The organism is Desulfosalsimonas propionicica (assembly GCF_013761005.1).
Lineage (GTDB): Bacteria > Desulfobacterota > Desulfobacteria > Desulfobacterales > Desulfosalsimonadaceae > Desulfosalsimonas > Desulfosalsimonas propionicica.
The window spans coordinates 1-57001 of record NZ_JACDUS010000010.1 but is presented as its reverse complement, the minus strand read 5'-3'; the positions used below and the strand labels follow the sequence as shown (position 1 = coordinate 57001).

Sequence of the window (57001 nt, the reverse complement as noted above, 5' to 3'; positions counted from 1 at the left end):
TCATTATTCTGAACATCTTTGCAGATCATCCCAGGAAAGGAATCAAAAAAATGGCACAGCAGATTGCAGACAAAAGGGACGTGGATTTTGTCCTGTATGAACAGTTTGATGCGGCGTCTTTGACAAAAAACGCCCGCTATCAGGACATGAACAAAAAGATGTTTGACATGGTGGTCAAGGAAGCCCGCAATTTCGCCATCAAGGAGCTTTTGCCGGTAAACGAGGAAGGCGACCGGGTGGGCCTGACCTTTGAAAACAACCAGGTCAGGGTGCCGGAATGTTTTCACCGGCCTTACAAGCTTTTGTGCGAAGGCGAGTGGATTGCGTTGAGCGAGGACCCGGAAATCGGCGGCCAGGGCCTGCCGCATTTAATCGCCCAGGCAGCGGCGGAATATATTGTTGGCGCGGATTTTTCCTTTGGCGCGTTCGGCTTTGCCACCCACGGGGCGGCCAAGATGATCGAGGTGTTTGGCACGGACAAACAGAAGGAAATGTTTCTCTATAACATGTACTCGGGAAAATGGGCCGGCACCATGGTGTTAACCGAGCCCGAGGCCGGCTCTGACGTGGGCAATCTGTCGACCACGGCCAGGAAAAATGATGACGGCACCTATTCGATTTCCGGCAACAAGATTTTTATCACCAACGGCGAGCACGATCTGACCGAAAACATCATCCATCCGGTGCTCGCCCGCATCGAGGGCGCGCCGGCGGGCACCAAGGGCATTTCCCTGTTTGTCGTGCCCAAGATCTGGGTCAACGCGGACGGCTCCATGGGCGAGCCAAACGATGTGGTGTGCACGGGCATTGAAAAAAAGCTGGGCCTGCATGCCAGCCCCACCTGCCAGCTGTCGTTCGGCAGCAAGGGCAGCTGCCGGGGCCTGCTTTTGGGCGAGGAAAACCGGGGCATGCAGGTGATGTTTCACATGATGAACGAAGCGCGCCTGGGCGTGGGTGCCCTGGGGCTGTTTAACGCCTCCTGCGCCTATCTTTATGCTTTGGACTATGCCCGTCAGCGGCTGCAGGGCCGGGATATGGAGCAGCTGCAGAATAAGGAAGCCCCCCAGGTGCCCATTATCCGGCATCCGGATGTTCGGCGCATGCTCATGTGGATGAAGACCCACACAGAGGGCATGCGCAGCTTTGTTTATTACGTGGCCCATCTTTTTGACAAAATCGAGTGCGCCCAAAACGAGGAGGAAAAGCAGGGATGCCAGGATCTGGTGGATCTTCTGACCCCGGTGATCAAGTCCTACTGCACGGACCGGGGCTTTGAGGCCACGGTTCAGGCCATGCAGTGCTACGGCGGCTACGGCTATACCGAGGATTACCCCATAGAGCGGCTGCTGCGGGATTCCAAGATCAACTCCATCTACGAGGGCACCAACGGCATCCAGGCCATGGATCTGTTGGGCCGCAAGCTGGGAATGAAAAAGGGCGCGGTGTTTATGAGCCTGCTGGGGGAGATGCAGAAAACCACGGCCGCAGCCAGGGAGATCCCGGCCCTGGAAAGCCTGGCAAAGGACATGGAAGCTGCGGTCAATGACCTGGGCAATGCGGCCATGCACATGGGCAAGACCGGCACGTCATCGGACTTCAAGGTGGCATTCGGCCAGGCCATGCCGTTTCTCGATGTTGTGGGAGATACCATCATGGCATGGATGCTTCTGTGGCGGGCTGTTGTGGCCGCCCCCAGGCTCGGGGAGATCACCGGCGGGGCCGAAGGGGACGCGCGTGCCGAAAAGATCAAAAAGAACAAAAATGCCGCCTTTTATGAAGGCCAGATCCAGTCGGCTGCTTATTACATTGAATCCATCCTGCCTGTTACCGCCGGCCGGATCAAGTCCCTGCAGCGAAATTGCCGGGCGGTGGTGGATATCCCCGAGCCGGCATTCGGCGGGTAAAGGGCCTTGTCAAAGGGCACAACTCCCGGAGGTACAGCCTGAACAATACCCGGGCGTTTCAAGGAAGTCCAAGGTCGGAGGCGGTTTTTGAAGCGACATTGGGCGTTTTCGGGAAAAATTCAGCAAATACCGTAGCGTAAAAATTTCAAACTGTTTGAGGCCGACAGGCCGAGTTTGTAAATTTTAGCGAAGGCATTTGATGAATTTTTCCCGAAAACGATCAGGAGCGGAAAAACCGGCCCCGGCCGCAGGGCTTCCTTCCTCCAAGCCATCACTTTTATTGCCGGGAGCGTGACGACATCATCTGTGCAATCATCTTGTGCGGGTTTTCGCATGAGCCGGGTCGGGGGTGGTTTGTTTGTCTGCGGCTCGGTTTCGGCGATTGGGCCGGGACTTTGGCTGGAATTTTAAAAACTCGGGCGGATCGCCCTCAGACAGTTTAAAATTCCGGACGCCAAAGCCCAGGCCCAATCTTTTGCCGAAACCGCGCCAATGCAGCCAAACAAACCACCCCCGCCCCGGCCCATGGCCGGGGCACTGGGAATATGCGGCAACAATTGCTTTTTACCGGGAAGTCCTCTGAATTTGAATCTATGCAGGGCTTCCTTCCCGCAAAAATACCGATGCAGGGACGTGGAAAGATATTTTCAGCCCTCTGTTTTCAAGCAAACCGAAACGCCGGCCTTGCCATGGGTCCGTCTGAGTACCGGTCTCCGGGAAATACCCGGCAGCCCAGTTCCACCTGTTTGCCGATGAGGCTCAGATCCGCCCGGGACGGGTCCAGGTCATAGAGGTTGCCCATGATCCAGGGGCCTTCTTCGAGCTCCACCAGCACCACAATATAGGGGGCTTCACTTTCCCGGCCCTCCGGGGCCACGGTAATGGTGGTAAAGGTGGTGATTTTGCCCCTGCCTGAGAGTTCCGTGATTTCCAGGTCATAGGCGGTGCAGCTGCGGCAGCTCATCTGCGGCGGGCAGGTCACGGCCCCGCACCTGGGGCAGGAAAGCCCCATGAGCTTGTTTTTCATCAGTGCCTTGTGATATTGCCTGAAGGAAAGCTTGTATTCCATGGCTTTCTCCTTGGTTTCGTTTTTTTTTACCAGCCCGCCTGGAGCACCAGGTTGGCAATGGTGCCGTCTCCGCCCAGGGTGTCGACCAGCCCGGTTTTGGCTCCGTTTACCTGCCGGCCTGAATCGACCAGATCCCCGCGCAGCTGGCGGACGATCTCGCAGGTCTGGGATGCGCCCGTGGCGCCGATGGGATGGCCCTTGGCCTTGAGGCCGCCGGAAATGTTGATGGGGATTTTACCGCCAATTTTTGTTTCTCCCTTTTCCCAGAGCTGCCCGGCGGTGCCGTTTTCTGCAAAACCCAGGTTTTCTGCGGCAATGATCGAGGCAATACTGAAGCAGTCGTGCAGCTCGCATATATCAATATCTGCCGGGCCGATGCCGGCCATGTCATAGGCCTGCTTTGCCGAAATCTCCCTGGCCCGGAGCCGGGGCAGATAAGGGGCCTGGGCGCTTAACCGTGGCGATGAGGCCTGACCTGAGCCGGTGATGAAAACGGGTTTGGCGGTCAGTTTTTTGGCGACATCTTCCGAGGCCAGTACCAGGGCTGCGGCCCCGTCGGAAAACGGACAGCAGTCGAGCAGGCGCAAAGGCGAGGCCACCATGAATCCGTTGGATACCTGATCCACGGTGATTTCCTTGTGTTTGAACTGGGCATGGGGGTTTTTGGTGCCGTAAAAATGGGATTGGACCGAAACCAGCGACATCTGCTCGCGCAGCCGCTCCATGGAAACGCCGTAAGTATGGGCGTACAAGTGGGCCAGCAGTGCGAAAAAACCCGGAAATGTAAGGCCTGCGGCAAATTCGTACTTGGCGTCCGTGCCCATGGCAAACGTCCGGGTCGCAAGAGGCGTGCTCATGGCCGTGGCTTTTTCCGTTCCACCCACCAGCACGATGTCGTAAAAACCCGAGGCCACCCACATGAAGGCATCCCGGATGGCCAGGGTGGCTGAAGCGCAGGCCCCTTCAAACCGGGTGGCCGGGATGTTGTGCATGCCCAGCTCATTTGCGATATAGGACTGGATCATGCCCTGGCCCTCGGCAAAATCGCCGAACACGTTTCCGCAGTACAGGGCCTGGATTTTTTCCGGGCCGGTTTCGCACTCGGCCATGGCCTCAGTGGCGGCTTCGCAGAACATTTCAATTTCGGTTTTGGGCGACTCTGCGGCAAAATCCGTGTGCCCGGTGCCCACAACAGCGACTTTTCTCATGGAAAAACCTCCGGAGATGGTAAAAAAATGACAGCTACCGGGCCTGCATGCGCATGGCCGAATCCAGGCGGATGGTTTCGCCGTTTAACACGGGATTGGCCAAAATGGATTCCACCATCAGGGCAAATTCAGCCGGCCGGCCAAAGCGCGACGGAAACGGCAGCTGTTTTTCCAGCGACTCCCGGGCTTTTTCCGGCAGGGCGTCAAACATGGGGGTTTCAAACAGGCCCGGGGCAATGGTGACCACCCGGATGCCGTGATCGGCAAATTCTCTGGCCATGGGCAGGGTCATGCCCACGATGCCGGCCTTGGATGCCGAATAGGCGGCCTGGCCCACCTGGCCTTCATATGCGGCCACAGATGCAGTATTGATCACCACGCCGCGCTCGCCTTCACTGTTGGGTGTATTTTCCGCCATTTTGGCCGCCGCCAGGCGGGTGACGTTAAAGGTGCCCACCAGGTTGACCTGGATGGTTTTGGTGAACTTGTCTAAGGGCATGGGCCCGTTTTTGCCCACCACTTTTGCCGGAATGCCGATGCCCGCGCAGTTGATCACCCCGTGGACGGCGCCGAAGGCCGCAATTGTTTTGGCAACAGCGTCTTGTGCCGAGGTTTCATCGGCTACATCCGTGTGGCAGTAGATGGCCGCGTCCCCGAGTTCTTCGGCCAGGGATGCGCCGGTGTCGTCGGCCAGGTCAAAGATGGCGGCCCTGCCGCCTTTTGCCGCCAGCGCCCGGACCGTTGCCGCGCCCAGTCCGGAGGCTCCGCCTGTGACAATAAATGCGTTTCCGGAAATCTCCATTTTCATGCCTCCTTGTGATGAATTGATGCGGTTGCAGATTTGTTTGCAATGCCTTTGGCAATGATTTCAAACAAATCGTCTGCATACTGGTCTGCGGGAATATGGCCCCCGAAGATCACGCCCGGCAGACACATGTGCTCGATTCCGCCCAAAATGGCCTGACGGATGGGATGAGGGTCGATATGCTGTTTGATCTCGCCGTTTCTGACCCCTGTCTGGATTATTTTCAGGATCATTTTGCTGTAATCCTGGACGATTTTGTAGGTCTCGCTTTCATAATAGGCCGGGTAATTTCTGACCTCCAACAGCAGGATTTTGGCAAATATCCGGTTTTCCGCGTAATAATAGAAATGCAGCCGGATCATCAGGCGCAGTTTTTCCAGCGCCCCGCTCCGGCGGTCGATTTCCACCCGGATCTGGTAGACAAACCGTTTGAGGTCATTTGCCAGCACCTGGTGGAGAAGGCCCCGCTTGTCTTTGAAATAGCGATAGATCAGCGCCTCGTTAACCCCTGAGGTGCGGGCGATTTCCGCGGTGGTAATGGAGTTGAAATCCTTTTGCTCCAGCAGGGTGCGAAGGGCATTTTCAATCTTGATTTGCCCGGGCGGCACCTGCCGGGGAGGTTCCTGTATGTCCATGTCTGCCCGGCTTTAGAGGTGAATGACAAAATAAAGTAAAACTTACTTACATGCTTTCAGCCAAGTTTTACCCAAACCATCGGGTTTGTCAAGAAGGGAGTTGAAAAGGTGCTTTTATTGTGGTTTTTTGGGTTTGGCCGTGCGGGCTGCCGGGGTGAGGATTTGTTTTTGGGCCTGTTTGCGGCGGGGGTCGGTTTCCACGAAAAGGGGGTTTTTGCCGGGCCATGTTTTTTTTGTCCAGTACATGAGTGTGGCCACGGTGGCCGGAACCGGGGTGAAGATCTGGACCTGTTCCGGGGCAAAGCCCATTTCCCGGGTGCAGAAGTCCTTTACTGCTTCCATGTCCTTTTGCGTGGACCCCGGGTAGGCGGCCAGGAAATAGCCGGTGAGATAATATTTCCTGCCCAGGCGTTGGGCGGTTTTGCGAAAGCGGCGGATAAACTGCCGGGTGATGTCAATATCGGGTTTTCCCATGAGCGCGAGCAGATGATTTTCGCTGTGTTCAGGGGCGATTTTGAGCTGGCCGGAAACATGATGGGAAATGATCTGCTCCAGGTAGGCCTGCCCGTTTTGGGAATCGGCAAGGATGAGGTCATGGCGGATGCCCGAGCCGATAAACACGTGTTTGATACCGGAAATTTTGCGCAAATCCTTTAACAGCCGGATCTGGGGTCCGTGGTCCACGGCCAGTTCCGGGCAGACCCGGTCGCCCAGGCATCTTTTTCGGATGCAGGCCCCGTGGGTTGCCTTTTTCCGGCACTCGATTGCATACATGTTGGCAGTGGGTCCGCCTACGTCTGAAATCACGCCCTTAAAATCCGGGTGCCGGGCCAGGCTTTCGGCCTCTCTGAGGATGGACGGCCGGCTGCGGCTGATCACGGTTTTTCCCTGAAGCGCGGTAATGGCGCAGAAGTGGCATTCCCCGTAGCATCCCCTATGGGAGATAATGGAAAATGCGATGGTGTCAAGCGCCCGCACCTTGCCCTGTTCCGCGTGCACGGGATGGGCCCGGCGCCTGTAGCCGAGTTCATGGATGCGGTCTATCTCCTGTTGGATCAGGGGCAGTTGCGGGGGGTTGCACACAAGGTAGCGGGTGTCCTGGAGCTGGCAGAGACCGCGGGCCTTGACAGGATCAGTGTTTTTGTAAAATCCGGCAAACATTTCCACAAAGGCGTCCTTGTCTGCGGCGGCCCTGGCATGGGAGGGCAGTTCAAGAAATCCTTCGGGCTTTTGGGCTGCGGCATAGCATATGCCCCGCAGGTCTGTGAAGTCCTGTCCGTTTTGAAGGCGGCGGGCAAGTTCTGTTACGGTTTTTTCCCCCATGCCGTAGACCAGCACATCGGCCTTGGCATCAAACAGGATGCTTCTGCGCACTTTGTTGGTTTTAAAATCGTAATGGGAAATCCGGCGCAGGCTGGCTTCCATCCCGCCGAGCACAATGGGCCGGGTATTTTTGAAATGCCTGCGGATCAGGTTGGTGTAGGCGATCACCGCCCGGTCCGGCCGACGGGTGTTTTGTCCGCCCGCGGTCAGATCGTCGCTTTTGCGTTTTTTGCCCGAAGCCGTGTAATTGGCCACCATGGAGTCCATGCACCCGCCGGTCACGCCCCAGAACAGTTCCGGCTCGCCCAGGCGGGCAATATCAGCGCCATCGTCCATGTCCGGCTGGGCGATCACCCCGGTGCGGAAACCCGCGTCCATGAGCACGTTGGCAATAACGGCAGCGCCCATGTGCGGCACATCCACATAAGCGTCCCCGGTGACCAGGATCACATCCAGGCCGTCCCAGCCCATGTCCTGCATCTGTTTTTTGGTGGCTGGTGGAAACATTTATATACGCCTTGTCTGCGACCAGGTGTAAAGGGCAATGGCTGCGGCGGCCGCGGCATTGAGCGATTCCACCTTTGGGCTCATGGGAATGGAAACCGCGTTTTTTTTCAGCCCCCTGGGCAGGCCCGGGCCTTCCATGCCCGGCAGCAGGGCAAAGGATTGGGGAAACGCAAATTCAAAGACGGGCGTGCCGCTCATGGAAAGGGCCACCACGGGCAGATCTGTTGGCAGTTCGCCGATGGGCGGGCCCTGCATGAGATTGGCATGCATCACCACACCACCGGAGGCCCGAATGGCCCGGGGGTGGAAGGGATGGGCGGCTTCGGCCAGCAGCACGATGTTTTCCGCGCCAAAAGCCACGGCCGACCGGATTACTGCGCCCACGTTTTCCGGATCCTGAAAGGGCACCAGAACCGTACATCCCGGGGGCAGACCGGCCCCGGGATGCCACGGAATGATGACAGGGATTTCCACCAGCAGCAGGGGCGAGCGGGTGCCAAGCACGTCCAGGGTGTCAAACAGTTCCGGAGCCAGCCGGTACCAGGCGGCCCGGCTGGCCAGATTTTCCGGGGGCGGCTGGTTTTCAGACCCGGAAATCCAGGCCAGGCATTTGCCGCTGCATTGGGCAATAATGTCTGTGATCTGCTTTGCCCCGGACACAAGGGCCTGGTTTTGCTTTTTCATGCCCTTTGCGGTCAGCAGTTTTTTCAGATCCTTGTATGTGGTGTTTTGCGCGCTTTGGATGTCGCGGATCCGGTGCTTTTCCGCAGCCTGCTGTCTGCGGCGGGCCGGGGGTGCGTCTGTGCGTTCAAATATTACCAGGCGTCTTTGATTCGGGGTGTTGCCGATGCTGTAGGCCTTGTCCTGCCGCAGTTCAAAGCTGTAGGAAAAGGCCTGCTGTGCGGCCGCTATTTCATCTGCGCACCCCGGGCCCTTCATGAAAATCACAAGGCCGCCGGTTTTCACGCAGCCCTGAATCCGGTGCAGGGTTTTGTCCATATGCTCCACTGCCCGGGTGATTACGCCGGCAAACATCTGCTCAAATGACGGGGTCACGGCATGACCGTATACCCGGATGCCGGAAAGACCGAGCGAGGAAATGGTCTGCTCCAGAAACACCACCCGGTTCTGCCGGGTTTCGGCCAGCACGATTTCTGTGTCCGGAAAAGCGATTTTTAGTGGGATTCCCGGCATGCCCGGGCCCGTGCCAAGGTCCAGCAGGGGCGAGGGAAGGGCGGTGAGCTCTCCGGGCAGAATCGAGTCTGCATAAAGTTTGATCACCATGTTTTCAAACCGGTGAATCCGGGTGAGATTCAATTCCGGGTTGGCCTGGCGCAGCCGGTTGTGGTATTGCCATAACAGGTCGATCCGGTCCGGAGAAAGTGCGATGCCGCAGCTTTGCAGAATCCGGTCCATGTCTTTGGGACCCGGGGCTTTGCTTTCCGGCTTTTTTTGAAACGAGTTATTATTCATTTTTTTTTTAATCAGTTACCACTAATCCTGAACCCTGAATCATGAACATTGATCCCGGTTTTATCAACACGGCCAAATGGCCGGTGTTTTACGAAGACAATCACCTGCTGGTGGTCTATAAACCATCCGGGCTGCTGATACAAGGCGATTGCACAGGCGATGTCTGCCTGTTGGACCTGGCCCGGGAATATATCAGGATCCGGTATGAAAAACCCGGAAACGTGTTTCTGGCCCTGGTTCACCGCCTGGACCGGCCGGTGGCCGGGGTGGTGGTGTTTGCCCGCACTTCCAAGGCCGCCTCCCGCCTGGGCCGTCAGTTTCGCACGGGCCGGGTGGAAAAGCAATACCTGGCTGTGGTCCATGGGGTGGTTCCCGGCAGGGGCGGGGACCTGGTCAATAATATGGTGCGAAAAGGCCCCACCAGCCGCATTGTGGCCGCCTCCACTGCAAAGAGCCAGGAGGCCCGGCTTTCCTACCGGGTGCTGAGTACCGCCGAAAACAAGACTCTTCTGGAAATCGAACTGGACACGGGCCGTCACCACCAAATCCGGGCTCAGCTGGCCCATCTGGGGTTTCCGGTCATGGGGGATCTGCGCTATGGTGCGGCAGATCCCATGCCGCAAAAACAACTGGCCCTGTTTGCCCGAAAACTTGCCTTTGATCATCCCACCCAAAAACAGCGCATGACCTTTTGCACCCCCCTGCCTTTGGGCTGGCCCTGGTCGTGGACCCCGGAAAATCCTGATGCACCCGTTTGGGACTGGAAATCCCTTCAGGCATAGCCTTTGTCTGCCAAAGGCCGCATGTCGCCATTGAATCAAAAGCTGGTTTAAAATAACGAACGGTCGTTTTATTTTCGTTGACAACCCTGGCGATCAAAAATAAAGTCATAAATCAAAACCGTTTTCATCCCTGCAGCATCGAACATCGAACATTGAACCTTTGAGGAGGCCCCATGAGTGAGGTATACGAACAATTGCGCCAGCGGCTCGACGACCTGGGAACGGGTTTTCCGGCCACGCAAAACAGCGTGGAAATCAGCATTTTAAAGCAGCTTTTCACCGAGGAAGACGCCCGGATGTTTCTGATGCTCACCCCCATGCTCGAAGACCCGCAAAGCGTGGCCAGGCGCCTGGAACTGCCCGAAGACCAGACTGCATCCCATCTCGAGGACATGGCTTCCCGGGGCCTGTTGTTCCGGCATAAAAAGGGCGACCGGGTCAGGTATTCAGCCGTGCCCTTTGTGGTGGGCATTTATGAGTTTCAGTTAAACCGTGTGAACCGAGAGCTCGCAGAAGAGCTTGAAACTTATTATCAGCAGGCCCTGGGCAAGACTTTTCAGCAATGGTCCACCCCGGTGATGCGCACCATCCCCATCAACCGGGAAATCGTATCTGAATGGCCCATTGCCGCCTATGAAGACGCCATGACAATCATCGACAACCAGAAGACCATTGCCGTGGCCCCGTGCATCTGCCGGACCTCTGCGGCCCAAATCGACCAGGCGTGCGACAAGCCCCTGGAAACCTGTTTTCTGTTCGGCTCCCACGCGGCCTATTATGTGGACAACGGCATGGGCCGCTATATTGAAAAGGAAGAAGCCAAACAGATCATTGCCAAAAATGATGAGGCCGGCCTTGTGATGCAGCCGTTTAACTCCCAGAGTGTGGGCGGCATGTGCTCCTGCTGCGGCTGCTGCTGCGGCATGCTCCGGTCGTTAAAACTCCAGGATAGCCCGGCAGAAGCGGTCAAGAGCAACTATTTTGCCGAAGTTGATGAAGAGGTCTGCGTGGGGTGCGAGACCTGCGTGGAACGCTGCCAGATGGATGCCATTTCCATGGTTGATGAAAAAGCGCATGTGGTGGAAAACCGCTGCATCGGCTGCGGTTTGTGCGTGACCACCTGCCCCACGGATGCCATGGCCTTAAAGAAAAAATCCGAGGACAATCTTTACCTGCCTCCGGAATCCGGCATGGAAACCTATATGCGCATTGCTAAGGAGCGTGGCAAGATCTGATTTCTGCCTGGAAAGGGGCTTTTTATCCGCAAACCACGACTTTTATCACCGGAGCCGTGATAGCTGCAGCATCGGCATCATCAGGTTTTGCGGGTTTTCGCATGAACCGGGGCGGGGGTGGTTTGTTTGTCTGCGGCGTGCTTTCGGCGATTGGGCCGGGACTTTGGCTGGAATTTTAAAAACTCGGGCGGATCGCCCTCAGACAGTTTAAAATTCCGGGCGCCAAAGCCCCGGCCCAATCTTTTGCCGAAACCGCGCCAATGCAGTCAAACAAACCACCCCCGCCCCGGTTCATGGCCAGCGCTCTGGAAATATGTGCCAGCAACTGTTTTTTCCCGGGAAGTCCTCTAAATTTGAATCGATGCAGGGTTGATGATCTGGAAGGGTGTTTCTAATGTGTTTTAAGGGGGTATCGCATTTGTGAGAGGTTCCCCAAGGAAGGCCGAAGGGCGGGGGCGGGTTTTTGAAGCGACATTGAGAATTTTTGCGGAAAAATTCAGCCAATGCCGGAGCCGGAAAATTTCAAACTGTTTGAGGCCGTGAGGCCGAGTTTTTGAAATTTCGGCGAAGGCATTGGCTGAATCCGCAAAAAGGCTCAGGAGCGAAAAAACCGGCCCCGGCCGCAGGGCTTTCTTCCCCCCAGCCACCACCATCTTTAACCCGGAAAGAGTCACAGCCGCAACATTGGCATAACCAAGGCATAATCAGCTTGTTCCGGTTTTCGCATGTGTCGGGTCGGTTGTGATTTGTTTGTCTGCGGCGTGCTTTCGGCGATTGGGCCGGGACTTTGGCTGGAATTTTAAAAACTCGGGCGGATCGCCCTCAGACAGTTTAAAATTCCGGGCGCCAAAGCCCCCGGTCCGATCTTATGCCGAAACCGCGCCAATGCAGTCAAACAAACCACCCCCGCCCCGGTTCATGGCCGATGCTCTGGAAAGATGTTTCAGCAACTGGTTTTTACCAAGAGTTCCTTTGGGTTTTGATACTTAAATAGTTGGTCAAGCCGAAAGGGGGTTTCCAGGGTGTTTTACAGAGTTGTCGAATTCGGGCGTGGGGCTCCAAGGAAGCCCGAAGGGCGGGGGCGGGTTTTTGAAGCGACATTGAGAATTTTTGCGGGAAAATTCAGCCAATGCCGGAGCCGGAAAATTTCAAACTGTTTGAGGCCGTGAGGCCGAGTTTTTGAAATTTTGGCGAAGGCATTGGCTGAATCCGCAAAAAGGCTCAGGAGCGAAAAAACCGGCCCCGGCCGCAGGGCTTCCTTCCTCAAAACCACCACCTTCACTGCGGGAGTCGAGACAATCGCAGCATCGGCATCATCAGCTTGTGCGGGTTTTCGCATACGCCTGACGCGGAGGTGGTTTGATCATTTGCCGGCTGTTTTGAGCTGGATTTCCTGTTGGGCTGAGAGCGGGCCTGCGATTTCAAGTGGCCAATAGGTGGACAGGGTGATTTTGTCCACCAGGCAGGAAATCCGGTCCTTTGTCTGAAACGCCGCCATTTTTTCGGCCACATCCCGGGTGTTAAACGCACCGGCATACAGGCCGATTGTCAGGTGCGGAACATAAGCCCTTGTCCGGTCTTCACAAAAGCTGTTGGTTAAAATGCGCCGGATTTTTGCCAGTCCGCCCTGGGTGTCAAAGACTTCCAGAAACGGGGCTGCTGCAAAACTGTTCATGCCGCCGATGCAGATTTCAAAGGGCTCTATGCGCGGCTGCCAAAGATCCTGCAGATGGCGGTGCAGGCTTTGGCTGCTGTAATCATCACTGAACCGCGGTTTATGGGTTAGAAAGCCGCATACCAGAAGGGTGACATGGGGCTGGCGATAATAGGGGGAGAAAAGAAAGGGCTCCATCCACGCCTTTGCCGCATCAAAGCGTGACCGGACCTGTTCATTGCCAATGCCCACGGTCCACACCGCAAATTTCTCGCGCCCTTTGTGCCACTGGCTGTAGTCGCGATTTTTTGTGGCCAGGGTGGTTTTATAAGACAGAAATTCATTCCAGACGGAACGGGTTTGGATGTCCCTGGCTGCTGTGGGCATTTCTGTTTTCTTTATTTTTCTGTGATTACGTATTTACGGCCGTTTGTGCAGATTTGCAGGCGGTCGTTTTCATCTTCTTCCATGAGTGCGCACATCCGGATCATGGCCCGCTCGGCAAATCGGATGTGCTCATCGTTGTTTATGGCATAGAGCCGGTCACCCTGGATATAAAGCGTTTCCGGATCCAGCAGGATTTCCCGGCCGGTGTTGAGCACCAGCCATATGTCGTTGTTTTGCTTCCGGATGTCAAATGCGAACAACGCCGTGTCTTCATAGGGGAAATAGACTTTCTCCCAGATTCCGCCCTTGTCCTGGAGAACGAAATAGCCGTTTTCGTCATGGTTAATGTGCCGGTGAAAATAATCGATGATTTTCTTTTTCCGGAACCGTCCGCCGTCATTTCGCCACCACCCCTCGCTGTCGAGCCAGAATACGGCCTCTTCTTTGGGGATCACCACTATGTCTGCAGGTTGGTCCATCTGATGCATTTCGCTTTTATTATTTGCCGTCTAGTTGAAAGTTGCATGCATCATATCTTAAAATTCTTCCCGTGCAAAGCCGGAAAAATCCGGAACCCACCAGTAACAGTATTTCTTTTTCCCGTGTTGCCAGGCCCGAAATCAAGCAGGTGGAATGGTTTGATGAAATTTTTTGATTATATGATAAATTGAACTTCTGAGATGTCTATGATCAGGGTTTGGTTTTTGAAGCGGCAGTTTCCGAAACCATTATCACTGAAAAATCGCACAAGACGCCATGCAGAACCGGCCAAACGCCAATGGCAAGGCAATCACCCGGGATGCAAGGTGTTTTTTAACGCACCACCAACGGTTTAACTTATGCATAAGGACAACAGGACCTACCAAAAAGCGTTTATCATGGATATGGACGGGGTCGTTTATACCGGCTCCCACCTGATTTCCGGTTCCGGCGAGTTTGTCGGCAAACTGCAGCAGGGCGGTTACAAATTTCTGTTTCTGACCAACAACTCCTACCACAAACCGCTGGAAATCAGGGATCGGCTCATGGGCATGGGCATTGATGTCCCTGAGGATTGCTTCTATACCTCTGCCATGGCAACGGCCAGCTTTCTCCGGGTACAGCGGCCGGAGGGCTGCTCCGCCTATGTAATCGGGGGCCCGGGGATTGTCGAGGAACTGGAAAAGGCGGGCATCACCATTACCTCTGACAGGCCTGATTATGTGATTGTCGCAGAGACCGAGCAATATGATTACGCCAAAATCATTGAAGCAACCCTGCTGATCCAGGAGGGGGCCAAGTTCATCGCCACCAATCCGGATCTGACCGGACCCAGCCTGAGGGGACCGGTGCCGGCCTGCGGCGCCCTGGTTGCCCCCATTGAACGCGTGACAGGTGTGCCCCCTTACTTTCTGGGAAAGCCCAATCCGGCCATGATGTTCTGGGCCCGGAAGAAACTGGGCGTGCATTCGGCCAACTGCTTTATGATCGGTGATCGGATGGACACCGATATTGTGGGGGGGCTGGAATCCGGGATGACCACATGCCTGGTTCTCAGCGGGGTGACCAGCCGGGAGACCATGAACCGCTTTCCTTATCAGCCTGACTATGTGTTTGAAAATCTATGGGAAATTGATCCCGGATCCATCCTTTCCAGAAGAGATCGGGTGGAAAACGCCATGCCCGATAGCTGAGCAAAAGCTTTTTCTGCAGCCGAGACGATGCTTGTGTTGACAATAAAAGTTCCAGTCCGGAGGCGTTGACGGCGATGGCGGAATCCGAAAAAAAGCAAATAAAAAAGGAAGAGGGAATATGCAAGCTGGATTGAAAAACAAAACAGCTATCGTAACCGGTGCATCCCGGGGCATTGGAAGGGCAATTGCTTTGAAGCTCGGCCAATCCGGCGCCTCGGTGGTGGTCAATTATGCCAACAATGCAAAAGCGGCTGATGAGGTGGTCTCACAGATCATTGAAAACGGCGGGCAGGCTTTTTCCCTGCAAGCGGACATGCAAAAGATCAGCGAGATCAAGGCGTTGTTTGACGCCTCCGAGCGACATTTCGGTTCCATCGACATTCTGGTCAACAATGCCGGCATTGCGTTGTTTAAAAAAATTGCCGACATCACTGAAAAGGAATTTGATGATAGTTTTGCCTTAAACGTCAAGGGCTTGTTTTTTGCCTGCCAGCAGGCGGCCCAAAAAATGGCGGATGGCGGAAAAATCATCAATATTTCCTCGTCCGTGACAAAGATGATGCTGCCTGATTATGGCGTTTATGCCGCCACCAAGGGGGCTGTAGAGCAGATCACCAAAGTGCTGGCAAAGGAACTGGGCCACAGAAAAATCGCAGTCAATGCCATATCACCCGGACCCGTGGATACGGAACTGTTCAGGCAGGGCAAGACAGAACAACAAATACAAAATCTCGCGGATATGGCCGCATTCGGCCGCATCGGCACCCCCGGCGATATTGCCGGTGCCGTACTGCTTCTGGTCAGCGGCGAAGCCGGCTGGATCAGCGGGCAGAATTTGTGTGTCAATGGCGGTTTTGCGGCGTGAACCGCAGGGGGGATGGCTGAAGGGGCAGGCTTTGGCGCATAAAAAACCGGGGCAGGGGCCTTCCGGCCCGCTGCCCCGGTTTAGGGGGGGGATGAGAGATAAATATTTGTTAGCGCAATCAGCAGGAGCAGCCCGAGGAGCAGTCGCAGCCGCCGGTGTCGCATCCGGGCTGCATCTGCTGGGTCGGCTCGTCATTGATGGCCTTTACCTCGATTTCAAAGTTCAAATTCTGGCCCGCCAGGGGATGGTTTAAGTCCACCACCACCTTCTCGTCGTCGGCTTGGGCGATTTTGGCCGGGATCTGCTGTCCGTCCGGGGTTTGCAGGCCGATGACATCGCCCACCTGGGGGTTCATCTCCGGGGGCACTTCCTCCCGGGAGAAAGTGTGCAGCTGTTCTTCATCCCGGTTGCCATAAGCCTGGTCCGGCTCCAGGGTAAAGGACTTTTTTTCATTCAAGCCCATGCCCAGCAGGGCCTGTTCAAAGCCCTGGATTACCTGACCTGCGCCCACCATGACCTCCATGGGCTGGCTTTCATCGCTGGTATCAAAAACTTCGCCGCTATCCAGGGTGCCCTTGTACTGAACGGTGACAAACTTGCCGTTTTCAACTTTTTGCATAAAAAAAACTCCTTTGGTTAAATTGATTTTGTTCAATTTACCCTAGGGATGAAAACGCACAAGTCAAGTTTTTTTTATGGGTTTTCAGTCCTCCGGGACAGGCTGGGAGGCGACTTCCCGGCTGCCGCCATAGGTCCTGTGCGGCGGGGATTCGGCCATTATGCAGCTGACCTTCCCGTCTTCCGGGGCCTTGCTGAATCGGTAGCCGAGCATGGAAACCACTTGGTAATATTTTTCCATGATCTGCTCGTGGCTGTCTCCGGGCACATCCACCACTGCGTAGCGGTAGCTTTCCGGGTTGTGCTTGAAATCCGATAAATGTGCATTTCCATGGATCAGGTTGCGGATGCTGACCTCGGGATATTTCAGGCGGATTTCTTCAAATGCGCTCTGGGTTGGGGTCTGCAGTATCCGGGCGTCATGGAAAAGATGCAGTTCAAAATTGAAGCAGGCCCCATGGGTCATAGTGCGCGTTTTTATTGGGTCGGGCCTTTGGCCCGTAGCCACGTCGCAGAGCATATGCAGGGGGTCTGTGCCGGTGACCGATTTGATGGTCTTGGCAAACTGAAAGGCAATGCGGCTGTTGATCTCGATGATGCCGAATCTCTGTTTTTCCTCGTCTGCCCGCAGTTCCACGTTGAAAAAGCTGTTGTCAATACCCAGGGCCGGAATCAGCTTTTTGAGGGCTGTTTCGATCTTGTCCTGCAGAGCCGGGTCAAAACGGTGCGGAAAGGCGTGATAGAAGAAACTGTTGGTATTTGGGTGATAAACCGCCCGGGTGATGCCAAAAAAGGTCACTTCCCCTTCAAACACATAACCGTCCATGGTTACCTGGGTGCCGGACACCAGTTCCTCGCACAAAAAATTGTTGCAAGTGGCAACGTTTAAGGCGTTGTGATAAGCCGGGTCAATGGCCAGGGCATTTAGGTAATACTGGTTGAATCGGGCGATATCAAAGCTTTCCCGTGCCATGTGGTATTCCAGCTCGCCTGTCTGCTCCACTATGTGTGTGCCAAAGGAAATGTTGGCGCGCACGGGTTTGATGAAAAACGGAAACGAAAGCCGGGACGGCTTGCGCAGATAGTCCAGGGCCAGGGCGTAAGCCGGTGTGAATTCCGGGAGGATATCGCGCTGGATGCGCCGGAAAAGGTACTTGTTCTGGGTGTTGATCACCGCGTTGACCGGCGCGAACCGGTGGCCGGTTTCCTGGGCGATAATGGCGGCAAACACGGCTGAGGAGTCATGGGTCCCCACAATGCCGTCATACATTTCCGGATTGTTTCTGATCCGTTCAATGGTCTGCTCCAGGTAGGGCCGCACCCCGAACTGGAGGATTTTTTCCGATGTTTCAATGGTGAGATCATATCTGTTCTGGCGGGCAAAGCTTTGCTCCACCATGTCAATATCACTGGCATCGCACAGAAACAGGATTTTTTTCATGGCGGAACCTCCAGATCATCTGTCTTTTATAATGTTTGCCCCTATTGCCGGAATGAAGGGCACCCGCCACAGGAAACCACAGGGACATGCGGCCGGGTTTGTTGTTTCAGGCGAAAAAATTGTATTGGCCGGCCCGGGTGAGAAAAACGGGCAAAACAGGATTTATCCCGGGCCCAGGGGCGAGTCAGGCGACCACTGGCTGGTGTCAACCTTTCCGGATACAGGCTTTCCATCCTTGAATACCAAAAAGATCTGATCCAGGGAGCCCAGTGCTTCGATGTCGTCTATGGGGTTTTGGTGGACCACGATGCAGTCGGCCAGTTTTCCGGATGTCAGGGACCCGACCCGATCTTCCAGTCCCAGGGCTTTTGCGGCGCGGCTGGTGGCGGCGATAATGGCTTCCATAGGATCCATAAGGCCGTTTTTAACGTACTGGATGAGCTCCATGGCGTTTTTGCCGTGAAAGTTATAGGGAGTTCCCGCATCGGTTCCCATGATCACGCTGACGCCTTCGGCAATGGCATGGTGCAGGTTTTCCAGCCGGATGCGGGCAACATCGTTGGCCTTGTCAGACATGAATCGGGGGATCTGCTGGCAGATTTCTTCGGAATCGTTGTTGCACATCCAGTAATTGGAACTCAGGGTGGAGATGAGATAAACCCCGGAGTCCGCCATCATTTTCAGGGCTTCGGCATCTGCCAGGGTGCCGTGCTCGATGGTGCGCACCCCTGCGCGCACGGCGTTTTTGATTCCCTGTGCCCCGTGGGCGTGGGCGGCCGTGTGCTTGCCTGCCTTTTGACCTTCATTGACCACGGCCCGTATTTCGTCAACATCGAGCTGGGCGGCACCGGGTATGCCGCCCGGGTTCATGATGGCGCCAGTGGCCATGACCTTGAGCACGTCAGCGCCTTCCTTGATCTGCTCTCTGGCGGCCCTGCGGTTTTCATCCACGCCGTCTGCCTCCCGGTACAGGCCCTTGAAATACTCACTGCCGGCGGACAGCATACAGATGATTTTTCCGGAAGCCAGGATGCGTGGGCCCGGAATCAGGCCTTCTTCCACGGCCCTTTTGACGGCAATGTCGATGTAATTGGCAGAGCCTGCGTTTCTCACTGTGGTGATGCCGGATCTGAGCGTGTTGGCCATCTCCCGGGCAGCGCGCAGGGTTCTGAGCTTGTCCTCCACCAGGCTTTCATGACAGGTGTCGGCCATGCCGTGCATGTCCAGGTGAATATGGGCGTCGATTAACCCGGGCATGACAAATTTGCCAGACAGATCATGGCGCACCGCATCTTCCGGGATCTTTACCTGTCCATTGGGGCCGGCTGCAGCAATTTGGTTGTTTTCAAACACCAGCACGGCATCCGGCAGGCATTGTCCCAGTCCGTCAATCAGGCTCATTTTTTCCAGTACCGTATGCATACCGGCTCCTTGTGCAAAATCATGCCCGGCAGGGGTTATTTGGGATATCCATACCGGGCCTGGGGTTTTTGGGGCAAACAGCTGTTTTATCCGATCATTTCCCTGTTAAGGCGGAGTTGAGATAATTTTCATTAGTATCAGTATGATAAGCAGAAGTCAATCCTTGTCAAGACCCGGGTATCTTTGATTTGAAATTTGTGTGTTCTCTCTGTATAAAGATTATTTTAACCCGCAGTGAAAGGATGTTTTGTTCATGGCGTATTTTAACCGGGGCAATGCCCGAATTTACTATGAGGACAAAGGAACCGGCGAGCCGGTGATTGCCGTGGCCGGGCTCATGGAAAACACTGCTTACTGGGATCTGACCGGTGTGGCAGACAAGATTGCGCAGCATTTCCGGTTTGTGGCAATGGATATGCGCGGTCACGGCTATACTGAGGCGGAAGATGATCCCCCGGGTTTTGACTGTGAGACCGTGGGCGAAGATATCATCGCCCTGGCTGATCATCTGGGCCTGGACCGGTTTCATCTGCTGACCCATTCAACCGGCGGGTTTGCCGGGGTGCGTTATGCAATGAAGGACTGCTCCAGGTTTGCCTCCCTGATTTTGACCAACACCGCCTCGGTGACCTCCCCGGTGCCCGGCGACCGGCAGACCATTGACCAGTTTCACGATAATTTTGCCGCATTGTTTGAAAAACTGGACTGGGAGACCATGATCGCGGGGTTAAAAGACAGGCCCGGCCCGTTTTTCCGGGGTATTGTTGAATCAGAGAACATTGACGAGATGCTTGCCACCGCCCTTTCCATGGCAAGGCGAAACAACCGGTTTGTGATCGCAGAATTCGTGCGCAGCTTCTATAAGGATCCGGATCCCAGGGTTGAAGGCCTCCGGCGGATATCGTGTCCGGTGCTCATTGTTGGTGCGCAAAAGGATGATTTGTTCGTGGAATCCAGCCGGCTGATGGCAAAAGAAATCCCAGGCGCACAGCTTTTGGAATATGAGGGCATCGGGCATATGACCGCCATTGAGGCCCCACGGCGGCTGGCATCGGATGTGCTGGATTTCCTGCACAGCCTGAATTGATTTGGGATGCATGAAAAACCGGTATGAGTATTACACCCGATCGCCAGGGTTGTTCATCATCTCCATGAGTTCCTGCTCGGACACATCAGTCCAGAGTTCGTAGGCTTCGGCAACGGCAAAGGATCTGCCGGAGCGGATATTTGCGCAATAAAGCCGGTCCACCTTTTCAGCGGCGGCCTCTGCGGCCTGGCGGTGGGCCGTTGGCACGGCCACGAACACCTGCCGGGCGCCTGCCTTTTTTACTGCGTCAATGGCGCAAAACATGGTAAATCCAGAGGCCAGCCCGTCGTCGACAAGGATTGCGCTGCGATCCGAAAGATCCGGAAAAGGCCGCTGCCCCCGAAGTGTGCGGCTCCGGCGGCTGACCTTTTCCTTTGTTTCGGCAATGCCTTCTTTCATCTGTTGGTTTGTCAGGTTCAGCCGGGCCAGCAGCATTTCATTGAACCGCATGCTCCCGTCAAAGGCAATGGCCCCGTAGCCGGCCTCGGTGTTCCACGGCAGTGTGATTTTGCTGACCACGGCCACGTCAAAGGCCGCTCCCAGTTGTTGCGCCACCACCTGTCCCACCGGCACGCCGCCTGCGGGAACCGCCAGCACAATGGCATCGGACCATGCCTCTTTTTGAAGCATTTGCCCCAGCACCTGCCCGGCGTGCTGCCGGCTGCGAAACACCAGCCGTTTTTCCGCAAGCTCGGGCAGGGAAATGATTTTCTCTGTCATGGGCACTCCTGTCTGTCGGTTAAAAGAGTTGTTTCCGGATTTGAAAAATCAGCCCGCCATGTACATGTTTATGGCTACAGGCAAAATATGGCCTGCAAATCTGTTTTTTTCAAACACCCGTCTCAAGGAGGAAGGAAATGAAAAAATCGTTTCAGATCATTTGCTGTGCTGTTGTGTTTGTGCTCGGGTCCCTGTCTTTGGTTTATGCCCACTGCGAGATTCCCTGCGGCATATATGATGATCCGGCCAGAATCGAGCTGATGCGCGAGCATATCACCACCATCGAGCGCTCCATGGACCAGATCCACGTTATTTCAAAGCATATGAAGGATGCCGGCGTGGAACATCACAACCAGATGGTGCGCTGGGTGATCAACAAGGAAGACCATGCAGGCAAGCTCCAGCACATTGTTTCCCGGTATTTTATGACCCAGCGCATTTCTGCGGGTGATGAAAAATACGCGGAAAAAATTTCGGTTCTCCACCAGATCCTGGTCGAGGCCATGAAATGCAAGCAGACCGTTGATACCGGCCATGTGGAAAAATTGCGCGACCTGGTGGACCGGTTTGAAACCCTTTATCTCAAATAGCCGGTACCAGCCCGGCATCCGCCACATGGTTTCTGTATTCGTCCGGATCCGGGATGCGTCCCAGAATGGCAGACACGGCCGCAAGCTCCGCCGAACCCAGATAGACTTGGCAGTTATTTCCCATGCGGTGGGGAAAGTTCCGGGTGGAGGTGGAAACCACCACCGCACTGTCTGCCACCCGTGCCTGGTTGCCCATGCATAAAGAGCAGCCCGGCACTTCCATGCGGGCCCCGGCCCGGCCGTAGGTGTAAAACCACCCCTGATGCCGGAGGTGGCGGGCGGCCAGCCGGGTGGGCGGAGCGATCCACAGGCGAACAGGCACGGCCCCGCCGGCGTTTTCAAGGATTTTGCCCGCGTTTTCCATCTGGGAAATATCGGTCATGCACGAGCCGATAAACACCTCGTCTATAGGTGTGCCCGCGATTTGGGAAAGCTGACGCACGTCATCAGGGTCATTGGGACAGGCCGCGATGGGCTCGGTTATCCGGCTCAGATCCACTTCCAGGTCAGCCGCGTATTGGGCGTCTGCATCAGCGTGGAGAAGCTGCGGGTCGTCTATCCAGGCCTGCATTTTCTCCATGCGGGCCTCAATGGTGTTGCGGTCGCCGTAACCTTCCCGGACCAGCAGGGACAAAATTTCGATGTTCTGTTTGAGAAATTTTGCCACCGGCTTTTCATCCAGGCTGATCACGGCGGCTGCAGCCGAGCGCTCGGCTGCGGCATTGGTGAGTTCATAGGCCGCGGTCACCGGCAGGTGAGACAAGCCTTCCATTTCCATGATCCGGCCGGAAAATATGTTTTTCTTGCCGGATTTTTCCACATTGAGCAGTCCCTGCTCAATGGCTGCATAGGGCACGGCATTGACCACGTCCCGGATGGTGAGCCCTTGTGCCGGTGTTCCGGTAAAGCGCACCCGCACGGACTCGGGCATGTCCAGAGGCATAAACCCGATGGCCGCGGCAAAGGCCACCAGCCCGGAGCCGGCCGGAAAGCTTATGCCAACGGGAAATCGGGTGTGGGAATCACCGCCCGTGCCCACGGTGTCTGGCAGCAGCATGCGGTTTAACCACGAATGGATGATCCCGTCTCCCGGGTGCAGGGCCACGCCCTTGCGCTGTTTGATAAATTGGTGCAGGCTTTCCTGCATTTTAATGTCCACGGTCCTGGGGTAGGCTGCAGTGTGACAAAAGGACTGCATCACCAGATCTGCGTTAAACTGCAGACAGGCCAGTTCCTTTAACTCATCGCGGGTCATGGGCCCGGTGGTGTCCTGGGAGCCCACGGTGGTCATTTTGGGCTCGCAGTACTGGCCCGGCCGCACACCGTCTTTCCCGCAGGCCCGGCCCACCATTTTCTGGGCCAGGGTGTAGCCGCGGGGGCTTTTTCCGGGCTGCACCGGCCGGCAAAAGATTTCCGATGGCCCCAGGGCCAGACGTGTTCGCGTTTTTTCTGTAAGCGTGCGGCCGATGATCAGGGGGATGCGTCCGCCGGCCCGGACCTCGTCTAAGATGGTGGCGGGCTTGAGGGAGAACTCTGCCACGGTTTTGCCGGTGTCCGCATTTTCAATCACGCCTTCATGGGGCCGGATTACCAGCACATCGCCGTTTTCAATGCCGGATACGTCGCATTCAATAGGCAGGGCACCGGCGTCTTCCAGGGAGGTGAAAAAGATCGGTGCGATCTTACCGCCCATGACCACCCCGCCCCGGCGCTTGTTGGGCACGTGGGGGATGTCATCTCCGATATGCCACAAAAGCGAGTTGGCAGCTGACTTGCGTGATGAGCCCGTGCCCACCACGTCGCCTACAAAAGCCAGGGGATGGCCCTTTTGCCGGAGTTCAGCCATGGTTTCCAGGGGCTTTTCAATGCGGTTTCTGAGCATGGCCGTGGCATGCAAGGGGATATCCGGCCGGCTCCAGGCTTCTGAGGCAGGAGAGAAATCGTCGGTGTTGATTTCGCCCTCCACCTTGAAGGCCGTGACTGTGATGGTTTCCGGCACTTGCGGAGCGCGCAGAAACCATGCGGCTTCAGCCCATGCATCAATGACCCCCCGGGCCTGGTTGTTGACTGCGGATTTTTCAAACACCTTTTCAAAGGCGTCAAAAATCAGGGTCGTGGCCGCCAGTGCGTCTGCGGCCTTTGAGCACAGCTGCAGGTCATCGAGCAGTTCAATTAAGGGGTCAATGTTAAAGCCCCCGCCCATGGTGCCAAGCAGATACACGGCCTGCTCTGCGGACACCATTGGCGAGGATTTTTCTCCCCGGGCAAGGGCGGCCAGAAAATGGGCCTTGATTTTGGCGGCTTCATCGACCCCGGCCGGCACCCGGCCGGCAATCAGGTCATAGACAAGCCCGGGATCAGCATCTTGCGGATTTTGTAAAAGTTCGGTCAAATCCGCTGTCTGCCCGGCATCCAACGGCTTTGGCGGTATGCCCAGGGCGTTTCTCTCCTGCTGATGTGCGAGATAGTTGTTTATCATGCTGTTTTCATTTTCCGTTTTGTCATTCATTCAATGCGGTTTCCTGCGGCATATCCCTTGTGAACGGCGTCAAAGGCCATGCCGATGTTTTCGGCATCCCCGGCAATGCTAAAAGCAATGCCCATATCCCTGAGCCGGTCTGCCAGGGCATTGTCAGACCTGGCCCCGACGCAGAGCACAACCGTGTCTGCTTCTATTTCCGTGGCCTGGCCCTCCTGCTGCTCGACCCGGATGCCGGTTTTGGTGATTTCCAGGGCCCGGGTGGCGGTCATGGGCTGGATGCCGAACCTGGAGACATCCTGCATCATGCCCCAGCGGGTGGTTTTGCCAAAATCTTTTCCGATTTTGTCCATCATTTCAAGGAGCGTGACTTCCTTGGTGCCCTTAACACAGTACTCGTATAGGGTGTCTGCGTCTTCAGCCCGGTTGATGAGCAGAAATTTCATGGTTTCTCCGTCCAGTGTGCCCTTTTCCGCCAGAAACAGGGCGGTTTCCACGCCCACGGCGCCGCCGCCGACCACCACAACGCGTTTTCCCGTATACACCTTTCCAGCCAGCACGTCCCAGGCCTGTACCACGTGACCCAGTTCCACGCCTGCAATGGGCGGGGTCATGGGTTCGGCGCCGGTGGCCAGCACCACGTGATCCGGTTTCTGCTGCTCAATCAAAGCTTTGTCCACGGCCGTGTCCAGGTGTACTTCGATGTTGCGGCACCGGACCTGCTGTTCCAGGTCCCTTGCCAGCTGGGCGAACTCGTCTCTGCCCGGAGGTGCGGCCGCAAGGTAGAGCTGGCCGCCCAGGCGGCCGGATTTTTCATACAATGCCACCAAATGGCCCCGGTCTGCCGCGGCAATGGCTGCGTTCATCCCCGCGGCCCCGCCGCCGATGACCATGACTTTTTTGGGCTTGTCTGAGGGCTTGACCGCGGCTTCATGCTCATGGCCGGCCATGGGGTTGCAGAGGCATTCCACGTGTTTTAACTGAAACAGGTTGTCAAAACAGCCCTGGGCGCAGGCCACGCAGTGAACGATCTGGTTTTCTTTTCCCTGTTTGGCTTTCTGCGGTAGGTTGGGGTCGGCGATCAGGCTGCGGCCCATGGCCACCATGTCGCACATGCCGTCTGCGATCATGTCCCTTGCCGTGTGCGGGTCATTGATGCGATGGCTGGCGATTACAGGCACGTCCACGGCCTCCTTGATGCCCCGGGAAAGATAGGCAAACGCCCCCCTGGGCACGGCCGTGGTGATCTGAGGCACCCGGGCCTCGTGCCAGCCTACGTTGATGCACAGGGCATCGACGCCGGCCTGGGAGATCAGGGCCTTTGCATATTCTCGCAGCTCGTCTCTGCCCTGGCCTTCAGGCATGAAGTCATTGCCGTTCATGCGCACGATCAGGGGGAAATCCGGGCCCACCTGTTTGCGGATGGCGCGCATCACCTCGATGCCGAAGCGGATACGGTTTTCAAAGCTGCCGCCGTATTCATCCTCACGCTTGTTGGTCAAAGGCGAGAGAAATTCGCTGATGAGATAGCCTGTTCCGTGAAGCACCTCCACGGCGTCAAACCCGGCTTCTTTGACCCGCCTGGCGGCCTGTGTGAAATTGTCCACGATCTGCTTGATTTCCGGGATTTCAAGGGCGTGCGGGGTTTCCCGGGTCATCCGGGAAGCCACCGCGGACGGGGCCACCGGCTGCTGGCCGTTTAGGAAAAACGACATGTTGTAGCGGCCCGCATGGTTGAGCTGCACTGCGTTTTTGGCCCCGTTTTCCCGGATCACACCAGCGAGTTTGGCCAGCCCGGCCACGAATTCGTCCTTGTGGGCACCGATGTTTAAAGAGTTTCCGGAAAGTTCGTCCACTGTAGCATATCCCACACAGATCATGCCGGCCCCGCCTTTGGCGCGTTGCCGGTAAAATGCCAGAATCTGTTCGGTTACCTGGAAATTGTCGGCCATGCCAAGGTGCATGGCCGGAAGATAGATCCGGTTGTCCACCTGCATGCTGTTGATGGAAATCGGATTAAACAGCGGGTCCTGTATCATTGCTCCCCCTTTTATCGAAATTGGGTTAAAAAAATAAAAAATTCCTTATTCCTGCGGCTGCAGTTAAGGATAAAAGCCGCTTGTTTCTAAGGCTGCCGGATATCTGCGATCAAAGCCTCGATGTGATCCACGGCATCTGTCACATAAGCGTCCCTGCCTGTGACCCGGGCCAGGATGCCCCCGCCTTCAAACAGCGAAAGAATCAGCCCGGCAGTGCGCTGCGCATCGGTCTCCGGCCGGATTTCACCGGTTTCAATGCCCCGGCTGATCAGGCCGGCCAGGCGGTTTTTCAGTAAACCAACGGTTTCGGCCACGCGCCGGCAAAGCGCCGGGTGCGTGTCGTCCGCCTCTGTGGCGGTGTTGACGATGGGACATCCCCCGTAAGCGCAGGTATGGGCATAAAGCTTGCGAAAGACCGCCGGGCAGACCCCGAGTTTTTCGCCCGGTGTGTGGGCCCGGGCCAGTTCCCGGGCGAAAATCCGGTTGAGAAATGCGGCATGATAGTCGTAGACCGCCAGTATCAGCTCATCCTTGTTTTTAAAATTGCCGTAAATGCCGCCCTTGGTCAGGCCGGTAGCAGCAGTAAGTTCGGCAATGGAGGTGCCTGCCACCCCTTTTTTGTTGATCAGGGGTGCGGCTTTTTCGATGATGCGCCGCCGGGTGCGCTCGGATTTGCCATACCTGTTGGTTTCCATGCTCCTTTTTCTAATACCGGTCGGTATATTTTGTCAATGCGCAATCCGGTCCTTTATGTCAGCAGGGGCTTTTTTCCGGGGCGGTAATGTGGTAAGAAGATTTCATTCACATCCCGGACAGATCCCGGACAGGGGGTGGGGAAATACTGCGGCAAAAGGAGGCGTTTTTGGAAAAAGGATATATCCAGGTTTATACCGGCAACGGCAAGGAAAAGATCACCGCAGCCCTGGGCCTGGCCCTGCGCGCGGCCGGATCCGGGCTCAGGGTATACATCGCCCGGTTCATGGAAAAGGGCCACTACAGTGAAATCCGGGCCCTGGAGCGGCTCTCTGACCGGATTGCCGTGGAGCAGTTCGGTACGGGCTGTTTTGTGCCGGGCAAGCCTGATGCGGCGGATTTTGAGGCCGCCGGAAAGGGGCTGGATGCGGCCCGGCAGGCCATGCTTTCCGGTGACTATGACATGGTGGTGCTTGAAGAGGTCAATCTGGCCTATGAAAGCAAAATTATCTCAGAGCAGGATCTCATGGATTTTGTATCCGCCAAACCCGACGGGGTGGAGTTGGTGCTCACCGGCCGCGGCGGGGCCCCGGGCGTTTTGGAACGGGCTGATCTGATCACTGACATAAAGCCGGTGCGCCATTATTTTGAGCAGGGCGTGGGCGCGTGCACCGGAATCGAGAGCTGAGCAAATGGACGGCAGAGAAATTCATCTTGTGCTGGGCGGCTGCAGAAGCGGAAAAAGCAGTCGCGCCTTGGATCTGGCAGATGCCCGGACCGCGGAGAAAAATATTTTCGTGGCCACGTGCATGCCTGCAGACGATGAAATGCAGGCCCGGGTGGTGCGCCACCAGCAGGAGCGGGATCCGAAGTGGCAGACCGTGGAAGAGCCCCTGGAACTGGCCCGGGTCATCCGGGAGCACGGCCGGCCCCGGGGCGCGGACGTGATTCTGGTGGATTGCCTGACTCTCTGGATTTCAAATCTCATGGCCCGTTATGAAGATGATGACAAGGTCATGGAACAGGTGGGGGATCTGGGCCGTGCCCTGGGCGATGCTGCCTGTCCGGTGTTTTTGGTTTCAAATGAGGTGGGCGGCGGTATTGTGCCGGAAAATGCCATGGCCCGGCGCTTTCGGGATCTGGCCGGGTTTGTTAACCAGCACACGGCCCGGTGTGCACGGCGGGTGACCTGGATGGTGGCCGGCATTGCCGTGGAGATCAAGTAGTGGCGGGTATATCCGGCCACTGAAGTTCAAACCGGCGGGTTTCTCCGGGTTTCGGACCGGCCTGATCTGCCAGAAACGTGCGTTCCCAGAACTGTAGCCGGCCGTTTTTGTCCAGGATAAGGGCCGAGGAACACCGGGTTCCGTAAACGGGGCTGACAACAAAGACCGGTGAAAGGGTCCGCTCCCAGTCTTTGCCCACGCCCGTGTCCGGCAGGTGGTCGTTTGCCGCGGGTCTGGGATCGTAGAGCAGGTCCAGCACTGCGTGGGGCTCGATAACGGGGCTGGCTTCGATCAGTGCGGCGAGTTTTTGCTTCATGGTGCTGACCTTTGGCCAGGGGGTGTCGAGCAGGTGGTTGCTGATGCCGTGGATGCCTGCCTTAAGCCTGACAACGCCGCTGTTTTTGTTGGAATACCACCATATCTCATTGAGCCGTCCCGCCAGCAGGTTAAACCCGCAATATTGATCCCGCTGCTTTTCCACTTCGGCAAGATAGCGTTCAGGCCGCCTGTCTCCGGCCAGAAAGTCGCGGACCAGCTGCCCCCTGGATTTGCCCCATGGGGTCATGGCAGACGGATCCCGGTAATTGGTCACCGCCGCGATCCTGCCGCCGGGCGTGACCCCGAGCCATGTGCCCCGGCTCTGCAGATCCCGGCCGGCCAGGATATAGGGGTGATCCTCCCAGAAATCCAGGGCCGCAGTGGGCCGGCTGTAGAATTCATCCCGGTTGGCCGCGATGATCAGCGGGTATTCCGGGTGGGCGTCTATGGCGATAACAATGAGGCACATGGCAGGCTCGGCTTTCTTGTTTCTGCTTGTATTTGCAGCGCAAATCTGATAATAATGTCGTTTTATAAAATTAACAATAAAATAAGCGGGTTTGTGCCTGTTTTACCCTATCCCGGATTGCGGGATATTCAACAGGATACCAACGTGGATACAATAGCAATGAGGAGGCGGATATGCAAGAGGTGGTGATCGTCAGCGGCGCCCGAACCCCGGTGGGCGCATTCGGCGGATCGCTCAAGGATGTCACGGCAGTTGAACTGGGCAGCCTCGCGATAAAGGAAGCAGTGAAACGCGCCGGGCTGAGGCCGGCATTAAGCGATGAAATGAAAGACGGAGCGCCTGATCCGTTCAAGGGTCAGCCTCCGGTGGAACTGGAATCCGCCGGCGCTCAGTGGGATGATAACGCCCGGGAAGTGGCATTTGACGAAGTGATCATGGGAAATGTCCTGATTGCCGCCCAGGGTCAGAACCCGGCGCGCCAGGCCATGATCCGCGCGGGCATGCCCAAGGAAACACCGGGATTTACCATCAACAAGGTCTGTGCCTCCGGATTAAAGGCCATTGCCTTGGCCGCTTCGTCGATTATGTGCGGCGAGGCCGAAGCCATTGTGGCCGGCGGCCAGGAAAGCATGAGCTGTGCGCCCATGGCCCTTCCCAAGGCCCGGTGGGGACATCGCATGGAGGTCACCGGCAAGGGCGAAGTTCTGGATTTGATGGTGTATGACGGTTTGTATGAAATTTTTTACGGCTATCACATGGGCGTGACCGCGGAAAATATCGTGGAAAAATACGGGATTTCCCGTCAGGAGCAGGATGAGCTGTCTGTTTTGAGCCACAACCGGGCCAGGGCGGCCATTTCCGACGGGACCTTTGCAAAGGAAATCGTGCCTGTGACCATCAAAACCCGAAAAGGGGATGTAGTGGTCGACACAGACGAACGGCCCATGGAAACCAATATGGAAAAAATGGCCAAGCTCAAGCCGGTGTTTAAAAAAGACGGCTCTGTCACTGCGGGCAACGCTTCGGGGGTCAATGACGGGGCTGCGGCAGTGGTGCTGATGAGCGCCCAAAAGGCCGAATCACTGGGCCTTGCCCCTCTTGCCAAAATCAAGGCATTTGCATCCGGCGGCGTGGATCCGGCTTACATGGGGCTGGGTCCCATTCCGGCTATCCGCAAGGTGCTGCGCCAAACCGGCATGAGCATTGATGACCTGGAGATCATTGAGTTAAACGAAGCCTTTGCGTCCCAGGCCCTGGCGTGCATGAAGGAACTCGGTATTGACACCCAAAAGCCCAATCAGTACGGAAGCGGCATCTCCCTGGGCCATCCCATCGGATGCACCGGTGCCCGGCAGATGGTGACCGCCATTCACATGATGCGCGACAAAAGCGCCAAAAACGCCCTGATTTCCATGTGCATCGGCGGCGGCATGGGCATGGCGATGATTATTGAGGCGTAGGCAAAACAGCATATTCCCACAAAGGCCACAGGAGTGGATCCATGACGACCATTGAATCGATCAGCAGAAAAATCGGAACACTTGTCATTTTCGGGGTGCCTGTGATTATCGGCGGCGGCATTGTTTATTATTTTGCCCAGAGCTTTCCGGCCATGTATGTCTTTGAGGTGGTGCTGCTGCTGGCCGCCCTCGGGTTTGTCAGCAAATTGTGATGCTTTTGCCGGTCACTGCAAAAATGCCGCATCCGGGTATTTTTGCAGTGATTTTTTTGCCGCCTGCAACAGCACGACACATCTGAAATAATCAGATTTTTTACGGTACCATCAAAAATCATCATTCAAAAAAGTCTTTTTGTTTTTTTGTAAACACGGTGCCTGCCAAATCCAGCCAAGTCCTCTGCCATTGGCAAGATCAGGATTGGTGCGGATTTCGGCCGGCCCTGACCAGGAGTTGAAATGAGCGATATCCAGCAGCGCATCGATGGGATAAGCATCGACAGCGAGATGAAGCAGTCTTATCTCGATTATGCCATGAGCGTGATCATCGGCAGGGCCCTGCCCGATGTGCGCGATGGATTAAAACCGGTCCACCGGCGCATTATGTTTGCCATGCGCGAGCTGCGCAATGACTGGAACAAGCCCTACAAGAAATCGGCCCGTATTGTGGGTGACGTCATTGGTAAGTATCATCCCCACGGCGATTCCGCGGTTTATGACGCTACCGTGCGCATGGCCCAGAAATTCACCCTGCGTTATCCCTTTGTCGACGGGCAGGGCAACTTCGGCTCCGTGGACGGCGATCCCCCGGCGGCCATGCGTTATACGGAAGTGCGCATGACCCGGCTGGCCCACCAGATGCTCGAAGACATTGACAAGGAGACGGTGGACTGGCAGCTCAACTATGATGAAACACTAAACGAACCCATGGTGCTGCCCGCCAAGGTTCCGTCTTTGCTGTTAAACGGTTCATCGGGCATTGCCGTGGGCATGGCTACCAATATTCCGCCCCACAATCTAAACGAACTGGCAGAGGCCATCAAGGCGCTGATTGACAACAGCGAGCTGAGTGTCAACGAACTCATCGAGTATCTGCCAGGCCCGGATTTTCCCACCGGCGGCATCATCTACGGCACCGAAGGCATCCGGCAGGCCTACCAGACCGGCCGGGGCAAACTGCGCATCCGGGCGCGCATCGATATTGAACGGGACAAGAAAAACAACAGCGACATTATCATTGTCAAGGAACTGCCTTACCAGGTCAACAAGGCGACTTTGATCGAGAAAATGGTGCATCTGGTAAAGGATCGCCAGATCGAGGGGGTTCGCTATATCCGGGACGAGTCCGACAAGGAGGGCATCCGGGTGGCCATTGCCCTTAAAAAAGATCAGGTGGCCGAAGTGGTGCTAAACCTGCTCTATAAACACACCCCACTGGAGAGCAACTTCGGCATCATTTTCCTGGCTGTGGTCAACCGGCGGCCCGAACTGATGAATCTCAAGGAAATGCTTGAGCATTTCATCGTCCACCGTAAGGAAATCATCATCCGCCGGACCCGCTATGATCTGAAAAAGGCAGAGGCCCGGGCCCATATTCTGGAGGGGCTGATCATTGCCCTGGACAACATCGACGAGGTCGTGGCCCTGATCCGGGCCGCGGCATCGCCTGCGGAGGCCAAAGCCCAGCTCATGGAGCGTTTTTCCCTGTCTGACGCCCAGTCCCAGGCAATCCTGGATATGCGTCTGCAGCGCCTGACCGGACTTGAACGCGACAAGATCAAGCAGGAGCACGTGGAAATTCTCCAGGCCATTTCCAGATACAAGGAGATCCTGTCCAGCGAACGACTGGTGCTGCAGCTGATCAAGGATGAGCTTACGGAAATCCAGCAGACATTCGGGGATAAGCGGTTGACAAAGATCGTGTCCGAAACCCGGGAGATCACCTTAGAGGACATGATCGTACAGGAAGAGATGGTGGTGACCATCACCACGGCCGGCTATATCAAGCGCAATCCCATCACCCTATACCGCAAGCAGCACCGGGGCGGCAAGGGTAAGACCGGCATGGGCACCAAGGAAGAGGATCTGGTTTCGCACCTGTTTGTGGCCTCCACCCATCACACGTTTATGTTTTTTACCAACCAGGGCCGGGTTTACTGGTGCAAGGTTTATGACATTCCCCAGGGCGGGCGTACCAGCAAGGGCAAGGCCATTGTCAATCTGCTCAATTTTGCCGCCGATGAGCGCTTGACCACGGTGCTTGCCGTGCCTGAATTTTCCCCCGGCAATTACGTGCTCATGGCCACCCGTCAGGGTGTGGTGAAAAAGACCGATATCATGGCGTTTTCCAGGCCCCGGGCCGGGGGCATCATCGCCATTAACCTGCCTGAGGGCGACGAACTCATGGCTGCCCGGTTAACCGACGGCACCCGTCAGGTATTTTTGTGCACCCTGTTTGGCAAGTCGATCCGGTTTCCGGAAACCGACATCCGGGCTTCGGGACGCATTTCCCGGGGAGTGCGGGGAATGCGTCTTGTCAGCGGCGACCGGCTGGTTGGCATGGAAGTGCTCACTTACGGCCAGACCCTTCTGACGGCAACCGAAAACGGTTACGGCAAGCGCACCTCCATTGACGAGTACCCGGTGCAGAAACGGGGCGGCAAGGGCGTGATCACCATCAAAACCAACGAGAGAAACGGCCGGGTGGTGACCATCCTGGTGGTCTCAGACGAAGACGAGATCATGCTGGTCACAGATGCCGGAAAGATCATCCGCCTGGCCATTGGCGATATATCAGTGATCAGTCGCAACACCCAGGGAGTCAAGCTCATCGACATTGAAGCAAGCGAACGACTGGTAAGTGCCGCGCGGCTGGCTGAGCAGGAGGATGCGGAAGTCATTGCGGATGATGAGGCAGGCGACGATACAGATGAAGGGTAAACAGATGACAAAGCCCCGGAGGAGGCTTATATTATAGAATGAATGACGCGGAAAATGTGAAAATCGGAATTGTGGGTGCCGGAAGCTGGGGCACGGCCATTGCGGGAATGCTCGGGGAAAAGGGCTACAAACTCGACCTGTGGGCCTGGGAGCCCGAGGTCTGCGCCAGTATTACAGAAAAACGGGAAAACGATTTATTTTTGCCCGGGGTCAGGTTATCGGAAAATATCCGGGTTTCCAATGACCTGGACAGCGTGACCGGCGGCAAAGACCTGGTGGTTTTTGTGGTGCCCTCCCACGTGATGCGGGAGGTGGCTGCCCGGGCGGCTCAAAGCCTGGCTGCGGACACGGTGCTGGTTTCAGCGGCCAAGGGCATCGAGAACAAGACGCATCTGACCATGACCGGGGTACTGGCTGAAGTGCTGCCGGAACACAAGGATCGGGTGGCTGTTGTTTCCGGGCCCAGTTTTGCCGCGGAAGTGGCCCGGGGCCTGCCCACGGTGGTGGCCGCGGCCGCCCCGGATCCGGAGGTGGCGGCGTTTCTCCAGCAGGTTTTTTCCACCCCGTTTTTTCGGGTATACACCAATACCGATGTCATGGGCGTGCAGCTGGGCGGGGCGGTCAAAAACGTCATCGCCATTGCCTCTGGCATTGTTGACGGCCTGGAGCTGGGGTTAAACAGCCGGGCGGCCCTGATCACCCGCGGATTGACCGAAATCCGGCGGCTGGGGCTCAAGCTCGGGGCCAATGCGCACACGTTTGCGGGCTTAAGCGGGGTTGGCGACCTGGTGCTGACATGCACCGGTGCTTTGAGCCGAAACCACACAGTGGGCAAGATGATCGGGCAGGGAAAGAGCCTGGATGAGATTTTATCCAGCATGTCCATGGTGGCCGAAGGGGTGCGCACCGCCAGGTCTGTCTATAACCTGTCGAATAAAATCAACGTGGAAATGCCCATTGCCCATTCGGTCTACCAGGTACTCTACGAGTCGTTAAAACCCGGTGAGGCGGTATACCAGCTAATGACCCGGACTCTGAAGTCAGAACTCGAGGACGTAGAGTAAATTTTTGAAAACCGTTGCCGTTTCATTTCAAGTAAAGGCAGATGGCGCGCGATTCGCACAAAGGTGAAGGTCACCGCCGGCGTTTGCGGGAAAAATTCCTGGACGCCGGATTGCCGGGATTCCATGACTACGAAGTGGTGGAGCTGCTGCTGACGCTGGCAACCCCGCAGAAAGACTGCAAGGATGCCGCCAAAGCCGCAATAAAGCGTTTTGAGACCCTGGCCGGGGTTCTGGATGCGCCAGTGGAGGCCTTGTGCGAAATCAAGGGCATCGGACCCAAAAATGTCTTTGGCATCAAGCTGGTGCCGGCCGTGGCCGAGCGCTACCTGGAGAAAAAGATCAACAACACCGACCCGGTGAGCAACGCGTCCGCGCTGTTTGATTACCTGTACCAGAGCATGGCCGGAAGGGGTCGGGAGTGTTTCAAAGTACTGTTTCTGGATGCCAAAAACCGGGTGCAGGCCACGGAAATTCTGTTTGAAGGCACCCTGACCGCAGGCGCCGTCTATCCCCGGGAAGTTGTGAAACGGGCCCTGGAATACCGGGCCGCATCCGTGATTTTTGCCCACAATCACCCTTCCGGGGACCCGGAGCCCTCGTCAGCCGACATGGCCATTACCCGCAGGCTGATTTTTGCCTGTCTGAGCATGAATATTACGGTCCATGAGCATTTGATTATCGGCGACCGCCGGTATTACAGTTTTGCCGACGCCGGCCACATCGCCAGCATGTGCCGGCAGTATGAACAGGAGCTGGCCAGGTTTACGGCAAATCCATGAATGATTCTCCGCATCAGCCGCAGTGTTTCGGCATTCTCGGGCAGGTGTTTCCGGTTGGTGAAGACGGACTGCGCCACAGCCCGGAAGAATGCATGGTCTGCGTGCACAAAACCGAATGCCTGAAAACGGCTGTTTCAGAAGACGGCGGCCTTCAGGTGGCTGAGGAAAAAATCGACCGGGCCTGGCAGGCCCGCAGGATCGGCTTTTTTCAGCGCTGGGCCCGGAAAAAATCCATTCATCGGCAGAAAAAGGACCAGGGCGGTAAAACGCCCTGAAAACCGTGCAAGGAGGGAGATACCCATGTATTCCATCAAGGAACTGGATCTTCAGGGCAAACGCGTACTGGTGCGGGTGGATTTCAATGTCCCCTTAGATGAGCATCAAAACATCACCGATGACACCCGGATCAAGGCAGTGCTTCCCACGTTGCAGTATATCCTGGATCACCAGGGCCGGCTGGTGATCATGAGCCACATGGGCCGGCCCAAGGGAAAAGCCGTGGACAAGCTGAGCCTGGCGCCGGTGGCCAAGCGCCTGGGCCGGCTTCTGGAGCAGGAAGTGGTCATGGCCGAAGACTCCATCGGCGATGATGTGGAAAAACAGGTCAACGGCCTGGAAGACGGCCAGGTGATACTGCTGGAAAATTTGCGGTTTTATCCGGGAGAAGAGGCCAATGATCCGGACTTTGCCCGGCAGTTGGCCGCCCTGGGCGATGTCTATATCAATGACGCTTTTGCGGTATGCCACCGGGCCCACGCGTCAGTGGAAGCCATTGTAAGCCATTTTCCCGAGACTGCGGCCGGGTTTCTGCTGCTAAAGGAACTCAAGTATTTCAAGGATGCCATGGAAAAACCCCGGCGTCCGTTTGTGGCTATCATCGGGGGTGCCAAGGTGTCTTCGAAGTTCGGGGCCCTGGAAAACATGCTGCCGCGGGTCAACAAGTTTATCATCGGCGGGGCCATGGCCAATTCGTTTCTCAAAAGCATGGGTTTTGCCGTGGGCCGTTCAAAGGTGGAAGAAGACCTGGTGGAGGCCGCGGGCGCGCTTCGCCAGCGGGCCCTTCGTGAGGGCGTAAAGTTCTATCTGCCCGTGGATGCGGTTGTGGCCCCGGAGCCCGGGCCCAATGTGGAGACCAAGATCGTTCCCATCCAGGAGATTCCGGAAAACTGGATGGCTCTGGATATCGGGCCGGCAACATCCCGGCTGTTTGACGAGGCCCTGTATAACGCCAAGACAATTGTGTGGAACGGTCCCATGGGCATGTTTGAAATCGACGCCTTCAGCCGGGGCACCATTTCCATGGTTTACAGCGTGGCCGATTCCTATGCCCTTTCCATCGTGGGCGGCGGGGATACGGACGTGGCCATTCATTCCACAGGCCAAACCGATCGGATTTCCTACATTTCCACCGGCGGCGGTGCATTTTTGCGTCTGCTGGAAGGAAAGCCCCTGCCGGGTGTCCAGGCCCTGGGCGGGTTGGAAATCCATGAATAAAGGTGCGGCCCGCGACTTTGGATCTTTGCCAAAACCGGTGCGCCACTTGGGACACCTGACCGAAAACCGGCTGCAAAAGATCGGTAGGCATGATAATTGCTTGACAATTTTGGGGAAAACAGTTAAACTGAAATTTGTGTTTTTGCCTGCCACTTCCATTTGTTTTATAAAAGGAGATCAGATTCTTGTATTGGCGCACCCGGGAGGAACTCAGCCTTGAAAACCGGCTCCGGCGGTCTTATTACGAGCTGCTGCGCGATGAACTCGATCAGTTCATCATGGCCCATGCCCTGAAAGAATCTTACGAAAATTTTAAAAACAACAACGTTGCCTACCCCTTTGTTGAAAGAAAAGAACTCAAGCCCCGGGCCCGGATTCCCAAGGACGAGTTCAGCCTGCACAATTCATTTCTGGTGATATTTGTCGAAGACACCATCCCCCAAGCCTACAAGAAATATATCCGGTTTTTTGATGTCAACAAAACCACCAAGACAAACCTTCTGCGTTCCAAGACCCTGTCGCTGGGACCGGATTTTGACCGGAGTCAGAAATTTCTGGACTCTGTGCATTTTTATCATTTCTTAAAAGAACTCCTGCCGGTGGATTATGCCCTGCTGATCCAGCGCGACACCAGCCATGCCAAAACCAAGCACCGCTACTACCTTTCCCATTTTCACGTGCGCATTGACTGGCCCATTTCCGAGGCCGCAGAGGACCTGGCCCGGTATTTGCGCTACATCTCCAAGGACGTTTATGAAAAGGGCGAGAAATACGCCGAGGACGTGCAGAAAAAGTTTTTTGAATATCACGCTTTGCCCGACATGATCGGGGGAAGGCGTACTGCGGCCAGTGTTGCGGCCCAGTACCTGCGGCGTCTGCCTTTTATTTCAACGGTGTATGTTTCCAGCAGCGAGTCGCGCTCCCTGTACCGCTATTGCGAACAGGGGGTGTCGCGGATGGTACTCATGCGGCTGACCACCGGAGAAATGGAGCAGGTGGCAGACCGCAACAACATGCCGGTGCGGGAGCTGAAGCGTTTTTACATGCTGGATCAAAACGGCAGGGGCGGGATTTTTCTGTTCCGGGTCACTTACGGTCATACCGCGCCAGCCATGCCTCCGGAAGACGGCAAGCTCCGGGAAATCAAGCCTGAGCTTTTCTGGATAACCGTCAAGTACCAGCACCTGCTGCCCCTGCCCGGCATCTGGGAGCATCCGCCCCTGCGGGTCAACCTGATCTATACCTGAGGCGCCTTACGCAATCTGCTTGAGCATGGCGGTTTCGTCGCAGTCCGGAAACTTCACGCAATGGATACAGTCGGCCCATATCTTGATGGGCAGCTCTGTCTTGTCAATGACGATAAATCCGAATTTCTTAAAAAAATCAGGTCGATAGGTGAGGGTGAAAAGTTTTTTGATTTTGTATTCCCGCGCCTCTGCAAAGGCGGTTTCCAGAAGCCGGGTGCCGATATCTTTGCCCATGTAGGGTTCTGTCACGGCCAGGGAGCGGATTTCAGCCAGGTCCTCCCAGCAGAACTGCAGGGCGCAGCATCCCACAATTTGCCCGGTCTTCTCATCCTCATACACGTTGAAATCCCGCAGGTGGTCATACAGGCGGCTCAAGGGACGGGCCAGCAGGTCCCCCTTTGCGCCGTAGTACTTTAGCAGGGCGTGAATGGGCTTGATGTCTTCGATGGTGGCTTTGCGAATCATAGGCCCTGTTTAGCGGTTGCGCAAAGGCAAATCAAGTGTTTTTATCACTGCCCCCGGCCTGGCTTCCTTTTTGCTATCGGCCGCCGTCCGGGTTTTTTCTGATCCTTGCGGACACGCCGCGGTTTCCGGACACCCGTTTTCCCGTAACCGGATCCATGCGCACCTGCTCAAGCGCATCGGGAAAATCAAAATACTGCAAAGGCTGGGTTTTTATCGCCTTTTCCATGAATTGTTTCCATATGGGCAGGGCCGCCCGGGCGCCGGTTTCATAAGGGCCCAATGGGGCATAATCGTCTCTTCCCACCCATACCCCGGCTGCCAGGCCCGGAGAAAATCCAACAAACAGGGCGTCGCGGTACTGGTTGGTGGTGCCGGTTTTTCCGGCAAGTTCCCGGCCCAGATCCCTGGCCCCGCGTCCGGAGCCTTCCCGGATGACGCCCTTTAGCACATCAGTCATGATGGCTGCACTGGTGCGGGACATGGCCAGGTGTTTGCGGGGCTCTGATTCCCAGATAATCCGGTTGTCAGGGCCGATGATGCGGGCAATTCCGCCGGGTTCCACAAAACGGCCTTGATTGGGGAAAACCGTGTATGCGGATGTCAGCTCCAGCAGATTGAGTTCAAAGCTTCCCAGGGCCATGGACAAATACGGTGAAAGCCGGGACTCGATACCCATTTTGCGCGCAAAGTCAATGGCCGCAGCCGGCCCGATATCCTGGAGCACCCGGACAGCCGGGATGTTTTTGGAGGCCGTCACTGCCTTTCTCAGGGTAATTTCGCCGGCATAATCGCCGGAAAAATTTTCCGGCTGCCAGTCCCGGCGCCCCTTTGGCGCGGAAAACGCCATGGGCGCATCGAGCAGCAGGCTGTCCTGGTCATAGCCGTTTTCCAGGGCGCAGGCGTAAATGATGGGCTTAAAGGCCGAGCCCGGCTGCCTGCGGGCGGCAACCGCGCGGTTGAACTGGGTTTTTTGATAATCACGGCCGCCGGTCATGGCCCGGATTGCACCGGTTTGTACATCAATGGCCACAAGGGCGCCCTGGACCTGGTCCCGTTCTTCTTTTTTTTCGGCAATGCGCGATGACAGGGATGAAAGTCCCTCGGCAACAGCCTGGTCCGCGGCCTGCTGCAGTTCATGGGACAATGTGGTTTGTACAGTGATTCCACCCTTGTAGAGCAGATCCGCACCGATTGTATCCCGGAGCTGCTGTTTGACGTAGTCCACGAAATAAGAGGCGCGCTGTGAGGCGGCGGTTTTTTCCCCCGGCGGCTGATAGGGGGTGTCAGCCGCTTTTTGAAACGCCTGTTTTGAGATGTTTCCGGTGTGGTGCATCATGGCAAGCACCAGGTTGCGCCGCTGGATTGCCAGATCCGGATTGACCAGGGGGGAATAGGTGGACGGTGCTTTGGGCAGCCCGGCGATCATGGCGCATTCGGCCAGGTTCAGCTCGGATGCGGGTTTGGCAAAATATGTGCGGGCGGCCATTTCCACCCCGTATGCCCCGCTGCCGTAATAGATCTGATTGAGATACAGCTCCAGAATCTCATCCTTGGTGTATCGGCGTTCGAGCTGGAGAGCCAGAAAAGCTTCCTTGAGCTTTCGTTCAAGGGATTTTTCCGGGGTGAGAAAAAGGGTTTTGGCCAGTTGCTGGGTAATGGTGCTGGCCCCCTGGGTCAAAGAGCCGGTTTTGATGTCATGGACAAGGGCCCGCAGGATTCCCTTGATGTCCAGGCCGCTGTGATCCCGGAACTGCCGGTCTTCGGTGGTCAGAAGAGCTGTTTCCAAAGCGTCGGGAACTTGCTCAAGAGGCACGGGCGAGCGTTTCCGGACATAGACTTCCGCCAGCAGCACCTGGTCGGCCGAGTAGATGCGCGAAACCGCAGACGGGGAGAAATCCTCCAGGCCGCGGATTTCCGGCAGATCGCTTCTGGCCGCCACCACCGCGGCCACTGTGGCCCCGCACACGGCAGCGGCCGCCGCCACCAGCACGATTTTCATCCAAACGGATTGGACAATGGTTTTCAAAGCAGTATCATCTGTTGTTTTTCCCTTGACAGACCCTCGGTCATTCATATATTTGAAACAACAATAAAGGCGCGTAGCTCAGGTGGTAGAGCGCTACCCCGACACGGTAGAAGTCAGCAGTTCAAGTCTGCTCGCGCCTACCATTAAAATCAAGGGTTTGCAGATATGGTTCTCTGTAAGCCCTTTTTTTGTGGGGTTTAAGGTATAGGATGGCTTGTAAATCCTCCTTTTTTAATGCCGGAGCACAGAATCGATTATCATGTTGTTGTGATTTATCGGCACCCTGACGAATCGGAAATATCAGATTTAACTTGCCTGGGTTGCGGGACACTTTCTAAACTTTAAAGTATGACATCATTTGCGGCCCCAGGTCAACCCGCCGGTTTGATGTTTTTGTTTTTACATCATGCCATCTCTGAACTCACAGAAGAAGCCTTGGAAGAAATCCTGAGCAAATATTTAGACGCTTCATGCGGCAAAGATGCCGAATCGAGTTAAAAAGCCCGGTATTCCTTTATCAATTGCGAATGCTCTGAATGGCAATTTTTGACGTTCTATCCTCTTTGTTTTTGTTTCAACTGGGTGAGCAGTGTGATGGAATATATCGAAAATGTGCACCCCACGAAGGCCATTCCCCGGGAGCCATGATAGCCGTATGGTGCATTTTTACGGGAGCGGAATAATATTTCGAAAACTTGCCCATAAAAATTTGACACCTTGGTTTTTCAGACGAATATAAGGATTATGAGAAAGCCAAACCAGGCGTAAGACTGGGACGGAAAGTCACGGGTCTTTTCAGTAGTGCTTTTCATCGTTGATTCTGAACACAGATAGCCGGACTGCCCCATTTATATGGTAGTTCGGCTATTTTATTGGGGGCAGCAGCCGGACGAAAATCGAGTTTTTCGATTTCCTGAGGGCTCTGGTATGAAATGTAAGGTGATCGGCAGTCACAAAGAAAAAATTTTTTCAAATAGATAAGCCCTCTGACGGGTAAACCCTCATAAACATCTCCCGGGCGCGATAAGAGCTTCTCACCAGCGGGCCGGATGCCACGGCAGCAAATCCTGCATCAAGTGCGCACTGCCGCCAGCCTTCAAAAATATCGGGTGTGAAATATTCTTCAACCGGCAAATGCCGGGGTGTTGGCTGCAGATACTGCCCAATGGTCAGCATGCTGCACCCAGCTGCCAGCAGATCAGACAGGGTCCGGACGACCGCAGTCCGGTTTTCTCCCAGGCCCAGCATGATGCCGGACTTGACTGGCATATCCGGGCGGGCTGCTGCCGCTTCGGCCAGGACATTGAGGCTGCGGCGGTAATTCGCCTCCGGCCGCACCCGCTGATAAAGCCCGGCAACAGTCTCGATATTATGATTCAACACGTCCGGGCCGGCGTCCACCACCTGCTGCAGGCAGGTGGTGCTGCCCCCAAAATCCGGCAACAGGACTTCAACCGAGGCCTGCGGGAGCTGCCTGCGGATTTCCCGGATGGTTTGCACAAAACACCCAGCCCCCTGATCGCGCAAATCGTCCCGGGTAACCGATGTGACCACCACGTGCCGCAGGCCCATTTCACGCGCTGCACCGGCCACCCGGACGGGCTCCTCCGGGTCCGGGGGCCCCAAAGGCCCGTTGAGCACGGAACAAAACCGACAGTTGCGGGTGCAGCGACGCCCCATGATCATGAAGGTGGCGGTCCGGCGGGAAAAGCATTCCCAACGGTTTGGGCACCTGGCTTCCTCGCAGACCGTGCAAAGGCCTTTGCGCGCCAAAAACGCCCGGGTTTGCTCGCAGTTCCCGCCAACCGGCAGGCGTCTTCGAAGCCAGTCCGGCTTGTGCAATCCCCTGCTGCAATCCTGGGTTGCAGGCATTTCAGGTAGAAGCTTCGGCATGGCGCGCCTCCTTCCAGTAAGCCGCCACGTAATCGGCCGGTACCGGCTCCAGTTGAACGTTAAAAATGCTTGAAAAATGGGCCTTGGCCGATCGAGTGATCCCGTTCATGGATACAGAGCCGTCTGTTTCCTTTGCAATGGAGGTCATCTGAATCCCGGGCAGACCGCAGGGCGCAATCCAGTCAAAGGGGTCAAGATGCGGGTCCACGTTTAAGGCCAATCCGTGAAAACTGACTTTCCGGCGTATCCGCAGGCCAACGCTGCCGATTTTTTTGCCTTGGACCCAGACCCCGCGGCCAAGGGTGTGTCTTTGCGCTACCACACCCCACTGTTCAACAACGGCGATCATTATAGATTCCAGGGCATGAACAAAGTCCGCGACAAGCCAGCCATTTAAACCCAGATCCACGACGGGATAGACCACAAGCTGTCCCGGCCCGTGATATGTTATGCTCCCACCCCGGTCGCTTTCAACCATGGGAATACCCCGGGCCTTTAGAAAATCCTCCGAAACGTGCAGGTGCTCTGCTCCGCCCCGGTTGCCAAGGGTAAAGACCGGGAAGTGCTGGAGGATAACCACGATATCCCGGTTTAACGCCCGGCTGGCCCGGGCGGAAACCAGGTTCTGCTGCAGGCCCAGGGCCTGCATATAATCGGTTACCGGCAGTTCCAGGCAGGCCCATACAGGCTTTGGGCAGCATTGTCCTTGATGTTTGAAACCTGTATTGCTCACGGTTTTTCACCCGCTCAGGCAGGGGTTTCTGGCAGCCGTGGTCTCATCCAGCCGCCTCAGCCTGCTTACGGTCGGGGCCTGGCGCAACAGCTCGGGTTCTGTGCGCGCTTCTTTGGCAATGGCTTCCACGGCAGCGATATAAGCGTCCAGGGTTTCCCTGGTTTCGGTTTCCGTGGGCTCGGTCATGAGGGCGCCTTGTACCACAAGTGGAAAATAGATGGTCGGTGGATGAAAACCGTAATCGATCATCCGCTTGGCAATATCCAGGGTGTTGACATGGCATTCAGCCTGGTTTTTGTCCGTGAACACGCACTCGTGCATGCACAGGCGGTCGTAGGGTAGGTAAAGGGTCTGCTTTAAGCGTTCCTTGAGATAGTTGGCGTTTAACACGGCCAGTTCACTGACTTTCTGCAAATTTTCAGCGCCCATGCTGAGTATATAGCAGCAGGCCTTTACCATCACCCCGAAGTTTCCGTAAAACCCGTGCATTCGCCCGATGGAATCCGGCGCATCAGACGACCAGGAAAACCGGCCCTGTTTTTCCATAAGCCGCGGCACTGGGAGATATTTTTCCAGGTGCTGTTTGACGCACACCGGACCGGCGCCCGGACCGCCGCCGCCGTGCGGCGTGGAAAAGGTTTTGTGCAGGTTTAAATGCAAAACATCCACGCCCATTTTGCGCATGTCGACCCGGCCGAACAGGGCGTTCATGTTGGCGCCGTCACAATAAACCTGGCCGCCTTTTTCATGGACAATTTCAGCGATGGCCATGATGTTTTCCTCAAAAAGCCCAAGAGTGTTGGGATTTGTCACCATGATCCCGGCTGTCTGCTCGTCCATGAACTCTGCCACCGTTTCTGCCGAAAGGATACCCTGATCATTGGAGGCCACGGCTACCGGCTGGTACCCGCAGAGGCTGGCGCTGGCCGGGTTGGTGCCGTGGGCTGTGTCCGGCACCAGCAGTTTGGTGCGGGAATCGCCCCGGGCCTGATGGTAGGCCTGAATCAAAAGCATGCCGGCCAGTTCTCCCTGGGCACCGGCCGCCGGCTGCAGTGAAACCGCATCCAGCCCCGTAATTTCTGCAAGAAATCGCTCCAGTTCCGCCATTACCCGCAGGGTTCCCTGGCAAAATTGTTCCGGCAGAAGGGGATGGGGGCTGGCAAAGCCCGGCAAAGCGGCAATGGCTTCATTGATCTTGGGATTGTATTTCATGGTACAGGAGCCAAGGGGATAGAGCCCGGCGTCAATTCCATAATTCCACTGCGACAGCCGCGTATAGTGGCGAACTACTTCAGGCTCGCTTAAATCCGGAAAATCCGGTCCTTTTCCTTCCATGCCGGATTCCACGGCAAATTGCTCCACGTCCCGGGCGGGAAGCGAAAAAGCGCTTCGGCCGCTCTGGCCCTTTTCCCACAGCAAGGGCTCGTCCCATTTCAATCCGGTGGTTGCGGTCGGTTTTTTCATTCAGACACCTCTTTTATCAAATGGTCCATATCCGCCCGGGTAATTTTTTCAGTGACGCATAACAGGTAATGATCCGCCAGATCCGGATACCACTCTGCCAGGGGCAGGCCGGCCACGATCCCGGAGGAGGCGGCAAGCTCTGCGTGTTTGCGTTCAAACCCGGGGGGCAATTTGACCACAAATTCGTTGAATGTCGGGGCACCAAAGGGCAGAGCCATGCCGGCCCGGCGCAGTTGCTGTTTCAGATATTCTGTTTTGTCATAGTTGAGCCGGGCCAGTTCCCGGAATCCGATTTTACCCAGGCAGGCCATGTACACTGCGGCGGCGATCGCGCAAAAATTGCTGTTGGTACAAATATTAGAGGTGGCCCTGGCTCGTCGGATATGCTGCTCCCGGGTGGCCAGGGTTAAAACAAAACCTTCCTTACCGTTGGCATCAGTGGTCTTGCCCACCACGCGGCCCGGCATGCGCCGCACATAATCCATCTTCGTGGCCAGCATGCCCAGACCCGGCCCGCCGTAGGCCGGGGGAAGTCCCAGGCTGCCGCCCTCCCCGCATGCAATGGCTGCGCCCTGGGTCCCCGGCGGCTGATAAAGCCCGAATGCCAGGGGTTCGGTGAAACAGGTCACAAATATTGCCTCTGTTTGCCCGACAAGGCTGCCGATCCCGGCCAGATCCTCCAGGCATCCGAAAAAATTGGGCGACTGGACTGCCACGGCAACCACATCATCCATATCCGCCAGCGCCGAGACATCGGTTCGGCCATCTGCCAAGGCGGGCAAAAAGGTGATTTCAAACGGGGTGGGCCGGAAATATGTTTTTACCACCTGGCCGTAACTGGGATGGATAAGAGATGACAGGACGATTTTTCCCTTGCTTTTCTTTCGGATGCGGGTGGCCATGAGCAGGGATTCGGCCAGTGCCGAAGCCCCGTCATACATGGAGGCATTGGATATTTCCAGGCCCAGCAGCCGGGCGGTCAGTGTCTGGTATTCATAAACGGCCTGCAGCGTTCCCTGGCTGACTTCCGGCTGGTAGGGCGTATACGAGGTCAGCAGCTCGGAGCGCTCAAGCAGGTTGGTCACTACTGCCGGAATGTAATGATCATACTTGCCCGCGCCCAGAAAAAACTTGCAGTCGGGGCATTCTGCGGCAAGGGCTTCCATGCGGGCGCGCAGGTCCCATTCGCTCATTGCCGGCGGCAGATCCATCTTTCTGCCGCTACGGACGGCTTCCGGAATGTTGGCAAACAAATCATCCGTGCTGCCTGCGCCGATCACCTTGAGCATGGCCGCGATATCGGAATCTGTATGTGGCAGGTATCGCATGATTAGAGTCCTTTTAACAGATTGTAATAGGTGGCTTTATCCATCAGGGATTGCATTTCCCCGGGGTCTGCAGGCCTGATCATAACCAGCCAGCCCCGGCCATAGGGGTCTTCATTGACCAGGTCCGGCCGGTTTTCCAGTTCCGGGTTGGTACCGGCAATCTCTCCGGCAACCGGCATGTAAAGTTCCGCCACAGCCTTAACTGACTCCACCGTACCGAATTCCGCACCTTTTTCAAAGCTCTGCCCGATTTCGGGCAATTCCACGTAAACGATGTCGCCCAGTTCCTCCTGGGCATAATCGGTAATACCCGCCACCATCGCGGACCCGTCCTTTCTGGCCCATTCATGGTTTTCGGTATACCCAACATCATCCGGCAGTATCAATTCGTCCACTGGTCTCATGAGAACTCCTCTATGATTCGGTTGATATCCCATCCGGCGCTGCGATCAGGCCGGATATCCCGGGTGAGTTCCGCCTTGACCTTTCGCCGGCCGTCATTTAAGGATACCAGTTCCCCGGTTTCCGGCGGCCGATCCAGTCTTAGGAAGCCGCAGCACAATCCCCGCGGCTCAAATCCCTGGGGTTTGCCCGGGCTGCGCACGCTGTAGACGCGGCCGCCGCTGTCGCGGCCAATGGCCATATCCGTAACACATGTCAAAACAATGCCCACGGACTTTCCGGCCGAATCCAGGACCTGCGGGGGAGCTGTTTCCGACACCGTAATTTTCCGCAGATCATAGCCCACAAAGGCACAGGTATAAAAATGCCGGTCAGGATCCAGAAGCGCCCGGCTTCCAATAAACTGCTTTGTAAAGCCGGTGCCGTCCGGGGAAAACGGAAGCGCAATGTGCCAGGGATGATGGATAAAGGGCCAGTCGCCGATATCCTGGTGGGACAGGGGCAAACCCGCACCGGTGCGCAAGGAATCCCGGGCAGCCAGCCCGCAGGATATGAGTTCTTCCTTTTGGCCTGCTGCAAGCAAATAGTCCCATGCGGTGGTCAGATCCTGCGGCCTGACAAACAGCTCAAAACCCATCTCTCCGGTATACCCGCTGCGCGAGAGCATGAGGGGAATATTTTCGCCCAGACGCACCCGGGTCTGCGAACCCGGAAAAAGCTCCGGATCCACCTTGAAGGAAAAAAACGACAAACCCTCCAGGACATTGCCGGGATTTTCCAGGGTCTTGATGAGAATGGCAACCGAGGCCGGTCCCTGCAGATCCAGTTTTCCCATTTGGTCTGTCAGGTCGGTGACATCAAGGCGGCTGTTGCCGGCGGCCGTACGCAGATGATCGGATACCAGTGCGCCCTGCCCGGCGTTTACCACCGAGAGGTAATCCTGGTGGGCCAATTGGTAAATCAGGGTATCGTCGATCACGCCGCCGCTTTCGTTGAGATAGGCGCCGTATGCGGTGCCCCCGGGCATAAGGGGACGTTTGTCCCTGCCGAAACAGCGCTCCAGGTCCCGGGTGCAGCACTGCTGAAGCAAGCCCAGGGCCTCGGGGCCGCTTACGCGGAGGGCAGCCATGTGGCTGGTATCAAACAATCCGGCCCGGCATATAACGGCAAGGTGCTCGGTTTTGGCGCCGGAGCGATACCACAGTGGCATACGATAGCCGCCGAAAACGGAGAAGTTGGCACCCAATTGCCGGTGCCGTTGAAAAAGCGGGGTTTGCTTCGGCTCCGGTGACATATCCGTAACTCCTTTTCCGGGTACCCGGCCTGAGAAGCAACCCGCTACCCGTAAACCGCACGCCCGATGGCCTTGGCCGCCAGCTCTTCCATGATTTCCGCATGGGTGGGATGGCCGTGCATGGTATTGGCCAGATCTCTCACCGTGGCATGGCTTTTTACTGCCAGGGTGGCCTCGGGGATGATATCAGTGGCCTTGGGGCCGACAATGTGCACCCCGAGTATCTGCTCGCTTCCGGTGTCAAAGACCACCTGGGCCTGGCCGGTAATGTTGCCGGTCACCTGCGGTTTACCAAGGCTTCGGAACAGCACTGTTTCAGTTTCCACCGCATAGCCCGCATCTGCTGCCTGCCCCCGGGTCAACCCGACATTGGCCACCTCAGGCAGGGTAAAGACCACATTGGGGACAGCTTCATAGCTCATTTGCCGGTCCTCTCCAAGGGCGTTTTCTGCTGCTGTCATGCCCTCCTTGGAGGCAACATAGGCGAGCATCAATTTATCCGGTCCCAGCACGTCGCCCACGGCATAGACGTTTTTCACAGAGGTCTCCATCCGGGAATCAGCCTTGATCCAACCCTGATCATCGATTTCCACCCCGAGATTTTCCAGGCCCATGCCAGATAACACGGGTGTTCGTCCGATGCAAACCAGCAGTTTTTCCGCGGAGGCGCCGGTACTCGGCTGCGGCTGACGCTGCTGCACAAACGGAGAGTCGCGGATGGTCACATCCACCCCCTGATCTGTTTCCTGAATGGAGTCCACTATCCGGCCGAGGCAGCATGTGATTTTCTGCTTTTTAAATTCGCGCAAAAGGGTTTTGGAACAGGTTTCGTCAATAAGCGGAAGCGGAAGCAGTCTGTCCATGGCTTCAACAAGGGTCACCCGGCTGCCCAGAGCTGAAAAAATCGTGGCAAACTCGCAGCCAACGACACCGCCGCCGGCAATCACCAGCGATTTTGGCACGGTCTCAAGGCAGAGGGCATTTGTGCTGGAAATGATGCGCTCGCCGTCAAACGGAATTCCGGGTAGCGGCCGTGGACAGGCTCCCGCGGCAATAATCAGGCGATCCCACTGCACGGTTTGCTTACTGCCGTCTGCCTGCGTAACCGTGAGCTTGCAGGGGCCTTCAATAAAGCCGCGGCCGCTTACTACCCGGATTCCGAGCTTATCCAGAATTCGGGCGACCCCCTTGGCCTGGGCGGAAACAACTTCCTGTCTCCGGGCACTGAGCTGCGGCATGTCAATTTCAGGAGGCCCCGGCAGGCGCACGCCGAATTTGCTGAAACGCCGGCAATCAGCCATCAATGCGCCGGCCTCCCGCATCACCTTGGAGGGAATGCATCCCCGGTTCAGGCAGGTGCCCCCAAGGGCATCGGCTTCCACCAGGGTCACCTTGGCATTTAACCGGGCTGCGCGGACAGCTGCAAACAAACCGCCCGGACCAGCTCCCAATACGGCAATCCTTACAGGCATGTCAAATCCCCCGAGCCTGTTGCCGAACTCGTTGGTTGAAAAGCAAAAGATCTGGACTTTGCTTTTTATAATTTTATTATAACAATGATTGGGTTTCATGCAAACGGCTTGGAGGCCTTTACGCCGGTAACTGAGAATTCGCACACCTGTCTTCCCCTGTCCCTTGTTATGCCGTTAATGCATCCTTTGGCCCCGGGGATATGTGCGCCCCCTGTTGACCGCGGTTTACGCCGAAGCAGGGACCCGTCCGGGTCCCTGAATCAATCCCAGGGCCTTTTTGGTGACAATATGGGCCAGCACGGCAAACAAGCCGATGCCCCCCAACCAGGCCAGTCCCGGCAGCGGAACCCAAAACCCCACGTTCGGTGAAAACAGGGGGACAAAGCTGACGATCATGCCCGTTACACCGACGTAAAATATGAGCGTCAATGAACTGTTTTTCAAGCTTACCCGCCGGACCAGGGTCAGTGTCAATCCCATGCCAGCAGATGCTACCAGTCCGGAAAGATGCCCGATATCCAATCCCAGAGCGCCCGATTATCCGGGCCAGAGAGCCAGGGCCGCGTCGTACACCACCGATGAAAAGCCCCCCGAAAGACCGAAGCCGGAGGCTTTGTCAAGCGGCCGTTTCAACACAGACCGGATCATGGCCCTGCAAATATCTCCCGGAGCTTGTCGCGGCTGATGCGCAGATAATCCCGATCTTTGGCAAAGACCTCAAGGGTAATGGTTTTGTTGTATCCGATCTGCTTAAATGCCTTGACCACTTCGGCAAAATCAATGGTACCGGCCCCGATGGGAAGATGGTCATCATCGCGGCCCCGGTTGTCGCTGGCATGGACATGGCCGATACGACTGGCAAAGCGTTTGATGAAAACCAGAATGCGCTCGGTTTCGCTCTGGATGTGGGCATGGCACGTATCCAGGGTCAGCTGTGCGTTGGGAAATGCATTGAACACCGCGTCAAAATCCTCTGGCCGCACCAGGGAAAGGGAGCGGGGAAACAGGTTTTCCACGCATACGATCAGGCGCAGTTTTTCCGCCTCGCCAAGCAGCCGGCACATGGTATCCATGGCCCGTTTTTTGGTCAGATCCGGCATCAGGGCGCCCAGGCCCTGAATAAAGCTCGGACGCAGCACCGCCTTGATGGCTCCGGGCTCGGCGGCCATGTGCATGGCATGCAGGGTTTCCCGGATGGACGCTTCCCGGATCGTGTCAGTGAGATCCGCAGTGGGCACAAAGGTGGGCAAATGGCAGGCCAGTTCCATTCCAAACCCGTCCAGGGCCCGGCAAAGATCGTCCTTTTGCGCCCTTATGACCGAAGGTGCATTTTTGCGGAATCAGAAAAATATTTTAAAATTTTGCACAAAAAGATTTGACACCCGGGTTTTCCGGACGAATATAAGGATTATGAGAAAGCCAAACCAGGCGTAAGACTGGGACGGATCTTACCGGGCGACATTGGGCCTATGGAACTTATCGGTCCGACACCCGAAGGATTGAAGGTACATGTCTATGTTACTGGTGGCGAGGTGTTTGGGCCGAATATACAAGGTGAAATTCTGCCTGTAGGTGGAGATTGGTTGACGATTCGGCCTGATGGTGTCGGACTTCTAAACGTTCGTGCGACGATGAACACCGAGGACGGGGCCCTTATTTACACTTTCTATACCGGAATGACTGACTTTGGAGAAAACCCTTACGAAAAGCTGCTTAAAGGAGAAGTCTCACAAGAAGAATCCCATGTCCGATGCAGGCCAGTGCTACTTACAGCGCATCCGGATTACACCTGGCTGAACCGAATTTTTTGCTTGGGAATCGGCAGGATCTCTGCCGATCGTTCCGCGATCATTTGCGATATGTATGCTGTGAAATGACAGTCAGTCAATCGGATCGGCTCACCGGTGTCATTTCAGTTCACTATTCTTAAGCGGATTGACTGGTTTTATGGTTTCAAAGAGGAGGAGACGGTGCTCGTCCTTCTCAGGTGGGATGAAAAGATCTCGGTTAAACTCCGCTGTTTTCATACCACAAAGGTCAAAAAGAGATCTTGCCATCCGTAATTACCATCATCCAAGGATTCAAGGAGGTGAACCATGGCAGCAAATGGTGCAATATTTATTGGTTGGAACAGGCCTGTACCAGGAAAAGAACAGCAGGCAATGAAACTTTGGCAGGATTCCATGGAATATTTTGAAAAACTCCGGACTGAGGGACGCATTGAAAGCTTTGATCCGGTACTTCTTACGGCTCACGGCGGCAATCTGAATGGATTCGTTTTTATAAAAGGAGATCAGCAAGAATTGGATAAAGTTCGCAGGGAAGATTCCTTTGTTGAAAATGTCATAAAAGGGGGAATCTATCTGCAGGATTACGGAGTTGTCCAGGGGTTTGTCGGTGACGGTTTGGCTAATGTTTTTGGGAAATGGTCAAAGGCTATTGGTGCTTGAGCCCCGTAATTGGTGAATTACCATTTTTTGAATTTGCCTCTTGGATTCTTTCTAATCCAGGGGGTTTTCATTTGGCATAAGGTGACTTAGTTCAGACCTGATCTGAAGCCGCAACCAAACCCATTCAAATTATCCTGCCACGTACACGCCTCTTTTCTTTCGGCTGATTTTCCCATCCTTATTCAACCGATGCACAACATTATGCAAATTCTTACTTTCATAACCCGTTTTGGCCTTGATATCGGAAAGACTGGCGCCGTCATCGCCAGCGTCCTTGATCGCATCCAAGACAGTTTCAGCAGCTGTCCATTTTTTTTGCGACTTTGTAACGGTTTTTTTCGGCTGCGGCGCCTTTGAAAGGGCCTTTTCCAGCGCATCCATTTTACTGGCTAACTGATTGATATCTTGTTTGGTCGCAATATCGTATTTTTCGATAAACAACCTGATCAGTGAATCAAAACTGGGCTCCTGCTTTTTCTGTGCCATGGAGGCACCTCCTTCTTTATTTGTGGTTCTGATGTAGGTATTGATTGAGTTCTGCCTAAAATTTCATGTTCCATAGTGATTTTAGTCAGAAATGTCAAATACTCCCTGGCGATTGATCGTCGCTGGATTAAAAGGTGGGATAAGGGATTTGGAAAGTGGGGCCTTACAACATGGATATGGCAGCCTACATTTGACGGGGGTTGTTTAAAAGCCACATTGATGGCCAAAACAATATTCCTGGGCCTTCCCGGATTTGCGCCTTGAATCCGCCATGTTATTGTAACTGGCTGGGTGGCGGCGAAAACCCAAACTTTAAACAAAAGGAGTTCACCATGCTGCTTTCACAAGCCATCACCAATTTCATGGCGTACCAGAAAATGAACGCGGGAAAAAAATACGGTCAAGAATTACCGGCTTTTTCTGGTCCGGCTTGATACCCATTTTAAAGGCCGGGATCTTAGTTCCATCACGTCCGACCAAATCGACTGATTTTAATGCTTTCAAATGGATAGTTGCGCCTCAAAGGCCTTAAAATATAGCTTTTTACAATTAAAAATAAAGTTTTTGTCAACTTGAGCAATATCGTGCCGAAAAATTATTCTTGATGGAAGCAAGTTCGGCAAAATTTTGCCCCCGGAGAACTCAAAATCGGGGTTTTCGTTCGGTCACTAATTAGCCGGAGGCGCACGATGACTTCTTGGTTTATCCACATAAACGGGCGCCGTGAAACTTCGCCTACCACTTTTAAGCTCGATGTAGTATTTGGAGTCCATGATATCATCAGGTATTGTCACGATAATCTGGCGTCCGCCTCCAAGTGTCTCCTTTCTGTAAAGCTTTCTGTCGACTCTACCATAATTACCTTTAATAAAAATTTGGAAGTATCTGCTAGGCGCTGGGTAGTTGAGATGAAGCGTTACATCGCTACCGGTTTTGGCATTCTGGGGCCTGATGTAAAAGTTAAACGAATCTATCCAGTTCTCAACTTTAACCTTGTTTTCAGACAAAATTTGCATGCCGCCTTGTCGTATCTCGATATGATAGAATCCGCTCTTCATGTCCCCTGGCACTGTAATAATAATTTTTTCTCCGCCATCTAAAGTCCTCTTGGGAAGCGGGCCTCTATCGCCTAAAAACACCAACCCGGACTTAATTTTTTTGCTCAACTCCAAAATCACTTCGCTTCCAGGCTTAACCATTTCGGGTTTTGCAGAGAAGCTCAGCTCTACTGCAGACGTAATATCGAAAAGTAATGTGAGGCTCTGTTTTCGCAGCGTTGAAATCCTTGTTTGCCGATCATTTTTTTCAACTAGATCCAGTGAATCTATCGGAATTCCCCAACCGATACCGACAGTACCGCCCTTAAGGCCGCCGTTGCCAATCCCAATAACTCGGTCTTTTAGATCTAAGATAGGTGCGCCAGAGTGCCCAGGCTGAATGTCACCAGTCAGGCTCAGGATTGAAATACCAATAGCCGGGCTTGCGCGTATGAGAAGATCTTGAATCAAGCTTTGATCATTGGAAGGCAACAAGTTCTCCAAATATTTGCGATTGCTCTCAAGGGTCAAGTCAATACGGTGCTGATCAAGTAATGCTTGTGGATACCCGACAACCCGTAGCTTGTCTCCCTGCTCTGGTATCGGACCAACGGGGAGCACCGAATAATCAGAGACATCAAAACTATCAGAGCCAAGCAGAGCCACATCCCGTTCAACATCGACTTTTACGATCTCAAGCCCTGAAACAGGATCACCGACAGTAGGTCGAGCATGGAAGATATTGCAGTCAACAACTCCGTGAAGCGCCGTTAGAATGCCATCATAGCCCTCCGCGAGAAAACCGGTCTGTACTCTGCGAGGCCCTTGCGAGCAATCGTCAGCCACTATCTGAAAAACTTGTGGATAATCCTTGGCGCCAGCAGGTGATAAAAAGAATACAAAAAATGATATAAGCAAAGCTATTTTTCGCATAATGCCTCCGCTATAATCACCAATGTCTCATGATCATCAATAATATCTCCTAAAATTCGTATCTCTTCATGCGAAGAAGTTTTAAATATTGAACGAATTTTCTGAGGTCCGGCGATTAACATTTCTCCGCACTCATCCGAGGTCAAATTAAAAAGAACAGTCTTGCTTACCAGATTTTTAGACAAAGAGCTTTTTGGGACGGTCTCTTCTTTACCATTGATGGTAGTTTGATAGTCCAATCCAAAAATATCGTGTGTTCTGGCGAAAATGCCAAAGCTTGCACCAACAGCCAAGCCTATCGTAAGGATTGCGATTGGCCAAGCGTTATTGGTCCGGTTTTTAAGGCTTTTCGGCAGTTCTTGCCGAAAAGCGGTTACTGCAGCTCCGGAAAGAGTAAGCAAAGAGGTGATTACAACGCCGACAACGGGAGAAATGGATAAGCCCATTAACCATCCGATTCCAATGCCTGTCAAGATTACCGCAAAACCCTGCGAAAACGAGAACTTATAAAGTTGGTGAGCTTCTGCAGATTGGTTGGTCTGGACCTCTGCGGAATTTTTCTCCGTATCGAATTCAGAGGATTGAGCCATGAGCACTACTCCTGTTATAACGGCTACTTTCAGAATCAGCAGCAATCGTCTTTATTGACCTTGTTCGATGCGTCACCGTCCGCCGTAGCCACTATCAGCATGCAATCGTGGCCATAAGCATTGATGTTAGGCGTCCATTCGAACGGCCCGACCACTACCTCCTGCGTGTTGTTGGCGTTGACAGTGCCCACGTTGATCGATGCGGTAGTGAAGGGGTCGAAGTCGACAGGCCAGTTCAGTCCAGCACCGGGCTTGGTGTGGTATCCGTAAACGACAACGTTCTGGGCTTGTTGCGTACCTCGGTTCTTGATTTTGACGTATGCGTAGTTGGTCAAATCCAACTCAGGCTCCTGATGCGCGTCGATGTCATCTGCCGCACGACGATTCCAGATTGTAGTGGTATGCCAGTGTACGTGCTGGAACGGGTACTCGCCCGCCCGCCCGTCATCGATATAAACATCTACGTCGGGCGGATCTCCCGCTGTGGTTATCGTCCCGTCCGTCGCCGGTGTCAGGTTTCCGATGGCCCGCAGAATCAGATACATCGCCATGCGCGAGGCAAACTGCCGCCGACCGAGGTTCTGGTGATCTCCCCCGATCGAGCGGTAGAAGTTGAACAGAGTGGTCGCGAGAATCTCCTCAGACCCGTACCCACCGTTGTCGCGAGACCCATTCCAGGCCCAACCGTCAGCTACATTCCGGTCGCACCGCCGGTTGAGGGACGGGTGCCATGGCACGTAAGTAAACCGCAGGTCGCCGGGCTTACCCAGCGGTGATCCGTCCACCCCCTTGCATTGAGAATCCGGGTCGAAATAGATTAACGATAGCGAATCTCCTGCACTGTGGGTGAAGCCCATGTTGGGGCTGTCCACTGCCTCGTAGAGTACCCCATGGCCCAGCACTTCATGGAGGTGTACTCGAGGATCGCAGGCCCGGCCCAATGGATTGGTGGTGTCAGTCGTGTCCATCAGGCCGTAGCCTGTGTGTCCGATCCCGTCTATGCCGTCGCCGACGCAGTGTGCGTTGATAGCATCGAAGCAGCGGATGTCCACAGGGATCGGGAAAACGGTGTTGGACATGTAAGTCGATACGTTGAAGCCCAAGTCCTGCAGTGTGCGGAAGATCCGAGCAACATGGAAGTAACCGTTTACCGAGGCGAAGTCCTTCGTGCGCACTGCATAGTCGAAGTCGGTACCCGTCGATTCTGTCGGCGGCGTAATATCTGCTCCCTCGATCTGGGTCACCTCGGCGAAGGAAACCGACAGCGACTGTGTGCCGTTCACCGGCGCATCAAGGTTCTGTAAAGGGACGTCGTAACGATAGGGATTCAGCGTCGCGTTATTTGAGTCGCTGTCCGGGGTGGTACTGCCGGACTGTGTGATCGGGTCATTCTCGTAAACATAACCGTTGACGTGCGCTGACATCGGGCGCAGATAGAGGATTGAGTTGGTATTGAGTTCCACCAAAGCCCGCCAAACCTGGCGTTCGCCGCCCGCAAGCACCTCGAAAGTGATTTCGGCGACCATATAATAGGTGCCGTCCTTGATCTTGGGGTCGACGTCGGGGATGTCGAACGGGGGAAGATGACCGTTGTGAACCTCTTGCCCACTGATTCTGCGACGACGGCGGGTGTTGGCATCCGCTTGTTCCTTCACGATCGGACCATCGGGTGCGTCATGCTCAGGCATGCGCGCGTCAGCATCGTAGCGGTAAATCCAGAAACGGCCTCGGATCAGCCGCACGCCGACCTTCCGATCTTCGGAATCATCTTTAAGGGTGATCAAGCCGCGGACGAGGTTCTCGCCCTCACTCTCCGCCTCGGCGCTTTCACCCGCGGCAAGCGTTGCCGCCTTTAGGTCGGGCTGGGCCATGACCGCACGGCGTTGGGCGGTCGCAATGTTGGAGCCGGTGAAAATATTTCGATAGCGATCTATGGTCCGTTTGGACGGCATCTTGGCATTGACACCCTGCTGTGAGGTGTCCTTTGACCTGATCACTCGGTTCGGCCCCTGCTTGAGCGTCATCTTCAATCCGGCGCGCCAAACGGGCACGTTCAGAAAGGTCTGGTAGAAGCCGAAGGTCTCCGAATCGAACTGATATCGTTCCTCCGATAGCCTGTATTCCTCACCTTGCTCGCGCGGATCGAGGTATGTCACTTTGATTTCCAGCCGGTCGAATTTCGTGGTCGGAATTTCGTAGATGCCTGCGAACTGGCGCAAATGGGAAGCGGCAGTCATCAGGCCGCCGCCTGTGGGGCTCTCCCAATACTCTTGCGTATGTCGGATGGCGCGCACACGGTTGGCCTGATTGGTCAGCACATGTGCCTTCAGGTCAGTGCGATAGCTTTCTTTCATGATATGTCTCTTTTTGGTTTAATGAGTTACTACGTTTACTCTCTTCTGGATTTGATACGCTCATTCCTTCCGGTGCCGTAGCCGAACAAGCGAAATATGAGGTTACTAGATTGGAAAGTAATTATTTTTTCTTTTCATATTCTATTATTAGTCCAGCCTCCTTCGCCAATTCTAAGACTGAAAAAGATCTGTTTTCAAGATTGTTAAAAGCTTATAGGAATTCGTCTGCTTTAGGATTAGAGCTAAGAGTAATCGAAAAATTTTTTCCCAAAGTCCTCATCCTCATCACCGAAGGTTACTTTCGTCACGAATTTGCCGTTTCTACCAGCAAGACTTCTTATCTCTATTTTACTTCGTTTAGCTATCATTTGAAAATCGAAGCCATCTCAAAAAAACCGAAACAAAATTAAAGCGCATGCAAGTTGAACCATAGCAAGGAAATTCTCTGCATGGTATTCGTAGCGGACAACTA

At 55.3% G+C, this 57001-nt stretch carries 51 protein-coding genes, 1 tRNA gene and 1 riboswitch; of the genes, 20 read left to right on the top strand and 32 right to left on the bottom strand.

Annotated elements, in window-relative coordinates; translation table 11 throughout:
• The first annotated feature begins 50 nt into the window (after nucleotides 1–50).
• Nucleotides 51–1904 carry an acyl-CoA dehydrogenase gene (locus HNR65_RS14090; protein WP_181552157.1) on the top strand — a complete coding sequence of 618 codons (1854 nt, stop codon included), beginning with the start codon at nucleotides 51–53 and terminating at the stop codon, nucleotides 1902–1904.
• A gap of 661 nt (nucleotides 1905–2565) precedes the next feature.
• Here the strand turns inward: HNR65_RS14090 and HNR65_RS14085 are convergent.
• The 6 genes from HNR65_RS14085 to rsmG all read right to left on the bottom strand — a co-directional run bounded on the left by HNR65_RS14085 (nucleotide 2566) and on the right by rsmG (nucleotide 8924).
• Nucleotides 2566–2973 (bottom strand): Zn-ribbon domain-containing OB-fold protein, encoded by a 408-nt coding sequence (locus tag HNR65_RS14085; protein WP_181552156.1) that lies wholly within the window; start codon nucleotides 2971–2973, stop codon nucleotides 2566–2568.
• A gap of 26 nt (nucleotides 2974–2999) precedes the next feature.
• Complete coding sequence (locus HNR65_RS14080; RefSeq protein WP_181552155.1) at nucleotides 3000–4181, bottom strand: thiolase C-terminal domain-containing protein; 1182 nt, start codon at nucleotides 4179–4181, stop codon at nucleotides 3000–3002.
• 34 nt (nucleotides 4182–4215) lie between these two features.
• Nucleotides 4216–4983: a 3-hydroxyacyl-CoA dehydrogenase gene (locus tag HNR65_RS14075; RefSeq protein ID WP_181552154.1), complete on the bottom strand. Its 768-nt coding sequence runs from the start codon at nucleotides 4981–4983 to the stop codon at nucleotides 4216–4218.
• 2 nt (nucleotides 4984–4985) lie between these two features.
• Nucleotides 4986–5621 (bottom strand): TetR/AcrR family transcriptional regulator, encoded by a 636-nt coding sequence (locus tag HNR65_RS14070; protein WP_181552153.1) that lies wholly within the window; start codon nucleotides 5619–5621, stop codon nucleotides 4986–4988.
• A gap of 114 nt (nucleotides 5622–5735) precedes the next feature.
• Nucleotides 5736–7451, bottom strand: a complete 1716-nt coding sequence (locus HNR65_RS14065; protein WP_181552152.1) for a YgiQ family radical SAM protein — start codon at nucleotides 7449–7451, stop codon at nucleotides 5736–5738.
• The gene (gene rsmG, locus HNR65_RS14060) at nucleotides 7452–8924 is read right to left on the bottom strand and encodes a 16S rRNA (guanine(527)-N(7))-methyltransferase RsmG (RefSeq protein WP_181552151.1); all 1473 of its coding nucleotides are present in this window, start codon (nucleotides 8922–8924) and stop codon (nucleotides 7452–7454) included. It abuts the gene before it with no gap.
• A gap of 41 nt (nucleotides 8925–8965) precedes the next feature.
• Between rsmG and HNR65_RS14055 the strand changes: the two genes are divergently transcribed.
• Nucleotides 8966–9706 (top strand): RluA family pseudouridine synthase, encoded by a 741-nt coding sequence (locus HNR65_RS14055; RefSeq protein WP_181552150.1) that lies wholly within the window; start codon nucleotides 8966–8968, stop codon nucleotides 9704–9706.
• Between the two features lie 173 nt (nucleotides 9707–9879).
• On the top strand, nucleotides 9880–10941 hold the full coding sequence (locus tag HNR65_RS14050; RefSeq protein WP_181552149.1) for a 4Fe-4S dicluster-binding protein: 1062 nt from the start codon (nucleotides 9880–9882) through the stop codon (nucleotides 10939–10941).
• Nucleotides 10942–11968: 1027 nt separating this feature from the next.
• On the opposite strand, the gene HNR65_RS14045 is transcribed toward HNR65_RS14050, so the two are convergent.
• The 3 genes from HNR65_RS14045 to HNR65_RS14035 are packed head-to-tail and all read right to left on the bottom strand — an operon-like array spanning nucleotide 11969 to nucleotide 13461.
• Entirely contained in the window at nucleotides 11969–12280 is a 312-nt protein-coding gene (locus HNR65_RS14045; protein WP_181552148.1) for a hypothetical protein, read from the bottom strand.
• 24 nt (nucleotides 12281–12304) lie between these two features.
• The gene (locus HNR65_RS14040) at nucleotides 12305–12982 is read right to left on the bottom strand and encodes a 2'-5' RNA ligase family protein (RefSeq protein WP_181552147.1); all 678 of its coding nucleotides are present in this window, start codon (nucleotides 12980–12982) and stop codon (nucleotides 12305–12307) included.
• A gap of 11 nt (nucleotides 12983–12993) precedes the next feature.
• A complete protein-coding gene (locus HNR65_RS14035) occupies nucleotides 12994–13461 on the bottom strand; it encodes an MFS transporter permease (protein WP_181552146.1) in 468 nt (155 codons plus the stop codon).
• 360 nt (nucleotides 13462–13821) lie between these two features.
• Here HNR65_RS14035 and HNR65_RS14030 point away from each other — a divergent pair, with 360 nt between their 5' ends.
• On the top strand, nucleotides 13822–14655 hold the full coding sequence (locus HNR65_RS14030; protein ID WP_181552145.1) for an HAD-IIA family hydrolase: 834 nt from the start codon (nucleotides 13822–13824) through the stop codon (nucleotides 14653–14655).
• A 118-nt stretch (nucleotides 14656–14773) separates the two neighbouring features.
• Nucleotides 14774–15520: an SDR family oxidoreductase gene (locus HNR65_RS14025; RefSeq protein WP_181552144.1), complete on the top strand. Its 747-nt coding sequence runs from the start codon at nucleotides 14774–14776 to the stop codon at nucleotides 15518–15520.
• A gap of 118 nt (nucleotides 15521–15638) precedes the next feature.
• Here the strand turns inward: HNR65_RS14025 and HNR65_RS14020 are convergent, their stop codons facing one another.
• The 3 genes from HNR65_RS14020 to HNR65_RS14010 form a co-directional block, all read right to left on the bottom strand.
• Nucleotides 15639–16139: an FKBP-type peptidyl-prolyl cis-trans isomerase gene (locus HNR65_RS14020; RefSeq protein WP_181552143.1), complete on the bottom strand. Its 501-nt coding sequence runs from the start codon at nucleotides 16137–16139 to the stop codon at nucleotides 15639–15641.
• An 84-nt stretch (nucleotides 16140–16223) separates the two neighbouring features.
• Entirely contained in the window at nucleotides 16224–17579 is a 1356-nt protein-coding gene (locus HNR65_RS14015) for an ATP-grasp domain-containing protein (protein ID WP_181552142.1), read from the bottom strand.
• 162 nt (nucleotides 17580–17741) lie between these two features.
• Nucleotides 17742–19001, bottom strand: coding sequence for a metal-dependent hydrolase family protein (locus HNR65_RS14010; RefSeq protein WP_181552141.1), 1260 nt, complete (start codon nucleotides 18999–19001; stop codon nucleotides 17742–17744).
• Nucleotides 19002–19254: 253 nt separating this feature from the next.
• Here HNR65_RS14010 and HNR65_RS14005 point away from each other — a divergent pair, with 253 nt between their 5' ends.
• The gene (locus tag HNR65_RS14005) at nucleotides 19255–20088 is read left to right on the top strand and encodes an alpha/beta fold hydrolase (RefSeq protein ID WP_181552140.1); all 834 of its coding nucleotides are present in this window, start codon (nucleotides 19255–19257) and stop codon (nucleotides 20086–20088) included.
• A gap of 30 nt (nucleotides 20089–20118) precedes the next feature.
• Here the strand turns inward: HNR65_RS14005 and HNR65_RS14000 are convergent, their stop codons facing one another.
• Nucleotides 20119–20808 carry a phosphoribosyltransferase gene (locus HNR65_RS14000; RefSeq protein WP_220128400.1) on the bottom strand — a complete coding sequence of 230 codons (690 nt, stop codon included), beginning with the start codon at nucleotides 20806–20808 and terminating at the stop codon, nucleotides 20119–20121.
• A gap of 137 nt (nucleotides 20809–20945) precedes the next feature.
• Here HNR65_RS14000 and HNR65_RS13995 point away from each other — a divergent pair, with 137 nt between their 5' ends.
• Nucleotides 20946–21398, top strand: a complete 453-nt coding sequence (locus tag HNR65_RS13995) for a superoxide dismutase [Ni] (RefSeq protein WP_181552138.1) — start codon at nucleotides 20946–20948, stop codon at nucleotides 21396–21398.
• Here the strand turns inward: HNR65_RS13995 and acnB are convergent.
• From acnB to HNR65_RS13980, 3 genes are all read right to left on the bottom strand, one after another.
• The gene (gene acnB / locus HNR65_RS13990; protein WP_232364785.1) at nucleotides 21391–23907 is read right to left on the bottom strand and encodes a bifunctional aconitate hydratase 2/2-methylisocitrate dehydratase; all 2517 of its coding nucleotides are present in this window, start codon (nucleotides 23905–23907) and stop codon (nucleotides 21391–21393) included. The two genes, HNR65_RS13995 and acnB, sit on opposite strands and share 8 nt — an antisense overlap.
• Nucleotides 23904–25916: an oxidoreductase gene (locus HNR65_RS13985; RefSeq protein ID WP_220128399.1), complete on the bottom strand. Its 2013-nt coding sequence runs from the start codon at nucleotides 25914–25916 to the stop codon at nucleotides 23904–23906. Before HNR65_RS13985 ends, acnB begins: the two co-directional genes overlap by 4 nt.
• 86 nt (nucleotides 25917–26002) lie before the next feature.
• Nucleotides 26003–26611, bottom strand: coding sequence for a TetR/AcrR family transcriptional regulator (locus tag HNR65_RS13980; protein ID WP_181552137.1), 609 nt, complete (start codon nucleotides 26609–26611; stop codon nucleotides 26003–26005).
• A 167-nt stretch (nucleotides 26612–26778) separates the two neighbouring features.
• Here HNR65_RS13980 and HNR65_RS13975 point away from each other — a divergent pair, with 167 nt between their 5' ends.
• Nucleotides 26779–27297: a cob(I)yrinic acid a,c-diamide adenosyltransferase gene (locus HNR65_RS13975; protein WP_181552136.1), complete on the top strand. Its 519-nt coding sequence runs from the start codon at nucleotides 26779–26781 to the stop codon at nucleotides 27295–27297.
• A gap of 4 nt (nucleotides 27298–27301) precedes the next feature.
• The gene (gene cobU, locus HNR65_RS13970) at nucleotides 27302–27835 is read left to right on the top strand and encodes a bifunctional adenosylcobinamide kinase/adenosylcobinamide-phosphate guanylyltransferase (protein WP_181552135.1); all 534 of its coding nucleotides are present in this window, start codon (nucleotides 27302–27304) and stop codon (nucleotides 27833–27835) included.
• Here cobU and HNR65_RS13965 read toward each other — a convergent pair.
• Nucleotides 27828–28622: an NRDE family protein gene (locus tag HNR65_RS13965; RefSeq protein WP_181552134.1), complete on the bottom strand. Its 795-nt coding sequence runs from the start codon at nucleotides 28620–28622 to the stop codon at nucleotides 27828–27830. The two genes, cobU and HNR65_RS13965, sit on opposite strands and share 8 nt — an antisense overlap.
• Nucleotides 28623–28795: 173 nt before the next feature.
• On the opposite strand from HNR65_RS13965, the gene HNR65_RS13960 reads away from it, so the two are divergent.
• The 8 genes from HNR65_RS13960 to HNR65_RS13925 all read left to right on the top strand — a co-directional run bounded on the left by HNR65_RS13960 (nucleotide 28796) and on the right by HNR65_RS13925 (nucleotide 37602).
• A complete protein-coding gene (locus HNR65_RS13960; RefSeq protein WP_181552133.1) occupies nucleotides 28796–30082 on the top strand; it encodes a thiolase family protein in 1287 nt (428 codons plus the stop codon).
• 41 nt (nucleotides 30083–30123) lie between these two features.
• The gene (locus HNR65_RS13955) at nucleotides 30124–30294 is read left to right on the top strand and encodes a hypothetical protein (RefSeq protein WP_181552132.1); all 171 of its coding nucleotides are present in this window, start codon (nucleotides 30124–30126) and stop codon (nucleotides 30292–30294) included.
• A 243-nt stretch (nucleotides 30295–30537) separates the two neighbouring features.
• Nucleotides 30538–33018: a DNA gyrase subunit A gene (gyrA, locus tag HNR65_RS13950; protein ID WP_181552131.1), complete on the top strand. Its 2481-nt coding sequence runs from the start codon at nucleotides 30538–30540 to the stop codon at nucleotides 33016–33018.
• A 38-nt stretch (nucleotides 33019–33056) separates the two neighbouring features.
• A complete protein-coding gene (locus tag HNR65_RS13945; protein WP_181552130.1) occupies nucleotides 33057–34082 on the top strand; it encodes an NAD(P)H-dependent glycerol-3-phosphate dehydrogenase in 1026 nt (341 codons plus the stop codon).
• Nucleotides 34083–34165: 83 nt separating this feature from the next.
• Nucleotides 34166–34861 (top strand): RadC family protein, encoded by a 696-nt coding sequence (gene radC, locus HNR65_RS13940; RefSeq protein WP_332309034.1) that lies wholly within the window; start codon nucleotides 34166–34168, stop codon nucleotides 34859–34861.
• Nucleotides 34858–35136, top strand: a complete 279-nt coding sequence (locus HNR65_RS13935) for a hypothetical protein (RefSeq protein WP_181552128.1) — start codon at nucleotides 34858–34860, stop codon at nucleotides 35134–35136. The genes radC and HNR65_RS13935 overlap by 4 nt, the downstream gene beginning before the upstream one ends.
• A gap of 25 nt (nucleotides 35137–35161) precedes the next feature.
• Nucleotides 35162–36355, top strand: a complete 1194-nt coding sequence (locus HNR65_RS13930; RefSeq protein WP_181552127.1) for a phosphoglycerate kinase — start codon at nucleotides 35162–35164, stop codon at nucleotides 36353–36355.
• Between the two features lie 185 nt (nucleotides 36356–36540).
• The gene (locus HNR65_RS13925; RefSeq protein WP_181552126.1) at nucleotides 36541–37602 is read left to right on the top strand and encodes a hypothetical protein; all 1062 of its coding nucleotides are present in this window, start codon (nucleotides 36541–36543) and stop codon (nucleotides 37600–37602) included.
• 6 nt (nucleotides 37603–37608) lie between these two features.
• Here the strand turns inward: HNR65_RS13925 and HNR65_RS13920 are convergent, their stop codons facing one another.
• Both HNR65_RS13920 and HNR65_RS13915 read right to left on the bottom strand, forming a co-directional pair.
• Nucleotides 37609–38067, bottom strand: a complete 459-nt coding sequence (locus HNR65_RS13920) for an N-acetyltransferase (RefSeq protein WP_181552125.1) — start codon at nucleotides 38065–38067, stop codon at nucleotides 37609–37611.
• 73 nt (nucleotides 38068–38140) lie between these two features.
• Nucleotides 38141–40093, bottom strand: a complete 1953-nt coding sequence (locus tag HNR65_RS13915) for a penicillin-binding protein 1A (RefSeq protein ID WP_181552124.1) — start codon at nucleotides 40091–40093, stop codon at nucleotides 38141–38143.
• 67 nt (nucleotides 40094–40160) lie between these two features.
• On the opposite strand from HNR65_RS13915, the gene HNR65_RS13910 reads away from it, so the two are divergent.
• Nucleotides 40161–40236: transfer RNA gene (locus HNR65_RS13910), tRNA-Val, on the top strand.
• Nucleotides 40237–40835: 599 nt separating this feature from the next.
• Nucleotides 40836–40940: riboswitch (cyclic di-GMP riboswitch) on the top strand.
• Between the two features lie 122 nt (nucleotides 40941–41062).
• Here the strand turns inward: HNR65_RS13910 and lipA are convergent.
• The 9 genes from lipA to HNR65_RS13865 form a co-directional block, all read right to left on the bottom strand.
• Nucleotides 41063–41986 (bottom strand): lipoyl synthase, encoded by a 924-nt coding sequence (gene lipA / locus HNR65_RS13905; RefSeq protein WP_232364784.1) that lies wholly within the window; start codon nucleotides 41984–41986, stop codon nucleotides 41063–41065.
• Nucleotides 41967–42719 (bottom strand): lipoyl(octanoyl) transferase LipB, encoded by a 753-nt coding sequence (gene lipB, locus HNR65_RS13900; RefSeq protein WP_181552123.1) that lies wholly within the window; start codon nucleotides 42717–42719, stop codon nucleotides 41967–41969. Before lipB ends, lipA begins: the two co-directional genes overlap by 20 nt.
• Nucleotides 42720–42725: 6 nt before the next feature.
• A complete protein-coding gene (gene gcvPB, locus HNR65_RS13895; protein WP_269750890.1) occupies nucleotides 42726–44183 on the bottom strand; it encodes an aminomethyl-transferring glycine dehydrogenase subunit GcvPB in 1458 nt (485 codons plus the stop codon).
• Nucleotides 44180–45511, bottom strand: coding sequence for an aminomethyl-transferring glycine dehydrogenase subunit GcvPA (gcvPA, locus tag HNR65_RS13890; protein ID WP_181552122.1), 1332 nt, complete (start codon nucleotides 45509–45511; stop codon nucleotides 44180–44182). The genes gcvPB and gcvPA overlap by 4 nt, the downstream gene beginning before the upstream one ends.
• Before the next feature lie 2 nt (nucleotides 45512–45513).
• Nucleotides 45514–45915: a glycine cleavage system protein GcvH gene (gcvH, locus tag HNR65_RS13885; protein WP_181552121.1), complete on the bottom strand. Its 402-nt coding sequence runs from the start codon at nucleotides 45913–45915 to the stop codon at nucleotides 45514–45516.
• The gene (locus HNR65_RS13880) at nucleotides 45912–47207 is read right to left on the bottom strand and encodes an aminomethyltransferase family protein (protein ID WP_181552120.1); all 1296 of its coding nucleotides are present in this window, start codon (nucleotides 47205–47207) and stop codon (nucleotides 45912–45914) included. Before HNR65_RS13880 ends, gcvH begins: the two co-directional genes overlap by 4 nt.
• Before the next feature lie 44 nt (nucleotides 47208–47251).
• Nucleotides 47252–48679 carry a dihydrolipoyl dehydrogenase gene (gene lpdA / locus HNR65_RS13875; protein WP_181552119.1) on the bottom strand — a complete coding sequence of 476 codons (1428 nt, stop codon included), beginning with the start codon at nucleotides 48677–48679 and terminating at the stop codon, nucleotides 47252–47254.
• 225 nt (nucleotides 48680–48904) lie between these two features.
• On the bottom strand, nucleotides 48905–49159 hold the full coding sequence (locus HNR65_RS13870) for a hypothetical protein (RefSeq protein WP_181552118.1): 255 nt from the start codon (nucleotides 49157–49159) through the stop codon (nucleotides 48905–48907).
• A gap of 164 nt (nucleotides 49160–49323) precedes the next feature.
• On the bottom strand, nucleotides 49324–49995 hold the full coding sequence (locus HNR65_RS13865; protein ID WP_332309037.1) for a sugar phosphate isomerase/epimerase family protein: 672 nt from the start codon (nucleotides 49993–49995) through the stop codon (nucleotides 49324–49326).
• A 153-nt stretch (nucleotides 49996–50148) separates the two neighbouring features.
• Between HNR65_RS13865 and HNR65_RS13860 the strand changes: the two genes are divergently transcribed.
• Complete coding sequence (locus HNR65_RS13860; protein WP_181552116.1) at nucleotides 50149–50556, top strand: DUF3237 domain-containing protein; 408 nt, start codon at nucleotides 50149–50151, stop codon at nucleotides 50554–50556.
• A gap of 219 nt (nucleotides 50557–50775) precedes the next feature.
• Nucleotides 50776–51129 (top strand): hypothetical protein, encoded by a 354-nt coding sequence (locus HNR65_RS13855; RefSeq protein WP_181552115.1) that lies wholly within the window; start codon nucleotides 50776–50778, stop codon nucleotides 51127–51129.
• A gap of 129 nt (nucleotides 51130–51258) precedes the next feature.
• On the opposite strand, the gene HNR65_RS13850 is transcribed toward HNR65_RS13855, so the two are convergent.
• From HNR65_RS13850 to HNR65_RS13835, 4 genes are all read right to left on the bottom strand, one after another.
• Complete coding sequence (locus tag HNR65_RS13850) at nucleotides 51259–51615, bottom strand: hypothetical protein (RefSeq protein WP_181552114.1); 357 nt, start codon at nucleotides 51613–51615, stop codon at nucleotides 51259–51261.
• Nucleotides 51616–52283: 668 nt separating this feature from the next.
• Nucleotides 52284–53585 (bottom strand): S1 family peptidase, encoded by a 1302-nt coding sequence (locus HNR65_RS13845; RefSeq protein ID WP_181552113.1) that lies wholly within the window; start codon nucleotides 53583–53585, stop codon nucleotides 52284–52286.
• Nucleotides 53573–54175, bottom strand: a complete 603-nt coding sequence (locus HNR65_RS13840; RefSeq protein WP_181552112.1) for a hypothetical protein — start codon at nucleotides 54173–54175, stop codon at nucleotides 53573–53575. The genes HNR65_RS13845 and HNR65_RS13840 overlap by 13 nt, the downstream gene beginning before the upstream one ends.
• Before the next feature lie 35 nt (nucleotides 54176–54210).
• Entirely contained in the window at nucleotides 54211–56529 is a 2319-nt protein-coding gene (locus tag HNR65_RS13835; protein ID WP_181552111.1) for a hypothetical protein, read from the bottom strand.
• Nucleotides 56530–57001 lie beyond the last annotated feature (472 nt).

Bases quoted from the DNA above. Each gene is read 5' to 3' on its own strand.
- HNR65_RS14035 (WP_181552146.1), bottom strand. From the start codon at position 13,461: ATGGACCAACCTGCAGACATAGTGGTGATCCCCAAAGAAGAGGCCGTA.
- HNR65_RS14030 (WP_181552145.1), top strand. From the start codon at position 13,822: ATGCATAAGGACAACAGGACCTACCAAAAAGCGTTTATCATGGATATG.
- HNR65_RS14015 (WP_181552142.1), bottom strand. From the start codon at position 17,579: ATGAAAAAAATCCTGTTTCTGTGCGATGCCAGTGATATTGACATGGTG.
- HNR65_RS14050 (WP_181552149.1), top strand. From the start codon at position 9,880: ATGAGTGAGGTATACGAACAATTGCGCCAGCGGCTCGACGACCTGGGA.
- HNR65_RS13870 (WP_181552118.1), bottom strand. From the start codon at position 49,159: ATGGGATTGACACTGACCCTGGTCCGGCGGGTAAGCTTGAAAAACAGT.
- HNR65_RS14090 (WP_181552157.1), top strand. From the start codon at position 51: ATGGCACAGCAGATTGCAGACAAAAGGGACGTGGATTTTGTCCTGTAT.
- HNR65_RS13985 (WP_220128399.1), bottom strand. From the start codon at position 25,916: ATGATACAGGACCCGCTGTTTAATCCGATTTCCATCAACAGCATGCAG.
- HNR65_RS14065 (WP_181552152.1), bottom strand. From the start codon at position 7,451: ATGTTTCCACCAGCCACCAAAAAACAGATGCAGGACATGGGCTGGGAC.
- HNR65_RS13930 (WP_181552127.1), top strand. From the start codon at position 35,162: ATGTATTCCATCAAGGAACTGGATCTTCAGGGCAAACGCGTACTGGTG.
- HNR65_RS14000 (WP_220128400.1), bottom strand. From the start codon at position 20,808: ATGACAGAGAAAATCATTTCCCTGCCCGAGCTTGCGGAAAAACGGCTG.
- rsmG (WP_181552151.1), bottom strand. From the start codon at position 8,924: ATGAATAATAACTCGTTTCAAAAAAAGCCGGAAAGCAAAGCCCCGGGT.
- gcvPA (WP_181552122.1), bottom strand. From the start codon at position 45,511: ATGCGATACCTGCCACATACAGATTCCGATATCGCGGCCATGCTCAAG.
- HNR65_RS13945 (WP_181552130.1), top strand. From the start codon at position 33,057: ATGAATGACGCGGAAAATGTGAAAATCGGAATTGTGGGTGCCGGAAGC.
- gcvPB (WP_269750890.1), bottom strand. From the start codon at position 44,183: ATGAAAAAACCGACCGCAACCACCGGATTGAAATGGGACGAGCCCTTG.
- HNR65_RS14045 (WP_181552148.1), bottom strand. From the start codon at position 12,280: ATGCGAAAACCCGCACAAGCTGATGATGCCGATGCTGCGATTGTCTCG.
- lpdA (WP_181552119.1), bottom strand. From the start codon at position 48,679: ATGCCTGTAAGGATTGCCGTATTGGGAGCTGGTCCGGGCGGTTTGTTT.
- HNR65_RS13850 (WP_181552114.1), bottom strand. From the start codon at position 51,615: ATGGCACAGAAAAAGCAGGAGCCCAGTTTTGATTCACTGATCAGGTTG.
- HNR65_RS13965 (WP_181552134.1), bottom strand. From the start codon at position 28,622: ATGTGCCTCATTGTTATCGCCATAGACGCCCACCCGGAATACCCGCTG.
- HNR65_RS14040 (WP_181552147.1), bottom strand. From the start codon at position 12,982: ATGCCCACAGCAGCCAGGGACATCCAAACCCGTTCCGTCTGGAATGAA.
- HNR65_RS14025 (WP_181552144.1), top strand. From the start codon at position 14,774: ATGCAAGCTGGATTGAAAAACAAAACAGCTATCGTAACCGGTGCATCC.
- gcvH (WP_181552121.1), bottom strand. From the start codon at position 45,915: ATGAGACCAGTGGACGAATTGATACTGCCGGATGATGTTGGGTATACC.
- lipA (WP_232364784.1), bottom strand. From the start codon at position 41,986: ATGCCGAAGCTTCTACCTGAAATGCCTGCAACCCAGGATTGCAGCAGG.
- HNR65_RS13880 (WP_181552120.1), bottom strand. From the start codon at position 47,207: ATGTCACCGGAGCCGAAGCAAACCCCGCTTTTTCAACGGCACCGGCAA.
- acnB (WP_232364785.1), bottom strand. From the start codon at position 23,907: ATGAATGACAAAACGGAAAATGAAAACAGCATGATAAACAACTATCTC.
- HNR65_RS13855 (WP_181552115.1), top strand. From the start codon at position 50,776: ATGGCAGCAAATGGTGCAATATTTATTGGTTGGAACAGGCCTGTACCA.
- HNR65_RS14010 (WP_181552141.1), bottom strand. From the start codon at position 19,001: ATGCATACGGTACTGGAAAAAATGAGCCTGATTGACGGACTGGGACAA.
- cobU (WP_181552135.1), top strand. From the start codon at position 27,302: ATGGACGGCAGAGAAATTCATCTTGTGCTGGGCGGCTGCAGAAGCGGA.
- HNR65_RS13835 (WP_181552111.1), bottom strand. From the start codon at position 56,529: ATGAAAGAAAGCTATCGCACTGACCTGAAGGCACATGTGCTGACCAAT.
- HNR65_RS14070 (WP_181552153.1), bottom strand. From the start codon at position 5,621: ATGGACATACAGGAACCTCCCCGGCAGGTGCCGCCCGGGCAAATCAAG.
- HNR65_RS13995 (WP_181552138.1), top strand. From the start codon at position 20,946: ATGAAAAAATCGTTTCAGATCATTTGCTGTGCTGTTGTGTTTGTGCTC.
- HNR65_RS13920 (WP_181552125.1), bottom strand. From the start codon at position 38,067: ATGATTCGCAAAGCCACCATCGAAGACATCAAGCCCATTCACGCCCTG.
- HNR65_RS13935 (WP_181552128.1), top strand. From the start codon at position 34,858: ATGAATGATTCTCCGCATCAGCCGCAGTGTTTCGGCATTCTCGGGCAG.
- HNR65_RS14005 (WP_181552140.1), top strand. From the start codon at position 19,255: ATGGCGTATTTTAACCGGGGCAATGCCCGAATTTACTATGAGGACAAA.
- HNR65_RS13840 (WP_181552112.1), bottom strand. From the start codon at position 54,175: ATGGCTCAATCCTCTGAATTCGATACGGAGAAAAATTCCGCAGAGGTC.
- HNR65_RS13955 (WP_181552132.1), top strand. From the start codon at position 30,124: ATGACGACCATTGAATCGATCAGCAGAAAAATCGGAACACTTGTCATT.
- HNR65_RS13980 (WP_181552137.1), bottom strand. From the start codon at position 26,611: ATGGAAACCAACAGGTATGGCAAATCCGAGCGCACCCGGCGGCGCATC.
- gyrA (WP_181552131.1), top strand. From the start codon at position 30,538: ATGAGCGATATCCAGCAGCGCATCGATGGGATAAGCATCGACAGCGAG.
- HNR65_RS14020 (WP_181552143.1), bottom strand. From the start codon at position 16,139: ATGCAAAAAGTTGAAAACGGCAAGTTTGTCACCGTTCAGTACAAGGGC.
- HNR65_RS14055 (WP_181552150.1), top strand. From the start codon at position 8,966: ATGAACATTGATCCCGGTTTTATCAACACGGCCAAATGGCCGGTGTTT.
- HNR65_RS13960 (WP_181552133.1), top strand. From the start codon at position 28,796: ATGCAAGAGGTGGTGATCGTCAGCGGCGCCCGAACCCCGGTGGGCGCA.
- HNR65_RS13845 (WP_181552113.1), bottom strand. From the start codon at position 53,585: ATGCGAAAAATAGCTTTGCTTATATCATTTTTTGTATTCTTTTTATCA.
- HNR65_RS13860 (WP_181552116.1), top strand. From the start codon at position 50,149: ATGGAACTTATCGGTCCGACACCCGAAGGATTGAAGGTACATGTCTAT.
- HNR65_RS14080 (WP_181552155.1), bottom strand. From the start codon at position 4,181: ATGAGAAAAGTCGCTGTTGTGGGCACCGGGCACACGGATTTTGCCGCA.
- HNR65_RS14075 (WP_181552154.1), bottom strand. From the start codon at position 4,983: ATGGAGATTTCCGGAAACGCATTTATTGTCACAGGCGGAGCCTCCGGA.
- HNR65_RS14085 (WP_181552156.1), bottom strand. From the start codon at position 2,973: ATGGAATACAAGCTTTCCTTCAGGCAATATCACAAGGCACTGATGAAA.